Raw genomic sequence first — 57018 nt, 5'->3', positions numbered from 1 at the left:
AGGTGCCCTCGCGGTAGTCCACGAGCCCGTAGCTCATCATGGTGTCCAACAGCTCGGCACTGACGCCCGATTCGCTGCGCAATTGCTCCACCGTCAACCGGCGGGACTTGCTCTTGAGCTCACGGGCCAGTTCCTCAGAGACCATCCGCGGAGCCACAGATACTCCTGGTGGAAGATTCGCCGGGGTCAATCCCTGGTCGATGGCGTCCAAATACTCGCGGATAACCTTCAGTGGCAAGTAGTGGTCGCGCTGGAGCCCCAGAACAAACCTGAGACGTTCGACGTCGGACTCCCTGAACTGGCGGTAACCAGCAGGTGTGCGCTGCGGGGTGATGAGCCCTTTTTCTTCATAAAAGCGAATCTTAGACGCCGTCACGGATGGGAAATCAGCGCACAGCAAAGCCAGCACTTCGCCAATATTCAAGACTGCGGCGGCACCGGTACGCCGGCCGGCAGACTGTACGTCTACCAGCCGGCGCCCCGCACCGGAATTCATGCTTGCCACGGTGTCCCTAGGAATCCGTAACGCTGTCGCCGGAGCCCGAGTTACCACTGAAGTAGTAGGTCAGGCGGAACTTGCCAATCTGCACCTCGTTGCCGGTGCGCAGACGAACAGCATCCACCCTGTCCCCGTTGACGTACGTACCGTTAAGGCTGCCGGAATCAACAACTTCAAAACCGCCGTCGAACTTAATGAAGTTCACGTGACGGCGAGAAACCGTAACGTCATCCAAGAAGATGTCAGCGTCGGGATGGCGACCGGCAGTGGTGACCTGGCTGTCAAGCAAGAACCGGGCACCGGCGTTCGGCCCCACGTGCGCAATCAGCAGCGCCGAACCCGCGGGCAGCGAGTTTACGGCAGCTTGCTCATCGGCCGCCAACACCGGCACCGTTGACGGGCCGCCCTGAACGGGAGGAAGCTGAATCGATGTGGTTTCTGGTGCACCGGGCTGATCATGGAGGTTCGCCTGATCGTTCACCCCGGCGTCGTTACCTCTGTCAACCATTGGTACTCCTCCTTGGAAAAAAATATTACTGAGAGTCCACTTGAACTCCCAAAGTCTTAACAACGTACGAGCCGTTGCTGGGAAAGCCCTGATTTACCGGTTTCAGCCCCGCAATGATGGTGCTGACCTAATACAAAGGTTCCTAGCTACTAGCCTACCTTTTCTTGGTAGTCACCGGCACTGAGCAGGGTTCCATAAGCCGAAACATCGCTCAGGGTGATTTCAAACAGCCAGCCGGCACCGTACGGATCGGAGTTAATGAGGGCCGGATCCGAGTCAAGGTCCTCGTTGCGTGCCGAAACTGACCCGGTCAGAGGCGCGTAGATGTCGCTGACGCTTTTGGTCGATTCAACCTCACCAACAACGGTATCTGCGGTGACGTCTGTGCCAGCTTCGGGCATCTGCACGTACACAACGTCGCCCAAGGCATCCTGCGCGAAATCGGTGATGCCAACGCGCACCACACCATCAGCTGTGGGGGCTGAAACCCATTCGTGCTCTGCCGTGTAGGACAAGTCTGCGGGAATGTTACTCATGAGTGCGCACCTTTCAAGGTTCATCGCTGACGCGCGAGGAAAGTGAAGTTTAAAGTAGAACACGGCCAACGACTGATTTTGCCCATCGACCACAACCAGTCTTTAGTGTGCGGCCGTTGTTTACAAGTCGAAGGTCTATTCTAGCAAAATTGACCGACTCGCTACCGACTAATGGTGCCAGATCTGAGATGATTCGTTTATGACTGATTCACTGACGCCCCCTGCCGACCGAGGCCCCGCCACCGCTGAAACTGCTGGCGCGGCCAAGTCTAAAATGCCGACGTGGCTGGTGCGCACCATCGTGGGCGCGGTAGCGGCCGTTGTGTTGGTCCTCGCTTACCTGATTGGGTCTGTGACGGTGCCCTTAATGTGGGCCACCTCCATCCGCGACCAAATTGGCGGCCAGCTTGGAAACAGCATCCCCCTGGGCATGTTCTACGGATTCGTCTTCACTTTTGTCCCTGTTCTGATCATCTGGCAGGTGTTCCGCAAGAACATGAACAAGTGGGTGCGCACAACCCTGCTGGTCATCGGCTTCCTTCTGCTCATCCCTAACCTCCTCACGTTGGGCGTTGTCTACGGCGGCACCAAATCGGCGGCTGACGCCCGCAACATTTGGGCCAATAGCGCCAACTGGTTTGACACCTGGAGCCAAGTGTTCATGGTGATTGGCGTGGTCTGTGCCGTGGCACTGATGGTTTTGGGCCGGATGTGGTTGCGCCGCAGCAGGAAGCTCCGCGAGCTCAAGGCCGCCGAGAAGCTCGTCAAGAAGGACCAGCAGGCTCGCGAGCGGGTAGCCCAAGAAGATGCCAAGCAGGCGCAAAAAGCTGCTGCACGTGCTGCGCGCGGCAAGTCCGCTACTCCCCCGGCGCCCTCCGATGCGTCCTCCCCCGTATCCCCCACAGTGCCGTCGCAGGATTCCGATCCCGTGGCATCGCCTGATTCACCCACCACCCCGCAGGCCTAAATGCCTCACCCCCGTAGTCTGGCACTCGTGGCTGTTGGCGGCACCTTGGGAGTTGCCAGCCGCGAAGCTCTCGGGCTGGCCATGGCGGGCATGTTCCCTATGGCCGACGGCGCGTCCCTACCGTGGGCAGTCATCCTCGCCAACGTTGCCGGTGCCTTGCTGCTGGGTCTGTTGTATGGGGCGCTGGCTCACCGCCGCCTCGTCCATCACACCACCCGTCTCGGCCAAACCTTGAGGCTGCTGCTGGGCATTGGCTTTTGTGGGGGCTTCACCACCTACAGCACTTTCGCCGTAGGGCTGGTTTTGTTGGCCGGCACCACGGATCCGCTCCACGCCACGCTGTGGGCTCTAGGCATCGTCATTGCCGGTGCCCTGGCTTCTTGGGCGGGCATGGTTCTGGGAGGCGGGCGCCTCACCGGCGGACCCCAAGTTCATCCAGCAGGAGACCGCACATGAACGCGTTCCTCTTCTGGGCGGTAGCCGTCTGTGGCGGGCTGGGGGCAGCCACCCGCTTCTCCATAGACAGTGCCGTTATCAACCGGGTGCGGTTGGCGTTTCCGTGGGTAACGTTTTCCATCAACGTCACCGGATCCTTCGCCTTGGGCCTCCTGACGGCCTGGCTAACAGGGGCCCTGGCCGCTCCTGAGTGGGTGTTGCTGCTTGGTGCAGGTTTCTTGGGCGGCTACACCACCTTCAGCACCACAAGCTATGACACCATCCGGCTCCTGAACGAGCGGCGCTACATTGCATCCCTGCTGAACCTTTTTGGCACGCTACTGGCTGGAGTTGCAGCCGCCGCATTAGGGCTCTGGTGCGGTTCCTTGCTCTAAGGATTCGACTGCCCCCTTTCCATCGAGGATGCAGCAGTTACTAATGTTTCGCGCAAACATTAGCAACTATTGCATCCTCGCGGAGGGTGAGAGCCACGCCCGGCATCTGCGAGTTCGTGGGTTCCATAGTGACTGCCTAGCTTCAACGAACCGTGGGACGCGAATTATCCCGGCCGGGCGACGGAAGAGGTGCAGCATTGGGGAGTCGATCAATTTTCCGAAGCGCTCGAAAAATGCTGAGACCCGCAAGAACTATTCCGGTCAGGATGATCACCCCACCCAACAACATGAGCAACGTGTAAAGATCCTCGTGATTGCGGTGTTCCTACCGGGCCACACGTCCGCCAATGGGCCCATACAGAAACATGCCAATGGGAATCATGACTACGCCAGTCAGGAAGACTCGTTCCTCGTTTCCCTCGAGGATTCAATAGTTGCTAATGTTTCGCGCAAACATTAGCAACTATTGCATCCTCGATGAGGGTGAGAGCCATGCCCGGCAGCTGGCGAGGAGGGCCGCCGTGTCTATTGCTCAGCATCTCCGGCTCGTCTGGCATCACATGCTGCGGCGTTCGGTTGGCCCCGCCATCTGCTTTCAGCAGGTGAAATCCATCAGAATCGTCTGCCGAGAACGGGTTGGGTGTGCGGCCCGGGCTCAGGGAAAGGTGCAACACTAAAGCGTAGCCGTCAGCACTCCTGTGAGTTCTGCTCTGGTGTTGACGCCAGCTCGGGCAAAGATGTGGCTCAAATGAGTGTCCACCGTGCGCACCGAGATGCCCAATTTCTGCGCAATGGATTTGTTCGACAAACCTGCGGCAACCAGCGCAGCAATCTCCTGCTGCCGGCGCGTCAACTCTAGGCTTTTTGCCGAGATGGGAAGCCAGATACCCAGCTGACACAGAGCAGCCACCGCAGCATTGACAGCACCGGGATCGCCGTCGGAGAGTGCCTGGGCATGGACCATCAGGGCTGGCGGCAACTGCCCCTGAACGGCGCTGGCCGCATCAGTCAGAGCGGACATGAGCGGCGCACGCTGGCCCGGTGACGCCAGCACGATTTGCAGGTGGAGCCCCAACAGGACGCCATGACTCAATCCATGACTCCGCGCCCACGCCGTATAGTCCTCGGTCAGCTGGGGCAGCTCACCGGCACCCACCGCAAGTTTTGTCACGAGAATTCGGTATCGGCTGTCAACTTCTACGCTGCGGTCCATGGCTGGGGCAAGCAACCCAAACTGCTGGCAGGCATGGATGGCTTCCTGGCGTTCACCTCGCATGGCATGACCTTGAGCCAGCCCCGCCCACGCCATCGCCTCCAGGCCCGTCGGCGCCGACAGTCCCATGCGTGAGAGCCCGCCACGTAGTTCAGCGACGGCCTGCTCCCAAGCCCCAAAGAATAGACAAATGTAGCCCGCGCCGGTTTGGTACAGCGCAGAATGGTGCCGCTGGATTCCGTCTTCAACATAGTCCGGCAGGGTCACCGCCAAATCAGGCCGACCAGCCCATACGGCAGCCCAAAACCGCGCCGCCATAAGGGAAGCCCGCAGCAAGGGGAATTCGGCGTGTTCCGGGCCCACTAGTTTGACACTGATATCCGCCAGTTCCAGCGCTTCCTCAGCCCGCCCTGATTGAGCCAAAGCATAAATGTACGGTGCCGCGAGGATCAAGTTGGCAGGGATGTCTGCGGCCGCAAGCTGTGGGCCGTAGGCAGCCAACACTTCAGCATGACGGCCGCCGAATCCCAGCCGGCTCAGCTGCTCTACGGCGAGTTCCGCGGCACCAACCCCGCCAGGTTCTAGCTGTTTGGCCACTGTCGCCAAGACCTCAAGGCCTCCATCAAAGTCGGCATAGTGCAGCAGGCGCAAATCAGCCTTAATCCTGGCCATGGCCACCTTCACGGATTCTGCGAGGATATGACCATCCGTCTCCAAGGCGAGCAGAGATTCAAGGTCCGCCTCGGCACTCTCTGACCATCCGGCGTCGCGGTTGGCCCTGGCACTGAGTAAAAGGGCCACGATTCTTTCGGGTATCTGGAGCTGCTGATGCGCCAAGGCCAAGGCGGCCAGCGGTGCCGCAAGCGAGGGCTGAGAAAACGCCTCATAGGCAGCCCCGGCAGCCAGTAGGGTCGGCACGCTGGGCATGAGTGAGCATTCCAGTGCCCATTCGACCCATCGGCACAGTTCCCGCGCAGAATGCCGTCCGGGAACGGGCTCCGGAAGCACTTCGAAAAGTTCCCGCCTGCGGCGCGGGTACAACAGGGAACGCAAGGTTTCCGCGTAGAGGGGGTGGCCGATCCTTGCCTTCTGATCCCCTTGGTATTCGGCAATGACAATCAGACCGCGTTCCACGAGGTCACGCAGAACATCGTCCGTCGCCGAGGGCGCCAACAGGCTCAAGGAGACGCTTTCAGCCATGGCCACCAAATCCACCACATCACGTTCGGGGCTGCTCAAGGCGCCGATGTCAGATGCCAGTAGATCGGTGAGCCTGCGGTCCGTGCGCAGCGGCGCCGTCCAGACCCAAGCATGTTCGGCGTAAGTGACATCGCCCGCTTCAACAATGGAATACAGCAATTCTCGTAGGTGCAGAGGGTTGCCGGCAGTGCATTCCCAGAGCTTGTAGGCCATGTCGTTCGAGGCCGGGCCTGGCAGTGCCTCACGCAGGATCAGGCGGATGGACTCGTATCCCAGAGGCACCAGGTCCGTCCTGTCGATCTGGCCGGAGCGCCACAGGGCATCAAACGCTGACGGCAGACCGGGGTCCTCGCGTGCCGTGCCCACCAGCCGGATCACCCCGTTCGTGACGAGCCGGCTCAGTACCCCCGCACTGAAGTTGTCCACCAAGTGGAGGTCATCCAGGCCAATTATTGGCGACGTGGCAACCACTTCGGGACCGAGATGAACTTTGATTTGCTCCACCACAGTCTCGACAGCGGTGTTAGCCGGCGTGGTGATACCCAGCCATTGATCCACATATGGGAGGGCCCCCGACGCCTCTGCGGGTGCTGGCAGGTCAACCACCGCGTTGCTGGTCCGCAGCTGCGCCAGGGCGGCTGCCACAACTGTTGATTTGCCCATGCCGGCGGAGCCCATGACAACCACTCCGCCGCTGCCGGAGCTCAACCGGTGGACCAGTAATGCCACCTCGTCTTCGCGGCCCACGATGGGCCAGTGAACACGAGGCGGCAAGGCGTGCTTCAAGGATTTTTGCGAGACCATGTGTTTTCCCCCAGAAGTAGGGCCGCGGTCCCATAAGCCCCAGGCTTTGGCAGAACCCGCCCTGATCATACTTTGAGAGATGATTCTAGCGCCGCAATCTCTGGTGGGAGCGGCCTTCGCGAGATCATGACGAACACGCCATCGCGGCGGGCGGAGCGCTCCACACCCGGGCTTTAAACTAAGACGACCCGCAGAGCATCGGCGAGATACTCATACGGGCCTAACCGCCGCTAACTCTGAGAAGAGCGCCTTGGCTATCAAGAACACTACCTGCGACAGCGCCGAAGGCGTGCATCGAGGAGGCCCTTTGAGCCACATGTCACATGGAGCGCAGCCATTCGCGGGCCCTCATTGAAGCGTGATCCACGCAACATTACTGGTTAGTAACAAATTTCCTCCACAAACGGCTCCTCCCACGGTACGCTGACGATTATGAGCCAATACCAGCCGCCAATTGCAGATATCGCCTTCGCCCTTGAGCATGTTGTGGGGTATCCGGACATTGCCAAAATGCCCGGGTACGAACACGCCGACCTCGCCACCGCCGTCGAACTTCTTGAACAATGCGGTGAGTTCGTTGCCGAGGTGATTGCACCCCTCAACCAATCAGGTGACCAACAAGGATCTGTCCTGCAACCGGATGGGACGGTCAAGACGCCTGACGGTTTCAAGGACGCCTATCAGCAATACGTCGACGCCGGATGGGGTTCCGTGCCGCTGCCCGAGGAATATGGTGGCGGCGGGTTCCCGCGCACTATTGGGCTAGCCATCCAGGAAATCATGACCAGCGCCAATATGGCTTTCTCGCTGTGCCCGCTGCTCACCCAGGGCGCCATTGACGCCGTCCTGCACTACGGCAGCGACGAGCTCAAAAACCGCTACCTACCGAAGATGGTCAGCGGCGAATGGACGGGCACCATGAACCTCACCGAGCCACAGGCTGGCTCCGACGTGGGCGCCTTGAGTACCCGTGCGCTCAAGAATGCCGATGGCAGCTACGCCATCACAGGACAAAAGATCTTCATCACCTACGGCAACCACGACATGGCCGAGCAAATTGTCCACCTGGTGCTGGCCCGCACCCCCGATGCTCCCGCAGGCACGCGCGGGATCTCCTGCTTCATTGTCCCCAAGCGTCTAGTGAATGACGACGGAACACTTGGGGACCGCAACCCTGTGGAAACCGTTTCACTCGAACACAAGATGGGCATCCACGCCTCCCCCACGTGCGTGCTCTCCTATGAAAACGCCACCGGGTACTTGATCGGTGAGGAGAACAAGGGCATGCGCATCATGTTCGTCATGATGAACGCTGCCCGTCTTGGCGTGGGATCGCAAGGCGTCTCGCTGGCCGAGCGCGCCTACCAGCAGTCACTGGAGTACGCCCAGCAGCGCCAACAAGGCCTGGCCATCGGCGCCAGCGGCGAGAGTTCAGCCATCATCGACTTCCCTGATGTACGCCGCATGCTGTTGACCCAGCGTGCCAGCATTGCCGCCCTTCGCTACCTCATGCTGCTTGACGCCAGCTATGTGGATAAGAGCCTGCTGGATCCGGATCCCGGCGTCCGGTCACGAGCCGATGAGATTGTGGGACTCCTAACGCCCATCTGCAAATCCTTCGGCACTGACATGGGCAACGAGCTCACCTCCCTTGCGCTGCAGATCCACGGCGGGATGGGCTTCATTGAGGAGACCGGGGCCGCCCAGCATGTGCGTGACGTACGGATCGCGGCCATCTACGAGGGCACCAACGGCATCCAGGCAGCAGACCTCGTGGGCCGCAAGCTCGGCGTCCGGGGCGGGGCCTCCGTTCTGGAATTCCACGCCACTATGCGTGAGATTGAGGCCGACCTGGCGCTGGCGGGGTCAGATTTCACGGGGATCCGTGAGGAACTGGAACGCCAGTTCACGGCGCTGGAAACAGCAACCCACTGGATGCTCCGCACTGGCCAAGGTGACCCGAACGCCGTCCTGGCCGGCTCCACACCCTATCTGCGCATGTGGGGGCTGTGCACGAGTGCCTGGATGTTGGCGCGGGCGGCCGTGGCCGCGGCAAAGACGGGTGATGCGCGGCTGGCGAACGAGCAGCTGGTGCTGGCCCGTTTCTACGCCCAACAGATTCTGCCCCAAAGCGCCGGCCTGCTGGGTGCAGCCACGGCTGGTGCGCAGGATCTATTCGCACTGGACGCACATAGTCTGGCAGGGACCGGCCGCAAGGTCAGGAGCTAGGAACGGACTCGTCGGCTGGTGCGGCAGGGTTCGCACCGCCGGCGGGTGCCACTGGCTGGCGCAGGATGGTCCGCAACTTTTCCGGGGCCGCCCGGCGCGGATCACCGAGGTAAATCTCATGGTGCTTACCGTTGAAGACAAGATTGTTGGCGGGCATGAACTCATGGTGCAGTCTCTCCAAGACCGGACCCTCGTCGTCATAGGAGCCAACATGGAGAATCTGCACAGACAAGCCCTCGGCGAGTTCGGCAACGCGAATACTGCGAAGTCCGGGCAACTGCTTTTTGGCAGCCACCTGCTCCAGGATCTCCGCCACAACGTCGGTGGTGATCCATTCGGGCTGACTGATCATCATAGTCCAGTCCCAGCTGGACTTATCCCGCTCTGCCCCGTCACCGGCAGTGAATGCGGCCATGTCTTCCGCCCACCACAGCCCTTCCAAGGGCGCCACCACATAGTCCCGACCAAGCACCTTTTTGCTGTGAAACTTCAACGCATAGGACACGGAATACAGCGCCTCCACTGCCTGGATGTAGGCAAGCTCAACGTTGGGATCGCCCTGACCATCAATTGCCAGATAGCGGGTCACGGGCACGTCAACCATGGCGAATTCCTTGGCGGAGGGCGCGTACAACGCCTTGCATGCCTTTTTTACATCATATTTATCCATTGCCGCGTTCCTTTCCACCCCGGAGTCCTGCCAAGTCTAGGTCTCCTCCAGCAATGGCGAGGCAGCACGGCCGCCAGCAGGGAGACTCATGTCAGCTGAATTAGTAGTGCAAAAACGCCCACCCCGGCCCTTGTGGTGGGGCTTTGCACCTTTTATTCTCGCCTCAGCTGTCCACTGCGCCGCGCTGTTTATCGGGATGGAGGCCATTGCCGGACCCACCAAACTGGCACTTATGCCGGCCTTGATTCTGGCCGCCATATGGGGCAGGCCTCGGCTCGGCAACACGGCAGTCTTTCGGCTGTTGCTCGCGGGACTGTTCTTTTCCTGGTTGGGCGACGGCGCTGGCACTTTCTTCCCCTTTGCCCCGACACTGCCTATGATGCTGGCGTTCTTTGCTGTGGCACACCTATGCTACATACGAGTTTTCTGGCGTCATTTGGCTCTCCGCCCGTTGCCCCTTTGGGCGCTGATCTTCCTTCTCTGGTGGGCTGTGTTGCTGAGCATCCTCTGGCCCCGGGCTGGAAGCCTGGCTCCTGCTGTGGCAGCCTACGGTTTGGTGCTGGGAACAACGGCAGCCCTGTCAACCCGCTGCAACACAATGATCATGTGGGGTGGCGCCTTCTTTCTGGCCTCAGACACCATACTGGCCTTCAGAATCTTTGCCCTCGAGCTCATGCCTGAATGGACCAGCGGCATGGTCATGGTCACCTACACAGTGGGACAGGGGCTGATCATTGCCGGTGCATTGCTAACCCGACGGTCCAGCAAGTAAGTTACAGCCGGAGCACCTTCAGCGCCGCGAGGTGGGTCCGTGCACTTCATTGTGCAGCCGTTCCATCTTCGAATCGAGCTGGCTGGCAACGACAGCTGCTTCCTGAAGTTCCAGGAGGATGTCCTTCGGTATGGCGTGCTCATATTTGTAATAGATCTTGTGTTCCAGGCTTGCCCAAAAGTCCATCGCCACGGTGCGAATCTGCACCTCAACGTGCACGTTCTGCACAGATTCCGAAAGGAATACCGGCACTTTCACAATCAGATGCAGGCTCTTGTAGCCGTTGGGTTTGGGATGGGCAATATAGTCCTTGGTGGTCACCACAGTAATGTCTCGTTGCGAGCTGAGCATCTCGGCCAGCCAATAAGCATCCGAGACAAAACTGCAGACAATGCGCACCCCGGCAATGTCCAGCACACCGTCTCTGATCGACTCGAGATTCAGCCCAAGATCCCGATTTTTGGCCTTGAGCAGGAGACTCTCAGGCGACTTCAGCCGGGAATTTACATGCTCAATGGGGCTGTAATCGTGCAGGTGCTCAAATTCGGTTCTGAGAATGTTGATCTTTGTCATGATCTCGTCAATCGCGAATTGGTAGTTGAGCATGAAGCGGGCAAACCCGTCCCGAAGTTGCTTTCCATCAGTCAACCGTTGCAGCATCGCTGGATCAACGCTGTCAAACCATTCGTCAAGCTCACTCATACAAGGGTCTCCTCATCCGCTTCCTCACCCACGTTGACAGTACACGGCGCGCGGAAGATCGACTGCCTCCTGCGGGCCAGCCACGGCTAGTGTGGTGCCATGACGATTCATGATGATGCCTCTGCCCGGAATGGTTCACCGCGGCGCTTCAGAGTTGATGCCGTGCTGTTCGACCTGGACGGAACTCTGATTGATTCAACGCCGGCCACCGAGCGTGCTTGGCGCCTTTGGGGCGAGCAGATGGGGCTGGAGAACTTTAGCTACGGTTCTAATGGAGTTCCGGCACAGGCCCTCGTTGAGCAGTTCATCGAAGCGGACCGGCAGTCTGATGCGTTCGAACTGATCAAGGCCTTGGAAATGGCCGATACCAACGGCGTGGTCCGCAAGGACGGAGCCGTGGAACTACTGGGGTCACTGCCGGACGGCGCCTGGACCATTGTCACCTCGTGCACCAGCGGGCTGGCACAGACGCGCATGAGTGCAGCAGGCATCGCCGGGCCAGCTCTCATGGTCACTGCCGATCACGTGACCCACGGCAAACCGCATCCTGAGCCGTTCTTGCTGGGAGCCAGCCGGCTCGGGGTAGACATCAACCGCTGCCTCGTCGTGGAGGATGCCCCCGCAGGTCTGGCCTCGGGCCGTGCCGCCGGTGCCGTGACGCTGGCGGTGGCGGGCACTAGCGCTGCAAGCGATCTCGACGCCGATCATGTGGTGGGCAGTCTGTCCGCAGTGAGCGCCGAGGTACTTCCGGATGGTCAGATTCAGATCACCTTGCTCTAGGGCGCGAGCAAAGCGCCGTTGCATCGTTCAGGACAAAACGCGCTGCTGCATGGCCGCGGGCTTGCGCCCCGGCCATCGCCTCGGGGCGGCATCAATTCCAGGAACGTCCCACTCGAGCAGAGCCAGCTCGGGAGTGTAGCTGCCGCGGCCACAACCGAGATCCAGTGGCCAGTTCACTGATTGCGGAACGGTCCAGGCTCAGCGCTGGACGCGTGCGCCAAAGACGACAGAGGCCTGGGTAATCGCGGCACCCAGAACTGGGCGGTGGCCTTGGAGCCAGGACAACGCCGATTCAAACGTCCATTCCGTGTGCGCCAGGTGCAGACTCCCCCTCACGGAGTTCGAGGACCGGATGAACGTCGAGGACCGGATGAGGTAGTCCGGCGCACGCTGCACAGTAGGCAGCGGCAGGCGCCACCTTCCTGGGAGACGCCTGCGCACGAGTACGCTCGTCTCCGCGAGGATGGCACGGCTCTCGGAGCGGTATAACGCCTGCAGCCTGCGCCCGGTGTGGTGCCGATGTGCCGTCATGAGTTCCTTGGGAATCCCCCATAGTGCCCTCCCTCCAGCGCGCGACGCCGGAGAACTCACCCAAATCTGTGGGATAGTCACCGCAAGGCGAGCGTGGTGTACCACTGGCAACGCCACGAGCAACTCGTCGTAGGCGAGAACGCCCCCGGGTTTGTAGCGCACAGCGGCCACTCCCACGACTGCCCGGCCCGCCAGCACCAGCGGGTGCGACCCCGCTGGCAACTTGGCCAGCACGTCCTCCGGGATCACACGGAGGGGCACCAGAAACACACCTACAGCGAAGTTACCCTGGAGAAGCCATGGCTCAGGCGGGTAGGCAACTCCCGGCTCACCCTGCATACATCGCCTCGATCCGTTCGGCCTGAGCCGCCTCCACAAGACCCCGCTTGACCTTCATGGACGGCGTCAGCTCACCACCCTCAATGGAAAGGTCTGCCTCGAGGATGGCCCAGTGTTTGATGGTCTCCCACTTGTTGAGGCGTTCGTTCAGCTCCGTGATGTAGCCATCCACGAGCGCGTGTACCGCAGGTGTTGCCACTTGCTCGGCATAGCTTGGTGCTGCCACCCCGTTCTCTTTGCACCATGCCGCGATGGAGTCGGGGTCCAAGGTGATGAGCGCGACGCAGTACGGGTGTGTGTCCCCGAAGACCAGAATCTGGCTGACGTATGGGCACAGCGCTTTGAACGTGGCCTCAACCGAGCCCGGCACCACAATTTTGCCGCCGGAGGTTTTGATCAGGTCCTTGATGCGCCCCGTGATGGTCAAGTAGCCCTCGGAATCGAGTGAGCCTTGGTCTCCCGTGCGTAACCACCCGTCGTGCGTGAAGGCAGCTTCCGTCTCGCTGGGGAGGTTGTTGTAGCCGGACATGATGTGCGGCCCGCGCAGTTGGATTTCGTTTTCTTCGCCAATCCGCACTTCTGAGCCGGGCAGGGCACGCCCGACGGTGCCGAACTTGTTGTCCACAGGCCGTCCACAGAAGGCGCCGGCCGTGGTTTCGGTGAGCCCGTACCCCTCGATGATCAGGATCCCGGCGGAGTTGAACCATTCGGCAATCTCGCGGTTCAGTGGCGCGGAACCGGAGATGAAGAACCGCACACGCCCGCCAAAGCGATTACGCACCTTGGAGAAGACGAGCTTGTCAAAGAGGCGGTGGCGCAGCGCCAGACCGACGCCGATGCGCTCCCCCGCTTCCGTGCGGCGTTCATACTCGGCACCCACAGCAAATGCACTGCGGAAGATTTTCTCTTTGAGGCCACCCTCGGCGGCCTGGGTGGAGAGAATCTTGCCATATGCCTTTTCGAAGATTCGAGGAGCGGCCCCCATGAACGTGGGCTTGATGACAGCCAGGTTCTCAATGATCTTATCGACGCGCCCGTCGATCGCCGTTGTAAAACCAACCGCGAGCTGCGCCGAGAGGATGACCTTGCCAAATGAGTGGGACATGGGCAGCCACAGGAAGTTGACGTCGTCGGTCCGCAGGAAACCGAGCCCTTTGAGCGCCTCACCCTCGTAAACCCAACAGTGATGCGTGAGCCGCACGCCCTTCGGCCGGCCGGTGGTGCCGGAAGTGTAGATGAGGGTGGCAAGGTCACCGTGGCCTATGGCGTCCGTTGCGACCACAACGGCGTCGGGGACCTCGGCGAGGTGTTCCCGACCCAGCTCACGTACCTCAGCGAGGGACATGGCACCCGGAACGTCGTCGATCGCGATAATCTTCGCGAGATTTCCCGCGCCCAAGCTAATCTTCTCGAACTGCTCGGCGTCCTCGACGATCGCGAACCGGCACCCTGCGTCAGCCAGGATATAGGCGGCGTCCTGGGCCGACGTCGTCGGATAAATGGTGGTGGTGGCTCCTCCGGCGCACATCACCCCCAAATCGGCCAGGAGCCATTCATAACGGGTGTTCGCAACGATCGCGACCCTGTCCTCCTTCTCGAGTCCGAGGGCGAGCAGGCCCGCCGCCACCTCGTCCACCGCCACGGCGGTTTCAGCCCAGGTCGCTGAGACCCAGTCCGCACCTCGCAAGTAGCGATATGCCTCAAGATCCGGGGTGCTTTCCACACGGCGTCGCAACATCACCCCCAACGACGGCGCCAGTTGCTGCAGGAATTGGGTGTCAATGGTCTGTGTCATGTCACTCCTTGGTGGGTGCCGGGCAGGGACTACGGGGTGGTGTAGCGGGCGGCCTGTTCGCGGCCGATGATTTCCTTCATGATTTCGGTGGTGCCGCCGTAAATGGTCTGGATGCGCGCGTCCCGGTAGGCGCGTGCGATGGGGTATTCGAGCATGTAGCCGAATCCACCAAACAGTTGCAGGCAGCGGGTGGTGGCACGGACCTGCAGTTCGCTGGCCCACCACTTCGCCTTGGATGCCTCAACCGCTGTCAGCTCCCCCTCGTTCAGGGCGAGCACGGCCTTCTCCACGTAGGCGCGGGTCACGTCAGTCTCGGTCTCGAGTTCAGCAAGAACGAACCGGGTGTTTTGGAAGTCGCCAATCTTTTGGCCGAAGGCGGTGCGCTCGTGGACGTACTCCAGCGTCCACCGCACGGCTGCCTCAGAAGCAGCCACCCCTGCCACCGCAATGGAGAGCCTCTCGCGCGGCAAACGTTCCATCAGGTAGCGCATGCCACCACCAAGCTTTCCGAGAAGGCGGTCATCGCTCAGCCGGACATCCGTGAAGAAGAGCTCCGCAGTATCCTGAGCGCTCAGTCCGATCTTGTCCAGCTTGCGCCCGCGGGAGAAGCCCGGGTCGCCGGTCTCCACGACGAACAGGCTGAAACCGCGTGAGCCGGCCTCCGGATCGGTTTTGGCCACAACGATCACCAGATCCGCGTGGATGCCGCTGGTAATGAAGGTCTTGGCGCCATTGAGAACCCATTGATCGCCGTCCCGCACCGCCCTGGTGCGGATGCCTTGCAGATCGCTCCCTGTGCCTGGCTCGGTCATGGCGATGGCACCGATGATGCTCCCATCTGCCATACCAGGGAGCCAACGCTTTTTCTGCTCGTCATTGGCAAGATCAAGCATGTAAGGGATCAGGATGTCCTCTTGCAGGCCGATTCCGACGCCGAATGAGGTCACCGCAGTGCGCGCCACCTCTTCGGCGAAGATGAATCTGTAGCGATAATCGGGTTCGCCACCGCCACCAAATTCCTCGGGCACGGCGAGCCCGAGCATTCCATGGGTTCCCGCACGCAGCCACACATCGCGGGGAATGAGGCGTTCGCTTTCCCACATTTCGTAGTGGGGTTCCACCTCTCGGCGCAGGAACTCGCGCACACTCTCCCGGAACGCCTCGTGGTCTTCTGAGTAGAAGGTGCTCTTCATCTGGTGTCCTTATTTCGTGGTGGGGGGAGGCGTGGCCAGGATCAGGGCAACGCAGCGCTCAGGGGCGTCGGAGAAGGGAAGATGACCGCAGCGCTCCAGAAGCACATGGTGTGCGCTCCCCCAGACGCGGCGAGCTCTGCGTGACTGAGTACGGGCGGGAAGCACCAGATCCCGGCGTCCCCACGCGATGGTGGTGGGTACGTCGTCGGCCGCGGGAATGGTGCGCTGCGTGCGGAATGTGGCACGCGCAGCGGTAAAACCATCGCAGACTGCGAGAGCGGCAAGGTCGGCACTGGCTGATTGAGGGTCAACATGGGTGGGCCGCCCGAACAGCGGGAACAGCAGTAGCGCGCGGCCCGCACGGGTGTGCAACGTCAGCCCGAGCATTCGCGGCAAGGCCCGTGCCGCGATGCGCAGTACGCTCAGCACACCAACGCACCACCGGCGCTCGGCAGCGTTCCAAAAACCAATGGGCGCGAAGGCTGTCACACTTCCGGCGATGCCGCGGCGGGCAAGTTCCAGGGCAATGGCTGCTCCCATCGAGCTGCCCACAATGTGGGGTGAGAGGATGCCGCGCGTTTGGAGTTGGGCGCTCACCCAGTCGGCGAGGCCAGCGATCCCAGGACGCAACGACGGCTGGTACGGTTGGGCGCCGAACCCTGGCAGATCGAAGGCGTGGACGCGGTAGCGCTGTTCCAGTGCGCCGATAATGGGTGTGAAGATCTGCCAACGGGAGCCAAGGCCATGCAGGAGCACGATGTCGGGCCCCGCACCTCCCACGTGCGCAGCGGCCGTCATGAGCTGCCAGCTTCGGAGTGTGGAGGCACGGCGTCTGGACGGACAGCCGGCTGCGGCAGCCGCACCGGTAAGCGGAGAGCGCCGGTGGCCGTCTCGGGCACCACGGGATTGACCGGAGCGACGGCGTCGATGCGCTGATACGGCTCCCCAAGGCGCGGCCGCGGATCAGCATCTCCGCGGTTGGGCCAGAATGACATGGCCCGCTCGGCCTGCGCCGTGATGGTCAGCGATGGGTTCACCCCAAGGTTGGCCGTGACCGCGGAGCCATCGGCGATATGCAGCCCGTCGTAGCCGAAGACCCGCTGATACGGGTCAATCACACCCTCGGTAATGGAGGTGCCAATGACAGCGCCGCCAATGAAGTGAGCTGTCATCGGGATGCCGATGAGATCGGCTGACGAGCCGCCGGCCAGGCCGTCCACGCGGCGTGAAAGGTCGCGGGCCACGCGGTGCGCGGTGGGGATCCATTCGGGATTGGGATCGCCGCGACCCTGCCGTGTGGTCATGCGCTGGCCGAACAGTCCTCGCTTCAAGTAGGTGCTCAGCGAGTTGTCCAGCGATTGCATGACCAGCACAATGACTGATTGTTCCGCCCAACGCGACACCGAGTGCATCCGCAGCGCCGCACGCCATCCGAGCTTCCGGTACGTCTGGAGCGCCGCCCGCCAGCGCGGGATCCCGTCCACAGGGTCCACAAGATGCGCATTCAGGAGAGCGAGCAGGCTCGAGCCCCGCCCATATCTAACGGGTTCAACGTGCGTTTGAGGGTCGGGGTAGAACGACGACGTAATGGCCGTTCCATGGGTCATGTCGGCGTCCGCTGCACTCGACCGGGCAGACAACACCGCCTCAGAATTTGTCCGGCTGAGCTCCCCCAAGCGTGGTGAGAGCCGCGGCAGTGAGCGCTGCTTGAGCTGGTGCAAGAGGCGCTGGGTATTCAGGGCGTTGCCAGCGAAGACCACGTGATCCGCGGTGTAGCTCGCCCGCTTGAGGGGGTTGCCGGTAGCGTGCCCGCTGACGCGATAGCGCCCACCGGCGATGGGTTGCACATCAGTCACTGTGGTCAACGCATGGATGTTGGCTCCTGCGCGCTGGGCGAGCGGGAGATAGTTCTTCACGATGGTATTTTTCGCGCCCACACGGCAGCCAGTCATGCACGCACCGCATTCCGTGCAGCCGTTCCGCGCCGGTCCCATCCCCCCGAAGAAGGGGTCCGCGGCGCCAACGCCCGGCCCGTCTCCGAAGAAGACGCCCACTTCGGCTGGGTGCAGCGTGTCACTCACACCGTAGTCCGCGGCAAGATCTCGCATCAGCGCATCCGCGGCTGTTGTAGCGCGAGCCGTGGTGACACCCAGCATCCGCTTGGCCTGGTCATAGTGGGAGGCAAGCTCGGACTTCCAGTCAGTGATGTGCGCCCACTGCGGATCCCGGTAGAAATCATCCAACGGTTCGTAGAGCGTGTTCGCATAAACCAGAGATCCGCCGCCCACACCCGTGCCGCTGACAACCAAAACGTTCCGCAACAGCGTCATCCGCATGATGCCGAAGCAGCGGGCGGCTGGGAGCCAGAGATAGCGACGCAGCCGCCACGAGGTTTGCGGGAGTTCCTCATCGCGAAACCACCGGCCAGCCTCAATCACAGCGACGCGATAGCCCTTCTCACTCAAGCGCAGCGCTGCGACACTCCCACCGAAACCGGAGCCGATCACCACGACGTCATAGTCGTTCATGCGGCCAAACTATCCTACTATTGACAGTTTGCCAACAGCCGATCAGACTGGCGCTATGGACCACATTCCGAGGACTCGCCTGAGCCCGGATGCGCGGCGGCAACAGATACTGGACGCGGCCGCCGAGCTTTACCGCGAACGCCGCTACGACGATGTCTCGCTGGAAGAGCTCGCTGCCTCGGCAGGCGTGGCGCGTGGTTTGCTGCACCACTACTTCGGATCGAAGCGAGAGCTCTTTCTCGCTGTCATGACTGCCTCCGCTCGGCTGCCTCTTGAGCAACTTCCCGATCTTGCAGGCCGGCCCATCGCCGAGCGTGCCACGTTGACCATGTCATGGATCCTAGATGGCGCGCATGCGTATGGGCAGAGTTGGGTCAACGCATCCGGTGCCGAGCGGTGGACCCTAGACAACGATGTGCAAGCGCTCGTTGACGCCGCCGATGACCGTGCCGCCCGCTTCATGCTCGATGCACTGGGACTTCCCGACGATGCAGGATTACGTCCGCGCCTCCGCCCAGTTGCCGCCTTCACGAAAGCGCTTTGCCGAGAGTGGTTGCAGCGAAAGACCCTGACTCGCGATGACGTCTTGGAACTCAGCACGGCGGCGGTCCTGCGCGCCGTGCGGGTGAACTAATGCCGCGCATTGGGATCATCGGATCCGGGTTCGGCGCCACAGCTGTCGCGGCCGAATTCCTCCGACACGGATATAGCGATGTGCGCCTCTGGGAACGCTCTGCGGCTATAGGTGGCGTCTGGCGTGACAATACCTACCCCGGCGCTGCCTGCGATGTACCCTCCCCGTTCTATTCCTTTTCCTTTGCTCCCTCCAAGCTGTGGCCGCGGCGCTACGCCGAGCAGCAGGACATCCTGGCGTACCTGCGCGCTGTGGCCCAACGCGAAGGAGTAACCTCCCGTACGCGACTCAGTGCCGAGGTGCGTGGCGCACAGTGGAGCGGTACCGCTTGGAACGTGAGATTTGCCGACGGCACGCATGAGGAGGTCGATGTCCTCGTTAGCGCTGTCGGCCAGTTATCCAACCCCGCTATCCCGGCGATCCCGGGAGCCCAGAGCTTTCAGGGACCGGCGTTCCACTCGGCGCAGTGGCCAGCTGGCCTTGACCTCACCGGGCGGCGGGTTTCGGTGATTGGAGCCGCGGCGACGGCTGTGCAGGCGGTGCCTCAGCTGGCCCCCATCGCCGAACGCGTCACGCTGTATCAACGCACCCCTAACTACATCTGGCCCAAACCCGATGGCCGCTACCCCCTCTGGTACCGGCCGTTCGCCGCCCGGATTGAACGCCCGTTCTTCCAGTGGCTCGGCGAACAATTCTCCCGGGCCCTTGAGGACGGCTCATTCGCCGCTCTCGTGAGCCGTTCCGTGACGCGGTTCCATTTGCGGCGGCAGGTCGCGGATCCGGCCCTGCGCGCCGCACTCACCCCTGAGTACCCCATCGGGTGCCGCCGCATCCTGTTTTCCAACAACTTCTATCCGGCGCTATGCCGGGAGAATGTAGATCTTGTCACCGAGGGGATAGCCCGGATCCACCCAGACGCCATTGAAACCATCGACGGCGTGTTTCATCCCGCAGATGCCATTGTGTACGCCACCGGCTTCGATGCTCAGGGGTTCCTGCGAGGCATCACTGTCACCGGCTCCGACGGCGTGGACCTGCACCAGCACTGGGCGAAGGGAGCCAGGGCGCATCTGGGAATCTACGTCCCCGGGTTTCCCAATCTGCTTTTGTCTTACGGCCCCAACACGAATCTTGGCGGCAGCTCCATCATCCGCATGCTGGAGGCGCAGGCTTCCCACATGCGCCAGAGCGTGGACTACATGGTGGCCTCCGGCGCGAAGACTCTCGAGGCGAGCGAATCCGCCGAACAATCCTGGGACAACGCGGTCCAAGGGGCGCTATCCACCTCAGCCTGGGTGCGCTGTGACAGCTGGTACAGAGACCCTGGATCGGGGCGCATCACCTCGAATTGGCCAGGAGGCACCACCAGCTACGTTGAGCGCACCTGCGTGCTCGAACCGTCCGAGTTCACGTTTCGCCGCTAGCCACTAATCACTTGACATTTTTGGGCAACAAAAAACCGCTCAAACTCTGGGTATTCCCAGTGTTTGAGCGGTTTTGTTCGGTCGGGCTGACAAGATTTGAACTTGCGACCCCTTGACCCCCAGTCAAGTGCGCTACCAAGCTGCGCTACAGCCCGAAAGTTCAGCGCCAAGCTTTTTTATCTGCCTTGGCTGAACCACCGGGAAATAGTTTACCCCATATTTTGAGGCTCTATAACCGATTTTGTTGTGATTGGCGTCTCACTCCCCGGCCGGCGTGAATTCCGGCCGGGGAACAAGCAGCTTTTACTGCTTTTTACTTCTTCTTGCTGCGCTTTTCGCGCACGCGCATGCTGACTTCAATGGGAGTTCCCTCGAAGCCGAAAGTCTCACGCAGGCGGCGGGTGATGAAGCGGCGGTAGCCTGCGTCAAGGAAGCCGGTGGTGAATAGCACGAACTTCGGCGGGCGGCTGGAAGCCTGGGTGCCGAAGAGGATGCGGGGCTGCTTGCCGCCACGGACGGGGTGCGGGTGCTCGGCAACCAATTCGCCCAAGAACGCGTTCAGACGGCCTGTGGGGATGCGGCGGTCCCAGTTTTCCAAGGCTAGGTCCAGTGCGGGCACCAGCTTGTCCTTGTGCCAACCGGTCTTAGCTGAGATGTTGACCCGAGGGGCCCAGCTGACGTGAGCCAGATCCTGATCAATTTCACGTTCCAGGTACTTGCGGCGCTCGTCGTCCATCAAGTCCCACTTGTTGAACGCCAGCACCAAGGCGCGGCCTGATTCGATGGCCAGCTGCAAGATGCGCACATCCTGCTCGCTGAGGATTTCATCAACAGCCAAGAGCACCACAGCAACTTCAGCCTTTTCCAAGGCAGTCTGGGTACGCAGTGAGGCGTAGAAGTCTGCACCCTGCTGCATGTGAACACGACGGCGGATACCCGCGGTATCCACGAAGCGCCAGGTACGCCCGCCGAGCTCGATCATTTCATCGACAGGATCACGCGTGGTGCCGGCCACGTTGTCAACAACAACGCGCTCGGAACCGGCCAGCTTGTTCAGCAGCGAGGACTTGCCCACGTTGGGGCGGCCAATCATGGCAACGCGGCGCGGGCCACCGGATCGTTCAAGACCGGACACGGCGGAGAACTCGGGGAGGGTGTCCATGACGTGGTCAAGCATGTCGGCAACACCACGGCCGTGCACGGCCGAAACCGGGAGCGGTTCGCCCAAGCCAAGGCCCCACAACATGGCGTTGTCAGCTTCCTGGACCAGGTCATCAATCTTGTTACCGACCAGGATGACAGGCTTCTTGGACTTGCGCAGCATGCGCACAATGGCCTCATCGGAGGCGGTGATGCCCACGATAGCGTCTACGACGAGCAGCACGGCGTCAGCCATTTCCACAGCAATTTCGGCCTGCTCGGCAACACGCAGGTCCAGACCGCGGGCGTCGCGTTCCCAACCACCGGTGTCTACCAGGGTGAAGTTACGGCCATTCCAGGTGGCGTCGTACTGGACGCGGTCGCGGGTGACACCGGGGGTGTCCTCAACAACGGCCTCGCGGCGCCCCAAGATGCGGTTAACCAGGGTGGACTTGCCCACGTTGGGGCGTCCCACAATGGCCAGTACCGGGTTCTGGCGGTAGGGGTCGTAGCTCTCGCCGTCGTCGAACTCGCCTGAAAGCAGTGCGGCGTCGGCGTCGTCAAGTTCGTAGCTTGCGAGGCCAGCGAGCAGGCCAGCCGCGCGGGCATCAGCGTCCTCGTCAGAGATGGCCGCCAATTTCTCGGCGATTTGGTCGGTACCCGTGGGTACGAATTCCGGGTGACCAAACTCACCGTCACCGTAGGGTGCGGATGACTTGGGGTCGCTCATGATTGCTGTCCTTTATGCTTTGAAGATAGGTGATCATCCGCAGGCAAATCCTGCCCTGTTGCGGCTTGCGATGCGGCAATGTGTGCCGCCAGCCGCAGGCGGATTTGTTCGGTTGCTCTGTCCATTGAAACACGGCCGGAAACTCCCGGCTCACGCGTGATTGTCAATGGTTCCCCAAACACTACGTGCAGTGTGCGCCGTGGTGTTGGAATTTTATCGCGATGTTCCCCGCTGTGTCTTGTTCCCAAGACCGCAACAGGGACGACGACGGCTGCTGAGTTAAGTGCCAGCCAGGCCACGCCGCTGTTCATACTGGCGGCATCCCCGGTCCCCCGGGTGCCTTCAGGAAGAATCCCAATGCAGTCTCCTCGATCGAGGACTGCCTTGGAGTACTGCAATGCCGCCCGGTCGCCCTCCCGGTTGACGGGAATCTGCCCGGAAGCAAACAACACCGCGCCGAGGAGGCCCTGAAACATGTTGTGGCGGACCAAAACATGCATGTATCTGCTGCTGGCCCCCACCATGACAGGCCCGTCAAGGTAGCTCAAGTGGTTTGCGGCAAAAACTATGGCACCCTGAGCCGGGATATTTTCTCGTCCCAGAACCTTGGTTTTGTACACCACGTGGTCTAGGAAACGTCCCACCGGACGGCTCCATAGAGTTTTCCACCGCGGCGGCGGCTCCGTCAATACCCGCAGCGGCCGTTCGCCGCGGCTCATGCAGCGGGGCCGGCGTTTACTGCTTGGCGAACCACGGCAATGACGGCCTCAATGGTCTCTTCGAAACCAAGATCTGAAGAGTCCACGGTGTAAACACCGTCAGCTGCACGCTGGAACTCAACCACTGTTGCATCCTTCGCATCGCGAGCCAAAACCTGCTCCTGAAGTTGCGCAGCAGTCTGGGTGCCGCCAAGCTGCAGGCCTCGACGGCGCAGGCGAGCTTCCTCGCTGGCCGTCAGGATCAGGCGTGCCTCAGCATTGGGGGCCACCACAGTGGTGATGTCCCGGCCTTCCACCACAATGCGGTGGCCATGTTCGGCAATGATGGCCTGCTGGCGGCGCACCAGTGCTGCCCTAGCGCCCAAGTTGGTGGCGACAGAGCTGACCGAAGCAGAGATTTTCGGATCTCGGATGGCGTCGGTGACATTGATGCCGTTGACCTTGAAGAACTCGATTTCCGGGACCATGCTTTGCTCCAGCTTGATGGTGCGCGCTGCCGCCTCAACGGCTCCGGCATCGTCCAAGCTGATCAAGGCGTTCAGGCAATGCCAGGCCACGCTGCGGTACATGGCACCGGTGTCCAGGAAGGCCAAGCCCAGGCGCTGAGCCACTGCCTTGCTGACACTTGACTTGCCGGAACCGGAGGGTCCGTCAACAGCAATCACCAAGGGCTTGCCAAGACGGATCTGCTGCACCGTTACATCTGCGTTGTTCATTGAATAACCTTCCACCCGCGTGCCGTCAATTCCTCCACCAATGCCACCCTGCGTGCGGGCAGCACCGAAAGTTCCACCATGCCCACTTGCACGCCAGCCGAATGGTCAAGGCGCAAGTCTTCAAGGTTGACGCCAATCTCACCGATCTCGGTCAGCAGCTTGGCGATCTGTCCGGGCTTGTCATCCACAAGGACTGTCAGCCAGGAGTACTGCTGTGCCGGGCCACCGTGCTTGCCGGGAATTCGGCTCTGCCCGGCGTTGCCTTCGGCCATGAGCTGAGCCAAATCCAAACGCGCGCCGGGTGCCGTGGGGGCACTGAGCGTGTTGATCAACCTGTCAAGGTCGGTCCGCACACCCTGCATGATCTCCAAGAGCTTGGGGGCGTTAGCACCCAAAATCTGTACCCACAGCGAGGGGTCACTGGCGGCAATCCGGGTCACGTCGCGAAGCCCGTTGCCCGCAAGGGACAGTGCATGCGACGGCGTTTCGGCCAGCCGGCTCGCCACCAGCGAGGACATGAGCTGCGGCAGGTGCGAGACCAAAGCCACGGCGCCGTCGTGCTCGTCAGGAGTGAAACGGAACACCACAGCGTCCAGATCAATGGCCAGCGAATGCGCCACCTTGATGGCGTGCGCGCTGCTCGCCTCTGACGGGCACAGCACCCACGGCATCGAATTGAACAGCTCACCGCGGGCCGCCACTGGACCCGACCGTTCGCGCCCGGCCATGGGGTGAGTACCCACATAGCGGGCAAGGGCGGCCGCATCCATGCCTTGCTGGCTTTGAAGTTCGGCCAGCACGGCACCCTTCACACTGGCAATATCAACCACGACGGCGGAGCCGTAGCGCAGGAGCGCGGCTGCCACAACGGTGGCCGTGACGTCCGGCGGAGCTGCCACAACAACCAGTTGCGGCGCCAGGTTTTCGGCAGGGTCAAAGGCGCGCCCGGCGCCAATGTCCACGGCCACAGCCTGTGCCGACGGCGAGGGGTCACTCAGGACCACATCAATGCCGCGAGCCCGCAGCCCCAAACCAATGCTGGCCCCTAGCAGTCCACTGCCAAGAACCAGCACGGGTCCGCTCAAGTGCGAAGGATTCATCCGTTGCTTACATCCCCACGTCGGAAAGCAAGTAGCCAACCTCGTGACGTCCCAGGACGCGTACGCTGCCCTGACGCTGATCGCCCAAGGCGATGGGGCCGAACTTGACGCGCACCAGGCGCTCCACCGGGTAACCGACAGAATCGAACATACGGCGAACAATACGGTTCTTACCGGAGTGCAAAACAACCTCAGCCAAGACGTGACCCGGAGTGGAGTCAACCAGACGGAAGGAGTCAACCTTCTGCCAGCCATCCTCAAGTTCCACGCCGTCCTTGAGCTGGGCGCCAACGCCGTGAGCCATGGGGCCCTTGACCTGAACAAGGTAGGTCTTGGGGATCTCGTATTTGGGGTGGGTCAAGCGGTTGGCCAGCTCACCGTCGTTGGTCAAGAGCAAAAGGCCCTCGGTGCCGGTATCCAAACGGCCAACGTGGAACAGGCGCTCTGCTGTCTGGCGCTTCTTCAAGAAGTCGCTGATGCAGGGGCGGCCTTCGGGGTCATCCATGGTGGAAACAACGCCCTTGGGCTTGTTGAAGACCATGTAAACCAAGGCATCGTTGGTCTGAATGGTCATGCCATCAACAGAGATTTCTACTGTGGCCGCATCAACGCGAAGACCCAGCTGGTTAACTGTGACGCCGTCAACCTGAACGCGACCTTCCAGGATCATGTCCTCGCACAGGCGGCGAGATGCCACGCCCGCCATGGCCATGACCTTCTGCAGGCGCACGCCCTCTGCGTTGTGAATGTCAATGTCATCGGTGGTCCGTGTTGGGCGACGGTTCTGCTCGGTGGGCCGGTTCTTCGACGGGCCAACGGTGCGGCCGTACTGCTCGTTCTTGAACGGACGGGCGCCGGACTGGCTCGGCTTGCGGGCACCGGGCTTGGACTTGCTGGAAGATGCCTTGGGGCCGCCGAAGTTGTAACCGCCGTCGCTGGCCGCTTTGGCCCTGTCGGCGTTGTAACCTGCCGCGCGCAAAGCGCCCGGCTTGAGGCCGTCAGAGGAACCCGACTTGGATCCACCCCTGTGGCCGTCGGACTTGGAGCCGCCCTTGTAGCCGTCGGACTTGGAGCCGCCCTTGTAGCCGTCGGACTTGGAGCCGCCCTTGTAGCCGTCGGACTTGGGTGCGCCAGAGCGCGGCTTACCGCCACGCGGTTGGTACTGTCCGGAAGAGTTCCCGGAGCGGGGTGACGGTGTCATAAAATAATCCTTAAAGTGCTAAATGTTGTGGTCATGCTAAAAGTGTGAATCATCGAAATCCTGAAGGTTTTCCAGACCGGGCAGGTGCGGTGCAATTTGCGGCAACTCGTCCACGCTCCCCATCCCAAGCCGTTCCAAAAAGTACGCCGTGGTGCGGTACAGGAAAGCCCCGGACACCGGATCGGTGCCCACTTCCTCAATCAACCCGCGCTGCGCAAGCGTCCTGACAACAGAGTCCACGTTCACGCCACGAATGGCGGAGACACGGGCTCGAGAGACCGGCTGGCGGTAAGCAATCACCGCTAGAGTCTCCAAGGCTGCCTGCGTGAGCCGGGCCGTTTGGCCGTCCACAACAAACGCGGACACGATCTCGGCGTACGCGGGACGTGAATAAACACGCCAACCACCGGCAAGTTGCCGGAGTTCAAAGCCGCGAACCGGTACGGTGTCACCCTTTCCAGTATAGCCGTCGTACTCCCTTGCGAGTTCGTGTAATAGCTCACGTATGGTAACGGCGGGCAATCCCACCACGGAAGCCAATTGCTCTTCCGTCACCGGTTCATCCACCACCATTAAGACGGCTTCCAGGGCTGCACGAACGCTGTCCCTAGAGTCAAGGAGCCCAGAGCTGTCAGGATCAGCGGACGGGGAGCTTTCCGGAAGGCCTTCTTCGGGGCTCTCCGAATGTCGCTTCTGATGACCGGCGGTGTTCTCAGACATCTCAGACATGGTGAACCTCACTCTGCGAAGCAACGTCACTAGGGTGCGCTTGTGCTGCCTCCGTTGGTGTGGCCGGCACAACGCCGGCGCTCCAGTGCACGCGCAGCTCCCCCAACGGCTCCGGTTGGTCGAAGGAAATCATCTGGTCCCGAAACAATTCCAGCAGGGCCAGGAATCTGGCAATGACCATCATGGAAGAGTCGGCATCGGCGCTCAGCACGGCAAAGGTCAGCGGCTTTCCCACCCAGTCCGATGCGCCCGGCTCGCCCTTTTCGGGCATACCTGCTGTGAGCAGGGCGGTGATAATGGCGGCTTGTTCCCTGACGCTGACGGCTTGCACGTGAAGATGTGTCAGGGCCACAGTGGTGCTGGGAGCTTCCTTGGGTTCCAGTGCTCTGGCTGCCAGTGCGGCAAATTGTTGGGGCGTGTGCCGCCAGAGAAGTTCGGGCAGTAGCGCGGCAAAGTGCGGCTCAAGGCCTGCCTGGCGGGGAAAACGCCGGGCTTCGCGATCAAGTTCACCACCCATGAGGGTGGCCACTTCCTTGAAGGCCTTGTATTGCAAAAGCCGTGCGAACAAGAGATCACGGGCCTCCAAAAGGGCCAGATCGTCGTCGTTCTCCACCTCACCGGCGGGCAGCAGCCGGGCAGCCTTCAGGTCCAGCAACGTGGCGGCCAGCACCAGAAATTCGCTGGCTTCATCCAGTGCCCAGTCTTGCCCGAGATCCTGCAGAGCCTTCAAGTAGCTGATGAATTCATCCGTAACAGTGGCGATTGCCACATCGGTGATGTCCATCTCATGTTTGGAAATGAGCCCCAAAAGCAGATCAAAAGGGCCTGTGAAGTTCGCAAGGCGCACTTCAAAGCGCCTCGGAGACGTTGACTCGGGGCCGTTCGACGCCGTCGCCGATGTCCCTGAAGCCTGTGCAGCCACTGGGTCTTCTAAGGGTGTTTCTGCCGCGATCCCCGCGACGAATGTTGATGAACTCAAGTTAGGGCGAGCCGCCTCGGGCGATCAGTTCCTTGGCCAACCGGCGGTACGACTCAGCGCCCTGATGGTTGCTCGCATAGGAGGTGATGGGCTCGGCCGCCACGGAGGCGTCGGCGAACTTAATGGTGCGCTTGATGACGGTTTCGAAGACCTTGTCACCAAAGGCTTCCACCAGACGGGCCAGAACTTCGCGCCCGTGGAGGGTGCGGGCGTCATACATGGTGGCCAACACGCCGTCGACCTGCAGGCCCGGGTTCAAGCGATCCTGCACCTTATCGATGGTCTCTACCAAGAGCGCCACTGCGCGCAGGGCAAAGAACTCGCAAATCAAGGGGATGATGACGCCGTGAGCGGCGGTCAAAGCATTGACGGTCAGCAGACCCAAGGACGGCTGGCAGTCAATGAGGACAACGTCGTAGTCGTCTTCAACCTTACGCAAGGCACTGGCTAAAACCTGCTCGCGAGCCACCTCATTGACGAGCTGAACTTCAGCAGCCGAGAGGTCAATGTTGGCCGGGAGAATGTCAATGTTCTCCACATCGGTGTGAATGATGGCGTCGCGGATATCCACCTTGCGGTCCATCAACACGTTGTACACGGTGACGTCGAGCTCGTGGGGGTTGGTGCCGAAACCAGCGGAAAGGGCGCCCTGCGGATCAAAGTCCACTAGCAGCACCTTGCGCCCGGCTTCCGCCAAGGCAGCACCCAAGTTAATGGTGGAGGTGGTCTTTCCGACCCCGCCCTTTTGGTTGACCATCGCGATAATGCGGGCCGGGCCATGAGAAACAAGAACCGGAGGTTCGGGGAATTCCGTCAGGGGACGCCCAGTAGGGCCCAGTACATCCTCGCCGGCAAGTGCCGTTGCACCCTGCTCGTTGCTCACCTGTCAGTCCACACTTTCGCTGCTTAATAATTCTGCGCTACCAGTGACAAGGTTACCGGTTGACGGGTACATGTTTTGAACATTTGCCCCGTATAGCTTTTGAGCCTTGACCCTCAAGCTGAAGTTGAATGTTGCTAGAAGTCTATACTTCGAAGGTGATGAGCAAAAGAACCAGCCCCACCGGCAACACCTCCAAACCCAGTCCAATGGCACAGCGTAAAGACGTGGTCCGGGCCGAGAAGCTCCAGGCGGGCTACGCGGGCGAGGCCGTTTGCGGCGTGGTTAGCTTCAGCCTCCACTCAGCGCAGGCACTGGCCTTGGTGGGACCCAACGGTGCCGGCAAGTCAACCGTAGTCAAGACGTTGGTGGGCCAGCTTGAACCAGTCTCGGGCACCACGCTGATCAACGGCGCCGAGGTCGATGACAGGACCTTGGACTTCCGCCGGGAAGTAGCAGTGGTCTTTGACGATGACGCATTTTTCCCCTCCCTCACGGTTGAGGAGCATCTGGCCATTGTCTCGGCCGGCCACGGTGTGGACGATGTGGAGGCTGTCATTGCTGACGAACTGGAATTCTTCGGTCTCTCGGCACTGGCCAAGTCCCGCCCCTATAACCTCTCCTCGGGCCAGCGGCGCCGCATGCTTCTCGCGGCAGCCTTTGTCCGTCCCCGCTCTTTGCTAGTTTTGGATGAACCCGAGCAGCGCCTGGACACGGCCATGCGGCATAAGCTGGCCACCCGGCTGCGCGCCGAGGTGGATGCCGGGCTGGCGTTGCTGGTAGTCACCCACGATCCGGATTTCCTCTCCACTGTGGCCACCAAAGCCATCTTCATTTCCGACACCATCCACGCCATGACTCCCACGCAGGCCGCGACGGCGATCGCCTCAGAGAACCCGCACGCGGACTAAGCCCATGACCACCACAACCACAGAGCGCTTGAGCGCCAAAGAAATCCGCAATTACACGTTCAAGGCCGGGCTCAGCCGGACCGAGGGCGGGCTCATGGAACTTGTCTCCGAGGTGTATACCTCCATCTTGGGCGGGTTGACGCTGCTCACCATGGCCGGGGCCCTCATCGTGGCCCTGCGCCACAGCTTGGGCGTGGGCAACGAATCTGCGCTGCTGGCCACTGCCGTGGCCCCGGGGTTCCATTCCGTCACCTTGCTGCAGGCAAGCGCCACGGTGCTGCTGACTCTGGCAGCCGGGCTCTTGTCCTTGGAGATGACCATGGGTCCTGTGGCCATGACGCTTCCGCAGACCGCCTGGTGGCTGGGACTCCCGGTCCGCCGCCGCGGGTTCATCCAGCCCGGCTTCCTGAAGTCCATGCTCTGGCCCACCATTGCGGCCGTCATTGTGGTGCTGCCACTGTCCTTGGGCATGGCATCCTCCCCCACGCCCGGGCGGTTAGCCTTGGCCGTACTCTGCGGCGCGGGCTTAGCCTGGCTCCTCTACGGCATCGCGTCGTGGTGTCAGATCACCGGCTCCGGCGCCTGGCTAAAGAAGGTCATGGGTGTCATTACCTTGCTGGCCCCACTAACGCTAGTGGCCACGGCCCTCTACAACAATGTGGCTGGTAGCCATGCCAGCACCGGCGCGCAGACCGCCTGGCTGAAGTATCTCCCCACGAGTTGGCCGCTCTTAGTGGCCGACGGGGCCACCTGGCCCCTGCTGATTGTGGCCCTTGCGCTGGGCTTGCTGACGCTCGTCTACGTCAACCTTGAACGGATTACGACGGCTGCGCTGAAGAAGAGTGCCGCGGCTGGCGCATATGCGGCGAGCTCTTTGCTATCGATGGATGCCACTGAATTGTCACGGTCACTGAGCACTGGACCTGCCACGGGCACCAGCAACGTGAGGCTGCCAATGATTTTCAAGCGTGGCACTGTCCATGCACGCAGCATCAAGACCCTTGCCAGTACGCATGCCACCATGGCTCTACGCTCCCCCAGCACACTGCTGCGGGTTCTGGTCCTGGCCGCCATTCCGGCGTCATTGGCGTCGGTGGAGTTCCTGGGCAATGCGATCTTGATTGCCGTGGCCCTGTACTTGTGTGCCCATTTTGCTGCGACTGCCTTGGGTGCCACCGCACGGTTCGCTAACGGTAATCCGGCGGTGGACACTCTCATGCCGCTGCCGGCAACCACCGTCCGACGGGTGCACTACGTGGTCCCTGCCGTGGCCATGACGATATGGGCACCGGTCTGCTTTGGCCTATTGCTGGCCCTAGGAGTGGGCTCACCCCCCTTACTGATTCTTGCCATCCTTGCCGGCCCGGGGCTGGGCGCAGCCACATTGCGTGCCGGGTTTAAACCGGCCCCGGATTGGAACATGCCAGCCGTTGCCTCCCCTACGGGCCCCATCCCCACAGGTGCCATCAAATCATTCTTGAGTGGTCCTGACCTGAGTCTCATTGTGTTGCTGCCGGTATTGATTTGCCTGATCTCGGGCGGCGTGCCCTCCATTGCCTTCCCCATTCAGCTGACGCTGACCTGGCTGGCTTTTTTGTGGGGCACTCACGTGCGCAAGCCCAAATCCGCCAAGCAAGCTGGCGGCTTGTTCGGCACTCCCCCGGCAACTGCTCGCCAGTAGGAGCCAGTAGCAGGGGGAACTGGCCGTTTATGTGTCCCGACCCACACCGTCTACTATTGCTGAGGCGTGCCTTGCGCCGCCAGAGTGCCACGCAGCGTCGCGCGGCACCGCTACAGACGACCAGAGGACCACCATGAAGCTGCTGAAATCGATCCCACTACTTGGCTGGATTGTCCTAGCCATTGTCTTGGGTATCCTGATCGGCCCCGTTATGCCTGCATGGCTCGGCGGGGTATTCCTGACCTACAACTCAATCTTCTCCGGGTTCCTGAGCTTCATTGTGCCGCTCATTATTTTGGGCCTCGTGATGCCGGCCATCGCTGAACTGGGCAAGGGTGCGGGGAAGTGGCTCGGCGTCACTGCGCTGATCGCCTATGGTTCCACCATCCTGGCCGGGCTCCTTGCTTACTTTGTGAGCCGGTGGCTCTTCACCGCTTCATTGTCCGGCGGCGGACTGGCAGAGATTGGCGCGGGAAACGGTTCAGGATTCACCCCCTACCTGACGGTGGTCAGTAGCGCTGGAGAGTCAGCCACCGAGATCGTCCTTCCGCCGGTGATCGGCGTCATGAGCGCCTTGGTGCTCGCGTTTGTGATCGGCATTGGCCTGACAGCATTCAAGTCCAAGGTGCTGTTCCGTGGAGCCATCGAGTTCCGCACCATTATTGAAGCCGTGATCCGGCGCATTATTGTTCCAGCGCTTCCGCTGTTCATCTTCGGTATCTTCATGGACCTCTCAGCCAGTGGATCGGCCGTTACTGTTGTCACGAAGTTCCTGCTGGTAGCCGTGGTCTCCTTCGCCCTGACATTCGTTGTCCTGATCGCCCAGTATTCCATTGCCGGCTCCATGTCCGGCCTGAATCCGTTCAAGGCTCTGTGGAACATGCGCGATGCGTACTTCACCGCGCTGGGCACCTCTTCCTCGGCGGCCACTATTCCGGTAACGCTTGCTTCAACAAAAAAGAACGGCGTCTCCGATTCTGTCGCCGGATTCGTGATTCCGTTGTGCGCCACCATTCACTTGTCCGGCTCCATGGTCAAGATCACCTGCTTCTCCATCGCCGTGCTGCTGCTCACCGGCGGCGACGTATCCTTCAGCGCATACCTGCCCTTCATTTTGATGCTCGGCGTCATGATGATCGCCGCACCCGGGGTTCCAGGCGGAGCCATCGCTGCAGCCGCAGGCCTGCTCGCTCAGATGCTCGGCTTCGGCGAGGTGGAGGTTGGGCTCATGTTCGCGGCCTACATCGCATTGGACAGCTTCGGCACTGCCACCAACGTGACCGGTGACGGTGCTATTGCACTGATCATGAACAAGCTCACCCGCGGTCACCTTGGCACGCAGGCACAGGACCCCTCCGACGAGGACGTGGAAGCTGCCCAAGGCAGCGAAAACGCTGCCCACACGCTGGCCCAGTAAAACCCGAGGGTTTGTCCACAAAAAAGCTCCGGTAGCGCTGATTTGATTCAGCACTACCGGAGCTTTTTTATTGCCGTTGTTCAGCGAGCGGGTCTCCGCAGGCCTGCCACGCTTTAGCTGGGACGCAAAACCGGCATGAGCGCATCGATCACCGAGGAATCCTCGATGGTGGAGGGGACCACGTAATCGACACCATCGGCAATTTGCCGCATAGTCTTGCGCAGGATCTTTCCGGAGCGGGTCTTGGGCAACGCCTCCACCACTACTGCAGACTTGAAATCGGCCACGGGCCCAATTTCGCGCCGGACCAGTGCCACCAGTTCTTTTTGCAGGTCCTCTGGGGAAAGGCTCACTCCGGATTTGAGTACCACATAGCCAACGGCTTTTTGACCCTTGAGGACATCGGCAATACCAATGACGGCGCATTCGGCCACGGCCGGATGGGTGCCAATCACCTGCTCGATGGCTCCTGTGGAGAGCCGATGGCCGGCAACGTTGATGACATCATCGGTGCGGCCCATGACAAATACGTAACCGTCCTCATCTTGGTAGCCGGAATCGCCTGTGACGTAGAAGCCTTCAAACGCGCTCAAATAGGAATCAATGAAGCGCTGATCGTCATTCCACAGCGTGGGCAGTGTGCCAGGCGGTAGCGGCAGCCCCAGCACAATGTTGCCTTCCTCCCCCACAGCCACGTCCACTCCCATGCCATCCACGATCCGCAAATCGAATCCGGGCATCGGTACCGTGGGCGAGCCGGCCTTGAGCGGCAGCGGTTCCAGCCCTCGAGGATTACCCACTATGGGCCAGCCGGTCTCGGTCTGCCACCAGTGATCCACCACAGGCACCCCGAGCACCTTGCCGGCCCAATGATAGGTATCGCTATCCAGCCGCTCACCGGCAGTGAACAGCGTTTCCAGGCTGCCGACGTGGTACTTCTTCAGCAGTTCTGCTTCCGGATCCATCTTGCGAATGGCCCGCAACGCGGTAGGTGCGGTGAACAGCGCCTTGACCTTGTGCTGCTCAATGACGCGCCAGAACGCACCGGCATCGGGGGTGCCCACGGGCTTGCCCTCATACATGAGCGTGGTAGCCCCGGCCAGCAGCGGCCCGTAGACAATGTAGGAATGCCCCACCACCCAGCCAACGTCGGAGGCCGTCCACCAAACATCTCCGGGAGCAATGTTGTAGTGATTTTTCATGGTCCACAGAAGTGCGACGGCGTGCCCACCGTTATCGCGCACCACCCCCTTGGGCGCCCCGGTAGTGCCTGATGTGTAGAGGATGTAGAGCGGGTCACTCGCCTTGACCGGCACGGGTGCGGCGGGTTCGGCGGCTGCGAGGGCACTCTCCCAATCCACGGCGTTCAGGCCGAGGGCAGCGGGATCGGCGGCAAAGCCATCACGGTGCTTGATGACCACGGGAAGTTCCGGCACACCAGCTTTACCCAGGGCCTCATGAACCGTGGGCAGGTACTCCACCAGACGGTGGGGCTCCAAGCCACCCGAGGTGGTGACAACAACTGTTGGCGCGGCGTCCTGGATGCGCACGGCCAGCTCGCTGGCGGCAAATCCACCGAAGACCACCGAGTGAATGGCGCCCAGCCGTGCGGTGGCCAGCATGGCGATGGCAGCCTCGGGGATCATGGGCATGTAAATCAGCACCCTGTCCCCCTTGCCCACACCCTGAGCGCGGAGTACCCCAGCGAAGCGGGCCACTTGATCTGTCAGCTCCGCGTACGTGTAGACACGCTGAGTGCCGGTCATGGCGGAATCGTGAATCAGTGCTGGCAGATCGCCGCGCCCGGCCGCAATGTGCCGGTCCAGTGCGTTGTAGCAAGTGTTGAGCTCACCATCGGCAAACCAGCGGCCATGCGGAGGCTGCTCGCCGTTGTGAGCCTGCCGGGGCGCTACTGCCCAATCCACAGCTGTTGCTGCTTCTAGCCAGAACCCCTCGGGGTCACTGATGCTGCGCTGGTATTCGTCCCTATAGCTAACGGCGTCTAATGCCATGGTGCTGCTCCATCCACGTTGATGTGATGTGAGCCATGCTACCGTCCACCTTTGGGGCCTGACAACCATCTATGTATACATTCCTTGAACTATTAGGGAGATAATTAGGAAAATGCCCCCTGAATGCTGTTGCTTGTATACACAGAACGGGTATTGTGTTCTGTACGGCACAAGCGCTTAAGTAAGAAAGGGAGGGACCATGCGAGCTAGTGAACGTGCATACGCCACATTGCGCAGCGACATCATCAACTGGCGGCTGACTCCCGGCACGGTTCTGGGCGAGGTGGAGCTCTCCGCACGGTTGGGGGTATCCCGTACTCCTATACGTGAGGCCCTAGCCAAGCTGACAGCTGAAGGCCTCTCCGAGCCGCAAAGCGGGCGCGGGGTGGTGGTCAGTGAAATTTCCCTTGACCATCTGGATGAGTTGTTCGAACTCCGCACAGCCTTGGAGTGCCGGGCCGCCGAACTGGCGGCCCAGCGCTGCGATCCGGAGATTTTCGCCAACCTCCACCATCAGCTTCTCAATGCCGGAGAACTCATCACAGCCGAGGATCCCTCCCGTGCCGACTATTACCAGCTGGCAGGTGACTTGGACGCGGCGGTGGATGCCGCCGTCGGAAATCACTACCTCACCCAGGCCCTGAAGAATCTGAGGGTGCATCTGGTCAGGGTCCGCCGTCTGGCTAAAGACAATCCGGTCCGGCTGCGCGATGCGGCCAGGGAACACGCCGCTATTGCCCTCGCCATCGCCAACCGCAACCCCGTTGTGGCCAGCGCAGCAACCACAGTTCATCTCGACAACAGCCTGCGCCACCTCTTGAGCACCACCTCCTAAATCTTCCCCCATTTTCTAGAAGTAATTTTTGAAACACCCTGCGAAAGGAACACCATGACAGTCGATCACAATGTCCGCGTTTACAAGAGCGAAGAGAAGCTGGCCCGCGAGGACCAGTTGGCCCACAAGATCGCCACCGTGGCTGCTGACCCCGTGGCCGTGACCGCCGAGGTCACCGATATGATCATCAACCGTGTGATCGATAACGCCTCCGTGGCCATCGCCTCGCTGAACCGTAGCCCCATTGTTGCGGCCCGCGCCCAGGCACTGACCCACGCGCCCTCCACCGGCGGCACCGGCGCTTCCGTCTTCGGCATCACCGAGAAGGTTTCCCCCGAATGGGCGGCCTGGGCCAACGGCGTTGCTGTTCGCGAACTGGATTACCACGACACCTTCCTTGCTGCCGAGTACTCCCATCCCGGGGACAACATCCCGCCGATCCTGGCCGTTGCCCAGCACACCGGCGCCTCAGGCGCTGACTTGATCCGCGGCATCGCCACCGGATACGAGATTCAGGTTGACCTGGTCAAGGCCATTTGCCTGCACAAGCACAAGATTGACCATGTTGCTCACCTGGGCCCGTCGGCGGCTGCTGGCATTGGCACCCTGTTGAACCTTGAGGTGGAAACCATCTTCCAGGCCGTGGGTCAGGGCCTGCACACCACCACCGCAACCCGCCAGTCACGCAAGGGCGAGATCTCCACTTGGAAGGCACACGCCCCCGCCTTCGCCGGCAAGATGGCCGTCGAGGCAGCCGACCGTGCCATGCGCGGCCAGACTTCCCCGGTACCGATCTACGAGGGCGAAGACGGCGTCATCGCGTGGATGCTCGACGGCGCCGACGCCAGCTACACGGTACCCCTGCCGGCCGACGGCGAGGCCAAGCGGGCCATCATGGACACCTACACCAAGGAACACTCAGCCGAGTACCAGGCACAGGCCTGGATCGACTTGGCCCGCAAGCTCCACGGCGAGCACCCGGAAGCCACGGATCCGGCGAACGTTGCCAGTGTCCTGATCAAGACGAGCCACCACACCCACTATGTGATTGGTTCCGGCGCCAACGATCCTCAGAAGTACGATCCCACCGCATCACGGGAGACCCTTGACCACTCCATCCCCTACATTTTCACGGTGGCCCTGCAGGACGGCGCGTGGCACCACGTTGACTCCTACTCCCCCGAGCGAGCCGGCCGCCCCGACACGGTTGAACTGTGGCACAAGGTGACCACGGAAGAAGACGCCGAGTGGACGCGCCGCTACCACTCCCTGGACATCGCCGAAAAGGCTTTCGGTGGCACGGTGGTCATCACACTGAACGATGGGACTGTCATTGAAGACTCCATCGCTGTCGCCGACGCCCACCCGCTCGGTGCCCGGCCCTTTGCCCGTGAGCAGTACATCAACAAGTTCCGCACCCTAGCCACTGGCCTGGTCGAGGACGCCGAGATCGACCGCTTCATCGAGGCAGCCGAGAACCTGCCGAACCTGGCTGCAGGGGAACTGGACCAGCTCAACATCACCGCAGCTCCCGGCGTGATCGATTTGGCAGCTGCCCCCAAGGGACTGTTCTAACATGCTGTACGCCAAGAAGACTCCCGAACAGAAGCGCCGCGATCTGCGCGCCATGCTGGTCCCCGGCGCAGCAGTGCAGTTCCCCGGCTCCTTCAACCCGCTCTCGGCCCGCCTCATCGAGGAAAAGAAGTTCGACGGCGTGTACATCTCCGGCGCGGTCCTCGCCAATGATCTGGGATTGCCGGACATTGGCATGACCACGCTGACCGAGGTGGCCACGCGCGGCGGCCAGATTGCCCGCATGACGGATCTGCCGTGCCTGATCGACGCCGACACCGGTTTTGGTGAGCCCATGAACGTGGCCCGCACCATTCAGGAGTTGGAGAATGCCGGACTGGCTGGTTGCCACATTGAGGATCAGTTCAACCCGAAGCGTTGTGGCCACCTCGACGGTAAGAACATGGTGGATCTGGACACAGCCGTCAAGCGCATAGCAGCCGCAGCCGATGCCCGCCGCGACCCCAACTTCCTGATCATGGCTAGGACCGACATCCGCGCCGTCGAGGGCCTGGCTTCCGCCATTGACCGGGCCAAGGCCCTGGTGGATGCGGGCGCAGACGCCATCTTCCCCGAAGCCATGAAGTCCGTGGCCGAATTCGAAGCCGTCTGCAAAGCCGTCAACGTGCCCGTGCTGGCAAATATGACTGAATTTGGCAAAAGCGAACTCTTTACTCGTGACGCTTTGGCGGCGGCCGGGGTTGCCATGATCATCTACCCCGTGACGTTGTTACGTAGTGCTATGGGTGCGGCCGAGCGCGTGTTGGAGGCAATTGCGGCCGATGGCACGCAGGAAGCTGCCGTTCCAGACATGCTCACGCGCGCCAGACTCTACGATCTGGTTGACTATGAGGCGTATAACCAGTTTGATACGGGTATCTTCAATTTTCAGATTCCTAGCCTGGACATTGCCACCAATAACGCGAATCTCTAATCAACAACGTCGTTTGAAGAAGGAGTGCTCACTGTGAGTGAAGAAGAAGTACGCAAGGGTCTGGCCGGCGTCATTGCCGATTACACGGCGGTTTCAAAGGTCAACCCGGAGTCAAACTCGCTGTTGTACCGCGGCTACCCCGTACAGGAACTGGCCGCCCAGAAGTCCTTCGAGGAAGTAGCCCTGCTGCTCTGGAACGGGGACCTGCCTACTCCTACTGAACTGGCGGACTTTGAGGCGTTTGAGCGTGCAAACCGCGCCCTCGATGTGCGCGTCAAGACTGCTATTGATCTCTTGCCGCTGGATTGCCACCCCATGGATGTGGGCCGCACCGCCGTCTCGGTTCTGGGCGCGGCTCATCCGCAGGCCGAGGATTCCTCTCCGGAGGCGGAGCTAGCCAAAGCCAAGTCGCTCTTCGCGCAGTTCCCGGCCGTGGTCGCTTACGATCAGCGCCGCCGTCGTAATTTGGCATTGGTGGAACCACGCGCCGATCTGAACTACTCACAAAACTTCCTGTGGATGAGCTTTGGCGAAGAAGCCGCACCGGAAGTTGTGGATGCGTTCCGCGTCTCCATGGTGCTGTACGCCGAGCACTCCTTCAACGCCTCCACGTTCACGGCCCGAGTCATCACCTCAACCCTCTCGGATCTGCATTCTGCCGTCACTGGCGCCATTGGCGCACTGAAAGGTCCGCTACACGGCGGTGCCAACGAGGCCGTCATGCACACCTTTGACGAGATCGGCATCCGCAAGGAGGAATCCCGCGAGGAAGCCGCCGCCCGCGCCAAGGCCTGGATGGAGGACGCCCTGGCACAGAAGAAGAAGGTCATGGGCTTCGGCCACCGGGTATACAAGCACGGCGATTCCCGCGTACCCACCATGAAGGGTGCGCTAGATAAGATGATCGCGTACTTCGACAGGCCGGAGATGCTGGGCCTGTACGACGGTCTGGAGCAGGCCATGGACGAGGCCAAGGCCATCAAGCCGAACCTCGACTACCCTGCGGGGCCCACGTACCACCTGATGGGTTTTGACACGGATATGTTCACTCCCATCTTCATCGCCGCCCGGATCACCGGCTGGACGGCACACATCATGGAGCAACGCGCCGCCAACTCGCTGATCCGCCCGTTGAGCGCGTACAACGGCGTTGACGAACGCCACCTGGGGTAGGCCAGGCTCGCTGCTGGGCCGCTGTGAGCGTGCTCGCGATGAGAGCGGCGCAGGAACGGCTGGGGAACGACGGCGGGAGCTCACCTTTCATGGGAAAGGTGAGCTCCCGCCGTCGTCCCCTCCCCGCGAAACGCTCCATCACCTTTCGGGCATTTTCTTCCGACGCTTCCTCACCTTTTGGGGTCTACCCCACTAACGCTTCGTCACTTCTTGCCAGGTTGCGGGTACTGTGAGGAAATATACGTGTAGCCGCCATCAAGGAGCATCGTGGAAAAGTCATCACTGAAAGCGTTGGCCAGAGAACTACTGGCTTCGGCCAAGACTAAAAACAGCGGTCGCAGTGCCCGGACTGTCTATGGCGGGCATGAGAAGGTCCTGCGTCAGACGGTGGTAGCACTGACCGCGGGAAGCTCGCTGGATGAGCATGACAATCCCGGCGAGGCAACGGTGCAGGTCCTCAGCGGCAAACTGGTGTTGCAGGCTGGCGACGTGTCATGGGAAGGCTCCCCTGGCGACCACCTCGTGGTCCCGCTGGTCCGGCACTCTGTGAATGCACTGGAAGATTGCACCTTCTTGTTGACGGTAGCCAAGCCGTAGCGCTGGGGAACTCAGCTGCCGGACGCGTCAACCGGGAGCTGTCCACGCGGAGCCGTGTGGGAGCTGGAGGCGACGGTTTCGTTGTCGTGGTTCAGCACAACGCGCCAGTGGCCTCGCTCCCCTGCTAAGAACGCCGGCAGCCAGTGAACAGCGTCAGCCCACATCTGGGCATGGGGCAAGGCTGTGCTCGGATACCACCGCGGGGCGATCTCGGAGCTTTCTTGGGGCTCGCCGTCGAACTTTCGGCACAAGAATACGGTGGTGAACATATCCCAAGCGGGCTTGGCCGGGAACACGAACTCCACGGTCCCAGCGGGAACCAGATCCATGGGATGGATGGTGAGAGAGGTTTCCTCCGCCACTTCGCGGCAGATGGCCGCCACAATACTCTCGCCCGGTTCCACGTGCCCGCCGATCCCCACAACTTTTCCGGCACCCATACCGGTCTTTTTTAGTCCGAGCAGCACTTCTTGACCGTTGCTACCCTCACGGAGCAGGAAACACAGGGTTACATCGGCGGCAGTCATGATTCCAGCCTACCTGTCAGTGCTACGAGCCGGCCCCAGAAGCCAATCCCCTAAGCCGGTCTCAGAAGCGGTTCTAGTAGTCTGTCCGGTTTTCGTTGTTCCGCCACTGATCAAACGGATCCACGGCGTTGCCGGTGCTGGGGCTCGCCTTCGCCACCGGCATTAGCGCACCGTCATTTCCGGCGTCGAAGTACTCGTAGAAGAGCGCATCATCAAAGCCAGCAGCGGCCGCATCGTGGCGGTCTGCCGCGAAGTACACACGGCCGATCCTCGCCCACAACGCGGACGCCAGGCACATGGGACAGGGCTCGCAACTGGTGTAGAGCGTGGCTCCGGTCAATTCAAAGCTGCCCACACCCTGGCAAGCATTGCGAATGGCGCTCACTTCGGCGTGGGCGGTGGGATCCAAGGTGGCGGTGACCCGGTTCAGTCCCGCAAACTCCTGCCCGTCGGCCGTCACCACAATGGCGCCAAAGGGACCACCATTGTTGAGCACATTGTCTGTGGCAAGCTTGACGGCTTTGGCCAAATACTGTTCGGCCACAGGCTGATCGGGTCCTTGCGATGCTTCCATGAGGGCTGCTCCTTGTGTGCCGAATATGCAGAGGAACCGGACCATAACTGTTCCGGCCATGATGCGCCTGCCGAATATTTCTTGTGGTCAGGCGGCAGCCAACGGACTGTTGGGCCCGCTTAGCTTGAGACTAACAACCCCGTGCCCGCTGACCAAGTTGCGCGTGAACGGCGCGTCTGCTGCACCGCAGAATCACGGAATCAGAGCACGGACGTGCTAGCTCAGACCCATAGGACAGCGCGGCATGTACGCTCGGTGTTAGAAGAACTGTTTGCTGCACCATTTTGCCTGCTACGACAATGAAGTTGGAGCATCACCATGAGCAACCCCGGCCCCTTACCCGACCCCCTGGTGGACACGGATCCGACCGTCACCGTCAACGGTACCGTGCGGCATTTTGGCCAGTCCCCCGCGCACACCACCGCATTGGAGTGGCTGCGAGTCAATGGGCTCACCGGCGCCAAGGAGGGTTGCGCCGAAGGGGAATGTGGTGTGTGTGCCATTCTGATGGCCCAGACGGATCGTGCCGGCGGAGCACGCTGGGGTGCTCTCACGTCTTGTCTGGTTCCCATGGCTGCGCTCGATGGACAGGAACTGGTAACGGCAGAAGGTCTGGGCACGCCGTCGAAGTTGCATCCCGTCCAAGCGGCCATGGCGGCAGCGGGTGGTTCCCAATGCGGTTACTGCACTCCAGGATTTGTGTGCAGCATGGCCGCGGAGTTCTACCGAAGTGACCGCCAACCTGTTTCTGGCGCGACGGCCCCGGGCGAGCCTGTGGGCGCCCATCCCGAAACCGGCCCAAACGGCTTCGACCTTCATGCCCTCAGCGGCAATTTGTGCCGATGCACCGGCTACCGCCCCATCCGCGACGCAGCTTTTTCGCTGCCCATGGCCGACGACGACGCCATCTCACGCCGTCGGCTCACCAGCGCACCAGAATTCCGGTCCACGTTTCTCGAGCGGGACGACGGAATCTTCATCCGGGCCACAACCCTGCCTCAGGCTGTAACCCTGCTGGCCGAGAACCCCGGCGCCGTGCTTGTCGCAGGAAGCACCGACTGGGGCGTGGAGGTCACCATCCGGGCCAGGCGGGCACCACTGGTCATAGCCATCGAGAGCATCCCCGAACTGAACGTCATCCACCGTGGAGACACAGAGATTGAGATTGGCGCCGCCGTACCGTTGTCACAGATTGAAGCCGTGCTCGGTGACCGGGTGCCCCTCCTGGCTCAGCTCATCCCCCAGTTCGCCTCCAGACTGATTCGCAACAGGGCAACCCTTGGCGGAAACCTTGGCACCGGCTCCCCCATTGGCGATAGCCCACCTGTCCTGCTTGCCTTGGAGGCCCAGATTGTTCTGGTCTCCGCCATGGGCGAGCGGGTCCTTCCTGTGGCGGAATATTTCACCGGCTACCGTGCCACGCTCAAGCGAGCCGATGAACTCATCAAGTCGGTTCGCATCCCGCTGCCTGGTTCCAACGCCAATGCTTTTCATAAGATCACCAAACGGCGTTTTGATGACATTTCCAGTGTTGCCGTGGCCTTCAGTCTCCAGATCGATGAGGGTGTCATTACGACGGCGAGGATTGGCTTGGGCGGTGTGGCGCCAACCCCGCTTCGAGCACGTGCCACGGAGGCTGTCCTCACCGGGCAGCTGTGGAATCGTGAAACGGTCAGGCACGCCGCCGCAACACTGGAGAGCGAAGGAACCCCCATGGACGATCACCGGGCCAGCTCGCGCTACCGGACGCTCATGCTCTCCGGCGCCTTGCTCAAACTGTATGCACAAAACAGTGCCTCACCGGAGGTATCATCATGAGCTCACTTTCACACCGCCTCAGAGACCCCATCGTAGGCCAGCCGGTACCTCACGAAAGTGCTCGACTGCATGTCACCGGCCAGGCCCTCTATACCGACGATATTGCCGCCCGTACCCCGGATGCACTCACAGCTTGGCCCGTACAGTCACCGCACGCACATGCGAGAATACGCTCCATTGACTCCGCGGCGGCGCTGGCTCTTCCGGGAGTTGTCCGAGTGCTCACGGCAGTGGATGTGCCAGGCGTCAATGACTGCGGAGGCAAGGGCGATGAACCGCTCTTTCCGGCCGAGGCCATGTTCCACGGCCATGCAGTGGCCTGGGTGCTGGCCGAGAATCAGGACACGGCCCGTGCCGGTGCCGCGGCCGTCACTGTTGACTATGAGGTATTGCCCTCACTTATCTCGGTGCGCGACGCCATCGCTGCAGGCTCTTTCCAAGGTACGCCCAAAACCGTCAGTCGCGGTGATGCTCGGGCTGCTCTTGCCACCGCGCACAGGGTGCTCGCCGGTGTCACTGAGTTTTCCGGTCAAGAACACTTCTACTTGGAGACGCAGGCTGCGTTGGCCACCGTGGACGAGGGCGGCCAGCTTTTCGTGCAAAGCAGCACTCAGCACCCCTCGGAAACACAGGAAATTCTGGCTCATGTACTGAACCGCCCGCACCACGAGGTCACCGTGCAGAGTCTGCGCATGGGTGGCGGCTTCGGCGGTAAGGAAATGCAATCCCATGGATTTGCGGCCATTGCTGCTCTAGGCACTCTCCTCACTGGCCGCCCCGTACGGGTGCGCCTAAACCGCACTCTGGATATGACCATGACCGGCAAACGGCACGGATTCCACACCACCTGGGAAGTGGGCTTTTCCGAGGATGGGACGTTGCTGGCCTTGAAGGCCCAACTCACCTCGGATGGAGGCTGGTGTTTGGACTTGTCCGAGGCCGTGCTGGCCCGTGCGCTCTGCCATGTGGACAACGCCTATTTCATCCCGAATGTGGAAGTCCAAGGCCGTGTGGCCCGGTCCAACAAAACCTCTCAAACTGCGTTCCGCGGATTTGGCGGACCACAAGGTATGTTGCTGATCGAGGACATTCTTGGCCGCAGCGCCCCGTTATTGGGTCTGACACCTGAACAGTTGCGCCGGAAAAACTTCTACCGAGAAGGGCAAAACACGCCCTACGGTATGCCTGTCCGCCAGGCCGACCGAATCGCTACCGTGTGGAATCAGGTATTTGAACGTAGCGACTTCGCCGCGCGCCGCAAGGAGATTGACGCGTTCAACACCGTTAACACCGATCAAAAACGCGGTCTGGTTATCACGCCGGTAAAGTTTGGCATCTCCTTCAACTTGGTGGCGTTCAATCAGGCGGGCGCCTTGGTGCATGTCTACAAAGACGGCTCGGTCCTCATCAACCACGGTGGCACGGAGATGGGTCAGGGCCTGCACACAAAGATGCTGCAGGTAGCCGCCACGGCATTGGGTGTCCCGCTGTCCTCGGTCCGCCTTGCCCCCACACGCACAGACAAGGTGCCCAACACCTCGGCCACCGCGGCCAGTTCGGGCTCAGACCTCAATGGCGGGGCAGTGAAAAACGCCTGCGAACAGATCGTGGAGCGGCTTTCCGTGGTGGCCGGCGGCATGCTGGGCGCTTCATCCCACGATGTCCGTATTTCCCAGGGAACGGTGACCGCGCTGGGCGTCAAGAACAAGAGCTTCCCCTTTTCTGAGGTGGTCATGGCGGCGTACATGCAGCGGGTCCAGTTGTGGGCTGCCGGCTTTTATCGGACTGAAGGGCTGCATTGGAACGCTGAAACCATGCAAGGAGAGCCCTTCAAATACTTTGCCTGCGGTGCCGCCGTGGCCGAGGTGGAAGTGGATGGCTTCACCGGCGCCTATTCCCAACGCCGGGTGGATATTGTCCACGACGCTGGGGAATCCCTCTCCCCGATCGTTGATATTGGCCAGATTGAAGGTGGCTACGTTCAAGGTGCGGGTTGGTTGACGTTGGAAGATCTCCGGTGGGACGAAGGCACCGGCCCAACTCGCGGCCGGCTCCTGACACAGTCAGCCAGTACGTACAAGCTGCCGAGCTTCTCGGAGATGCCGGAAATATTTAACGTACATTTGCTGGAGCACGCCGAAGAAGAGGGCGCTGTGTACGGGTCCAAGGCCGTTGGGGAGCCACCCTTCATGCTGGCCTTCAGCGTGCGTGAAGCCCTTCGTGCCGCCGTTGCTGCCTTTGGCCCGGCGGGGCGTAGCGTCACGCTGGCGTCCCCGGCAACACCGGAAGCTGTTTTCTGGGCCGTCCAAGAATCGCGCGAAGCAGCCACCGAAGCTGCGGCGCAAACGCCGGATCCTTTTTCTACCGAAGCTGCCACAGCCATTCCCAGGCCCGCAATAGTGGAGCCGTAGCCGTGGACTGGCTGGAAGCGGTTACGCTGCTGCGAGAACACCATGAAACTGCTGTCCTGGCCACCCTGGCCCAGATACGCGGTCATTCACCCCGCGAGACCGGGGCCAAGATGGTTATTTCCGTTCAGGACTCGTGGGGAACGGTGGGTGGCGGGAACTTTGAGGCGGAGGTGATTGACCGCGCCCGGGAACTCATCGCCACCGGACAGAGAACGTCGGAGCTGATGACCTTTGCGCTTAACGACAAACTGGCCACCCGCCATGGGGTGCAGTGCTGCGGCGGGGAAGTCAGTGTCCTCCTGGAGGTACTTGGCGCCCGGCGGACAGTGGCCATCTTCGGCATGGGCCACGTGGGATACGAGATCGCGCACATTATGGCCAGACTTCCCGTAGACCTGGTGCTCACCGATTCCCGCCCGGACGCGGTCACCCCGGAACGGATGCGGCCTTTGCTTGAAGGCCAGGCCGCGGTGAGCGTTCATCACGCGCCAGCCCCAGAGGTAGTCCTGCGTGAGCTTCCGCAGGGGGCCTTCATTCTTGTGCTCACGCATGATCATGCCGAGGACCTGATTCTTTGCGAGGCTGCACTGCGGTCCCAGCCGTCCTATATTGGGCTGATCGGCTCCCACAGCAAATGGCAGCGATTTTGCAAAAGGCTCCGCGAAGAGGGCCACGATGGAGAGCAGATCAGCCGCATTACAAGCCCCATCGGCTTACCCTCCATCACGGGCAAGGATCCGGCGAGCATTGCCATTGCCGTTGCCGCGGATCTGACCATCCGCTGGGAGTCACTCCAGGGCTGAAATTGCCGCCCAGGTGCCCCAATCTCAACTCCGGAGACTGAGTCAGTACGCTGTGGATCCAGTTACGCGTCCAGGCTGGCCGGCTTGGCATTCACGGGGATTACCCGAGGGCGCGGGGGTGCGCGGCGGCATACACTTCACGCAAGGTCTCAGCCGTGACCAGCGTGTAAACCTGCGTTGTGGTCACCGAGGCGTGACCCAAGAGTTCCTGAACAACACGCACATCGGCCCCACCTTCTAGTAAGTGGGTGGCAAATGAATGGCGCAGCGTGTGGGGTGAGACTTCAACATCCACCTGAGCCTTTTCGGCGACGGTTTTTAGAATGGTCCACACGCTTTGGCGGCTGATCCGCCCGCCTCGAGCATTGAGGAACAAGGCAGGTGTTCCCTTGCCTTTGGCCACCAGCGCAGGCCTCCCCCGGACCAGATAGGCTTCCAAGGCTCGCAGGGCGTAGGAGCCGATAGGTACTATCCGTTCCTTGGAACCCTTGCCGAACAAGCGCACCAGCGAGGGTCCGTCCTCGGATTCGGCGGGAAGCACCAGATCATCCACGTCGAGCCCCACGGCTTCGCTGATGCGGGCGCCTGTGGAGTACAAGAACTCCAACATGGCCGCGTCCCGTAGACCGGTAGGGGTCTCGGATCCGGCTGCTTCAAGGATGCGGGTGACATCGTGCACACTGATGGCTTTAGGGAGCCTGCGGCCAGCCTGCGGCGGGTGAATGTCGGTGGCTGGATCGGCGGTACTGATGCCCTCCAGCGCCCAAAATTTGTGGAGTCCGCGCACCGACACAACAGTGCGTGCCACGGAGCGCAGCCCCAGCGCCGATCCCCCATCGGCGCCGTCGGACAGGCCCTGAGAAAACTCACTGATATGGCGGCGCGTTATCTGCTCCACCTGGGTAATTCCGGCCGCTTGCAGGAATAGTCCATAGCGGCGCAGATCGCGCTCATACGCTTGCAAGGTGTTTGGAGCCAGACCGCGCTCCACGCTTACATGCAACAAATAGTCGTGGATGAGCCGCTCCACCTCTGAAGAGACTGGCAGAGGCGGCGCACCAGTTGGTGCGAGCGAGGTCACTGGCCGCGCTGGGCTGGATGTTCCGGCCACGGCGCGTTAGCATCGCGCAGCTGGCTGAACCCGTTGCGGGAGGCCTGAGCTGCCGCCAAAATACCGACGACGGCGGACGGGTTGTGTATGCGGCCGCTCAGAACCGCGTCTGCAGCCTCGTCCACGTCGACCCAAGCGAAGGTTATTTCAGCTTCCTCGTCGGTGCGCACATGGCGTTCGTTCTCTGGAACCTCGGAAAGCCCGCGGGCCAGGTAGATCCTGATCGCCTCGCTGGATGATCCAGGGGTAGTGAAATAGTCGGTGAGCACGTGCCATTGGGCTGCTACGAGGTCTGCCTCTTCGGCCAGCTCGCGGGCAGCGCCAACAACAAAGTTCTCACCCTCAATATCCAGCAGCCCGGCGGGGATCTCCCACAGGACCATTTGCACTGGATGCCGGTACTGGCTCAACAGCAGTACCTGGTTCTGCTCGTTGAGCACCACAACTGCCACGGCCCCGGGATGGGCCATGTAGTCGCGAGTGATAGGTTCTGCCTCAGGGGTGAGGCTGAACGTATCCGAGACGATGTCCCAAATGCGCCCTTGGTACACCGTCGAGGAGGACTGCAAGGTGCGTTGGCTAAACGTGTCCGCCAAAGTTCCGGAGTCCTGCCCCGTTGACGGTGTACCAAGGTTTGTCACTTAGACCTCCAGCAGCCGGGTGGCGTTCTGCCGGTTCAAAGCGGCGGCAATCAGGCCAGCAAACAGGGCGTGCGGCCGGGTGGGGCGCGAGCTCAGTTCCGGGTGTGCCTGAGTGGAGACGTAGTACGGGTGAACGTCTGCAGGCAGCTCCACAAATTCAACAAGCTTGCCATCGGGTGAGGTTCCGGAGAACACCAACCCGGCAGCAGCGATCTGCTCCCGGTACTTGTTGTTGACTTCGTAGCGGTGACGGTGACGTTCGGAGACGTCAGTGGTTCCGTACGTTGTTGCAACAACGGAGCCTTCCGTGAGCACGGCCGGGTAGAGACCCAGGCGCATGGTGCCGCCAAGATCGCCCTTGCCGGCCACAATGTCCTGCTGCTCTTCCATGGTGGCAATGACGGGGTAGGTGGGGTTGTCGTCAAACTCCGAGGAGGATGCGCCTTCCAGACCAACCACGTTGCGGGCATACTCGATAACCATGCTTTGCAGACCAAGGCACAGTCCCAGTGTGGGAATCTGGTTTTCGCGGGCAAACTTCAAAGCACCCAGTTTGCCTTCCAAACCACGGATACCGAAGCCACCGGGAACGCAGATGGCGTCAACGTCAGCCAATGCGTTCTTGGCGCCAGCTTCCGTAGCGCATTCATCTGACGGGACCCAGCGGATCTTCACGCGTGCAGCATTGGCGAAACCGCCGGCGCGCAGCGCTTCGGTCACGGAGAGGTAGGCATCCGGCAGATCGATGTACTTGCCAACCAGGGCAACTTCAACGTGGTGAGCCGGGTTGTGAACAACCTCAAGGAGCTTGTCCCACTTGGTCCAGTCAACATCCTTGAAGGACAGGCCCAGGGCCCGCACAATGTAGGAATCCAGGCCCTGCGAGTGAAGGGTCTTGGGAATGTCGTAAATGCTGGGAGCATCGGGGCAACCGATGACTGCTTCAACGTCAACGTCGCAGGCACGGCCAATTTTGACGTGCATGGCCTCGGGCAAGACCCGGTCCGAGCGAAGGATGAGAGCGTCGGGCTGAATACCCAAGGAGCGCAGCGCGGCAACTGAGTGCTGCGTGGGCTTGGTCTTGAGTTCGTGAGACGGGCCAATATAGGGAACCAGGGAAACATGTGCAAAGAACACATTGTTGCGGCCCACGTCTTGGCGTACCTGGCGGGCGGACTCCATGAACGGCTGGGACTCGATGTCGCCTACCGTGCCACCAATCTCGGTGATGATGACATCAGGCGGGTTGGCGCCTTCAGCGGGCAAGCGCATGCGGCGCTTGATTTCATCGGTGATGTGCGGGATGACCTGGACGGTATCGCCCAAGTACTCTCCGCGGCGTTCCTTTGCGATGACTGTGGAGTAGACCTGACCAGTTGTAACGTTGGCAGATCCTTCCAAGTTTTCATCGAGGAAGCGCTCGTAATGGCCAATGTCCAGGTCGGTTTCGGCGCCATCGTCTGTGACGAAGACTTCACCGTGCTGGAAGGGATTCATTGTGCCAGGATCCACGTTGAGATAGGGATCGAGTTTCTGCATTGTGACCGACAGGCCGCGTGCACGCAGCAGATGGCCGAGGCTTGAAGCCGTCAGCCCTTTGCCGAGCGAGGACGCGACTCCGCCAGTGACGAAGATGTGTTTGGTCGTCTTGGACTGACCACTGAACCGGGAATTTGATCGTTGCACCACGGAATTCGAGCCTATCATCTAATGAGCCAATATGCGTTCGCGAACGGCAGGCAATCTCTGCGCTGCCACCCCCTGGTTCTACCCTGCTGAGCGTGCGCCCTGAGCCAAAAGTTCCTTGGCGTGGGCTTGTGCAGTGGCTGAATCCTCCTGCCCTGCAAGCATTCGCGCCAATTCCACCACCCGTTCCTCGTAGTTCAAAAGCCGGACATTACTGGTGGTTATTCCTGTTGAGTTTTTGCTCACAGAACTCTTGGTGACCAGAATATGTTGGTCGGCAAACGCTGCGACCTGGGGCAAGTGCGTCACCACAAGCACCTGCACGTGTTCGGCCAACATGGCGAGCCTACGGCCAATTTCCACGGCGGCCTTGCCTCCTACCCCGGAGTCAACTTCGTCAAAGACAAAGGTGGGCACAGGATCCACGGCGGCCAGCACTACTTCCAGCGCCAGCATCACACGGGAAAGCTCACCGCCGGAGGCTCCCTTGCCCAAAGGGCGCGGGAGGGCGCCGGCGTGGGGCGCCAATAGGAAGGCAATGTCATCCTCGCCGTGGATGCTGCGTTCAGTAGCGGTGATCTCAATAACCAGCCTGGCATCAGGCATGGCAAGAGCTTTCAGCTCTGCACTGACGGCCTTGGCAAGCTTCTCGGCGGCCTTGCGCCGTAGTGCGCTAACTTCGCCAGCAAGGGTGCCCAGCTGCGCCAAGGCAGCCACCTCTTCAGCGTCGAGGGCATCGATCCGGCCACTGTCGTCACTAAGTTCAGTCAATCGCACCCGGGCAGCGTCGGCCCAGATAATCACTTCATCAATGCTGGGAGCATATTTGCGCACCAAAACAGCCAGTTCCCCGCGGCGGTCTTCTACCTCAGCCAAACGGCCCGGCCCCTCGGAGTCCAGCGAGGTGGCATAGCTGGCCAGATCCCTGGCGATATCGGCCAGCAAATAACCCACCTCGGAGAGGCGCTTGGTGGTTTGAGCCAATTCCTCATCGGCCTCCGCCACCGCTTCCACCAACCGTTTGGCGTTATCCACCAGGGTTGCCGCGTCTAAACCGTCACCGTAATCGGCAGCACTGAGCGCCTCATGCGCACTCAGCGTCGCCTTACGCAGTTCCTCCACATTCCCCAGCTTGACGGCCTGGGCCTTGAGAAGTTCATCCTCAGCATCAAGAGGCGCCACAGCGTCAATCTCTGCCAGTGCGGTAGTCAACGATTCGGCTTCACGCAGGCGTTCCCGGCTGGCTGAGCGCAACTCCTGCAATTCGCTCTGGATGGCCCGCCAGCGTTCAAAAACACCCCTGTAGCTGCGCATTTTAGCGGCGAAACCTTTGTTGGCCTCGGCCGCAAACTTATCCAACGCAATGCGTTGAGCGGACGGGTTTTTCAAGCGAATCTGGTCCGACTGCCCATGCACAGCAACGAGGGCATCGCCGATCTCGTTGAGCACGCCAATGGGTGCGCTGCGACCCCCAACATGCGCACGGCTACGCCCATCGGCATTGACGGTGCGCGCCAGAATCAGCTGCGCACCGCCATCGAACTCGTCAATTTCGGCACCGGCCTCCAGTGCCCGCAACAGTACCGGATGCCCTGCTGGCAGAGTCACTGTGGCCTCCGCGGAAGCTGTTTTGGCGCCATTGCGCACAGCCCCGGCATCTGCCCTGTTTCCCAGCAGAAGTCCGACGGCGGTCACCACCATGGTCTTTCCGGCACCGGTTTCACCGCTGACAACGCTCAAGCCAGGCCCCAGCGGAAGGGTGGATTCGGAGATGACGCCGAGGTCGCGAATGCGAATTTCTTCAATCATGGGCGGTCCTGATCATAGAATCCGGTGGTCCCCGAATAGCTGGTTTCATGGGGCGGGAGCATCAGATCCGGAACCTGTGGGACGTGGCCCGCGGGTGGCCCTTCCAACGGAAACTTCGGCTTGGGCGTTTTGATGATAGGCAGCTGGGACGTGGGTGCTGGCGACTCGTCCAGCGTGGGCCCACGCCAGCCTTGCACGGGCAGTTCAAACTTACGCACCAGGCGTTCGGAGAACGTGGACTGCTGGGTCCGGGCCAGCTTGACCGGCTTGGGTGAACGGGTGACCTCGATGCGGGCCCCGGGCAGTAGATCCACGGTGCGCCGACCATCACACCAGATGACACCATAGGCGCCATTGCGGCTCAACACTTCAACAGCCAGCATGGACGTGGGCGCAACCACCAAGGGCTTGGCAAACAATGCGTGGGCACTGATGGGCACCATCAACAAGGCTTCCACGCCGGGCCACACCACGGGGCCACCGGCCGAAAAGGCATAGGCAGTAGAGCCTGTGGGGGTGGCCATGACCACTCCGTCGCAGCCGTAGGAGGTTAGGGGCCGGCCGTCCACTTCGGTGACGACTTCAATCATGCGTTCTCGGTTGCCTTTTTCCAGGGCAACCTCGTTGAGCGCCCAGGTGTGCGCAACCACCTTGCCGGCAACCTTGACAATAACGTCTAGGCACATGCGTTCTTCCACGGAATACCGGCGCTGAACCACGGCCGAGACGGTTTGGATGAGCTCTTCGCGTTCGCTCTCAGCCAGGAATCCCACATGGCCCAAGTTGACCCCGAGCAGGGGAACATCGTAATCACGGACCAGCTCGGCTGCCCGCAAGATGGTGCCATCGCCGCCCAGAACCATGACCAGTTCAATGTCCGCCAACGTGACATCCCGGTCAAGGATCTCCATGTTGACGCTGGAAACACCCAAGTACCCTGTCATATCGGCCAGTTCGTCGGCGTACATGACGGGAACAATACTGTTTGCATGAAGTTCCACGCACGCCTCGAGGGCTGCCAGCATCGACTCTTCACGGCCAGTATGGGCCAGAATCAAGACGCGCCGTGTCATGTGCTGTTTCCTCATCACGTTGTAGCAGGAGAACTTATTACTGAACTACTTGCTGCCAGCCCCTTGAGCATCGGGCCACAGTTGGGCCAGCAGCGTCTGAACTGCCAGCTCTTGTTCTTCGATCTTAGGCGCAGGCCCTGACACTTCACGGCTAGCCAGGAGAAAATACTCAACATTACCCTCTTGGCCGGGCAGGGAACTGGTGCCAATGCCGTGCAGACGCAGTCCGTTCGCGACGGCGGACTCGGCAACCAGGGCGACTGCCCGGCGTCGTTCATTCTCGCTGCTGACAACACCTGTGCGGGCCAAGCGGTCCTTGCCCACCTCAAACTGGGGCTTGACCATGAGCAGCAGCTCACCGCCCTCCTTGGTTGCCAAGGCCAAGGGGCCCATGACCTTCGTCAGGGAGATGAAGGACAGGTCACAAACTGTGAGGTCTGCGGCACCACCCATGTCCTCGGGGTGCATGTAGCGAATGTTGAGGCCCTCGTAGACTTCCACACGAGGATCGTTGCGCAGGGACTCAACTAGCTGTCCGTGCCCCACATCCACGGCAGCGACCTTGGCCGCACCGTTGCGCAGCAAAACGTCAGTGAAGCCACCTGTTGAGGCTCCTGCGTCAAAGCAGCGCTTGCCGGCAATGCTGACCTGCGGGAAGTGCGCCAGGGCACCAGCTAGTTTGTGGCCGGCGCGGGAGACGTAGTCCTCTTCCGTCCCGGGGGCCAGCTCCAGCAGCATCAGCTCCGTGACAGAGTGCGCGGCCTTGGCTGAGGTGATGCCATTAACGCTGACCCGGCCAGCCTTGATGAACGTGGCGGCCATGGTCCGTGACTGGGCAAGGCCGCGGTTGACCAGTTCTTGGTCCAATCGGGTCATGGGGATACTCCTTTGAGTGCGGCGGAGGGGTCGGCGTTGAGTTCGCTTTCCAGCCCCACTAAGACGGTGGCGTATAGCTCTTTGTGGTCCCCCACCGGGAGCTGGCCAGCCTGAGCGGCCAGCTCCACCATCGAGTCAACGCCGGGATCGCCGGTGGGCTGGGACGCTGCGATTATTTCTTCGTTCATAGGAAGGTGCTGTGCCAGGTGATGACTGGCGTGGTTGCCGCATCCGCTTGGGGCACTGCAGCCCACCACGCGGCACACGCGGCCCGCCACGCATCTGGATCGTCGGTCGTGCCTGCAATGTGAACGGTGTCCACGGACTCGCCGTCACTGCCACGCGTGACGGTCGCGGCAGCGGCACCACAGGTGACTGTTGCGCCGTCGAACTCAATGTCCGGGTAGGCGCTGTACAGCTCCTTCAGCGTAGGGATGATGAACGTGGGCCGCTCAGCTGTGCAAGCGCGCAGCGCAGTTTCGCCCGAATCCACACCCGTCAGGACTAGGGCCGTGGCCATTCCTGCGTTGTTGCCGCCCAGAATGTCGGTGTCCAGTCGGTCACCCACCACCAGGGGCGCCTTGGCACCCAAACGATTGGCGGCTGTATGGAACAGGGGCGCTTCAGGCTTGCCAGCAACCATCGGATCAAATCCGACGGCGGCGCGCACCGCTGCGACCAAGGTCCCGTTACCGGGAGCGATCCCCCTGTCGCGGGGAATGGTCATGTCAGTGTTGGTGGCAATCCATGCCGCACCGCCCTTGATCGCGAAAGTTGCCTCAGCGAGATCCACCCAGCCAAGAGCAGGGTCAAAACCTTGGATCACCACGTCCGGGGCGTCCTGGGCACTGGCAACAACCTTCATGCCAAGGTCCAGTACTTCCTGCGCGAGTGCTGCACTGCCGGTGACAAGCACCTTGGAGCCTGCAGGAAACTTCGTGGCCAAGAGGGCAGCGCCCGCCTGGGCGGAACTGACCACTTGGTCATCGTCGGCAGGAGCGCCCAAGTCGCGTAAATGTGCAGCGACCTGCGCTGGCGTACGTGAGGCGTTATTCGTCACGTACGCCAGCTTGACGTTCTTCTCGGCAAGGCCGTTCAGAGCGTCAATAGCACCGGGGATAGCGGCCGGACCGGCGTAAACCACGCCGTCCAGATCCGCCAGCACCGCATCAAATGCAGTCAGCAAGATATCAGCGCTCACTGCTGCGCTCGTCGGAATCCTCGCCTTCAGCGGCGTTCAATTCATCTGACTCCACGCTGTCAGCGTCTGATTCAGCATCATCCGACTCGAAGTAGGAAGACTGAGCGTCATCCACGTTCGGCTCGTCCTGCTGCTCAACGTCGGCATCATCGGTGGTGAGCTCAGCGCTCTCCAATTTGGCGGCGTCGTCCATGACCGGCGCGGTGGCCGGCTCCATGACGTCAGCAACGCGTACACGGGCACGAGGGGAATCCAAGGGGATCTCCTCATCGTCACCGAGATCCATGATGATCTGGTCGAAACCTTCATCGAGGCCCAGGGCCTCCTCGGCAACGAGTGCCTGGTGCTCCCACTTCTTGGCCTCGGCCTTACGACCGGCGGCACGCAGCACCATGCCGTAAGCGCGGAACAGGCGGGGGCTGTAGGAGAAGGCGCGGTTCATGTCGAGCTGCGGGATTTCCAGGGCAGACAGAGCCGCGTCCATCTCACCAAGGTCTCCACGAGCACCGGATTCAACAATGGCCAACTCCACCTTGCCGGCGGTGTCCAAAGTTTCAGCATCCTCTGACTTGATCAAGTCAATGGCGCGGTCGGGGCGGCCCAAACCGCGTTCGCAGTCCGCCATGAGGGGCAGGTGAGCGTTGGAACCACTGATGCGACGGTAGGTGCGCAGTTCGCGCAGCGCCTCGCCGTACTTGCCGGCTGCATACGCAGTCATGGCAACGGCTTCACGGACGCAGGCCAAACGGCCACCGCGACGGCTTGCTGCAAGAGCGTGCTCGAAGGCCAGCTCCGGCTCGATGTCGATCAAACGGCCAGCCATGACCAAGTGCTTGGAAACCCATTCGTTGTTGCGCGAATCCAAGATGCGAAGCTGGGCGCGAGTTACCTTGTCCAGCTCTTCACCGGTGACATCGGGATCGATGTGAGGTGAACGGTCGCGGTCCGGGCGGTTGGAGCTGCGCAGGTCACCTGCGTTGCGCTCGGGCGCAACACGGGGTCCACGGTTTTCGCGATCACCGAATGACGGCCGGTCATTGACGCGAGCCGGACGGTCGCCACTGGGGCGTCCACCCTGGCCGCCGCGGTTATCGCGGTCACCGAATGACGGGCGGTCGTTGCTACGTGCCGGGCGATCACCGTAAGGACGGTCGCCACCTGAACGAGCGGGGCGGTCGTCGCGGTTGCCATATGAGGGACGCGAATCGCGGTCACCATAGGAGGGACGGTCGCCACTGGGGCGTCCACCCTGAGCACCGCGGTTGTCACGGTCACCGAATGACGGGCGGTCGTTGCTACGTGCCGGACGGTCGCCGTAAGGACGGTCGCCACCTGAACGAGCGGGGCGGTCACCATATGACGGGCGGTCACCGCTAGGGCGTCCACCCTGAGCACCGCGGTTGTCACGGTCACCGAATGAAGGGCGGTCGTTGCTACGTGCCGGACGGTCACCGTAGGGACGGTCGCCACCTGAACGAGCGGGGCGGTCACCGTAGGGACGGTCGCCACCTGAACGAGCGGGGCGGTCACCGTATGACGGGCGGTCACCGCTAGGGCGTCCACCCTGAGCACCGCGGTTATCGCGGTCACCGAATGCGGGGCGGTCGTTGCTACGTGCCGGACGGTCACCATATGACGGGCGGTCGCCACTAGGGCGTCCACCCTGGCCACCGCGGTTATCACGGTCACCGAAAGGCTTGCGGTCTTCACGACGTCCGTTGACCATGGGACGGTCGGCGCCACGGTTGTCACGGTCGCCATATGACGGGCGGTCGTTGCTGCGTGCGGGACGGTCGCCACCTGAACGAGCGGGACGGTCACCGTATGAAGGGCGATCGTTGCTGCGAGCCGGGCGGTCACCCTGGCCACCGCGGTTATCGCGATCGCCGACGGGACGGCCGTTGTTGCCGCCACGCTCGTTGTACGGGCGCGCCGGTTGGCGGTCGCTAGTCGGGGGGCGATCAGAGTAGGGCCGGTTGCCTGCACCCTTGTTGTCGCTTCCGCGTGAATTGTCCTCGCGCTTACCTTCGTACTGCTCAGCCATGCCGACTCCTAAACCTTCGAGCGCACTAACTGGCACAGTAACAGCCGCTCTTCACTATTGAAATTCTACGAAAAATCCTTGGACCACTTGGTCCATCCTCTAGTCTAGTCGAGATGAACGGCTCCACCCATGAATCTGGCGTATCTGGACAAGATGAGTGACCAATCACAAGTAAACGCGTTCACTGAATCGCTTTGCTGATCGACCACTTGCTCCCAGCTGATCGTTACGCGCGTCATGCTTTCATTTGCGGCTTCAAACTTTACGTCCACGTCGTTGGAACCCACGTTCTCGTCACCAAGAGTCCAATGGAATCTAATAAGTCCCGGCGAATCCCACTCTTGAATCTCCGCCCAAATCACTTCCTCGCCATCCTCCGACTCTTCCACCAAATGGTCACGCAAGATGGCGACGTGGCTACCTTCCCCAAACACACTCTGTTCCACAACAGGCCACCAAAGATGGACGGAATCAGAGAAACCGTCGAACGCCTGATCAACTGGAACGTCAATAGTGACTGACTGCTCAAACGGATCGGCCTCACGTGGCGCAACATAGTCCGGCTCAGGGGTGTGGGAAAAAAGATTGTGCATCAGGCAACCTTACTCTTCAAGTAAGGCAAGGACCCGCCCCACCGCCTTATGGAGATCCTTAAACCCCTGCAGGTCCAAGCGAATGACGGCCGAGGGCTCATCCACGCCTTTGACGACGCCGGATACATAGATGGGTTGCTGATCCTGAGTTGCATTGGCTTGCTTGGATACAGACGATGTGGTTCTGGCTGTTAAAGAGTTGTGGCTACCCTGGTTGGGGTGGCCGTGTGTGGTGTGGGTTGTTAAATGCGGGGAGGCCCCACACCGTGTTTGGTGTGGGGCCTCGACCCTTTTTTTTACGTGTTGTCCGGCGGTGTCCTACTCTCCCACATCCTCACGAATGCAGTACCATCGGCGCTGTGGGTCTTAGC

The 57018-nt window shown here is 61.3% G+C and carries 51 protein-coding genes and 1 tRNA gene (1 of these 52 only partly in view); 19 read left to right on the top strand and 33 right to left on the bottom strand.

Translation table 11 applies throughout. The features are described 5' to 3' along the window. The 3 genes from CXQ93_RS16390 to gcvH all read right to left on the bottom strand — a co-directional run. A protein-coding gene (locus CXQ93_RS16390; RefSeq protein ID WP_104111501.1) for a MerR family transcriptional regulator crosses the window boundary here: on the bottom strand, positions 1 to 496 show its 5' portion. It extends 263 nt beyond the left edge of the window; 496 of the gene's 759 nt are visible here — the first part of the coding sequence; it begins with the start codon at positions 494 to 496; its stop codon lies off the left edge, out of view. A 16-nt stretch (positions 497 to 512) separates the two neighbouring features. Beyond that, complete coding sequence (locus CXQ93_RS16385; RefSeq protein ID WP_104111500.1) at positions 513 to 1007, bottom strand: FHA domain-containing protein; 495 nt, start codon at positions 1005 to 1007, stop codon at positions 513 to 515. A gap of 149 nt (positions 1008 to 1156) precedes the next feature. Then, complete coding sequence (gene gcvH, locus CXQ93_RS16380) at positions 1157 to 1543, bottom strand: glycine cleavage system protein GcvH (protein ID WP_104111499.1); 387 nt, start codon at positions 1541 to 1543, stop codon at positions 1157 to 1159. 199 nt (positions 1544 to 1742) lie between these two features. Between gcvH and CXQ93_RS16375 the strand changes: the two genes are divergently transcribed. The 3 genes from CXQ93_RS16375 to crcB are packed head-to-tail and all read left to right on the top strand — an operon-like array spanning position 1743 to position 3340. Further along, positions 1743 to 2510, top strand: a complete 768-nt coding sequence (locus CXQ93_RS16375) for a hypothetical protein (protein WP_104111498.1) — start codon at positions 1743 to 1745, stop codon at positions 2508 to 2510. Between the two features lie 27 nt (positions 2511 to 2537). Then, complete coding sequence (locus CXQ93_RS16370) at positions 2538 to 2966, top strand: CrcB family protein (protein ID WP_258069074.1); 429 nt, start codon at positions 2538 to 2540, stop codon at positions 2964 to 2966. Further along, a complete protein-coding gene (gene crcB, locus CXQ93_RS16365; protein ID WP_104111496.1) occupies positions 2963 to 3340 on the top strand; it encodes a fluoride efflux transporter CrcB in 378 nt (125 codons plus the stop codon). Before CXQ93_RS16370 ends, crcB begins: the two co-directional genes overlap by 4 nt. 673 nt (positions 3341 to 4013) lie before the next feature. Here crcB and CXQ93_RS16355 read toward each other — a convergent pair. Next, positions 4014 to 6557: a LuxR family transcriptional regulator gene (locus CXQ93_RS16355; RefSeq protein ID WP_181036192.1), complete on the bottom strand. Its 2544-nt coding sequence runs from the start codon at positions 6555 to 6557 to the stop codon at positions 4014 to 4016. Positions 6558 to 6989: 432 nt separating this feature from the next. Between CXQ93_RS16355 and CXQ93_RS16350 the strand changes: the two genes are divergently transcribed. Further along, a complete protein-coding gene (locus tag CXQ93_RS16350; RefSeq protein ID WP_104111493.1) occupies positions 6990 to 8786 on the top strand; it encodes an acyl-CoA dehydrogenase in 1797 nt (598 codons plus the stop codon). Here CXQ93_RS16350 and CXQ93_RS16345 read toward each other — a convergent pair. Then, positions 8776 to 9456 (bottom strand): GyrI-like domain-containing protein, encoded by a 681-nt coding sequence (locus tag CXQ93_RS16345; RefSeq protein WP_104111492.1) that lies wholly within the window; start codon positions 9454 to 9456, stop codon positions 8776 to 8778. The genes CXQ93_RS16350 and CXQ93_RS16345 overlap by 11 nt on opposite strands. A gap of 88 nt (positions 9457 to 9544) precedes the next feature. Here CXQ93_RS16345 and CXQ93_RS16340 point away from each other — a divergent pair, with 88 nt between their 5' ends. Next, positions 9545 to 10228, top strand: a complete 684-nt coding sequence (locus CXQ93_RS16340; protein WP_104111491.1) for a lysoplasmalogenase — start codon at positions 9545 to 9547, stop codon at positions 10226 to 10228. 18 nt (positions 10229 to 10246) lie between these two features. Here the strand turns inward: CXQ93_RS16340 and CXQ93_RS16335 are convergent, their stop codons facing one another. Continuing rightward, complete coding sequence (locus CXQ93_RS16335; protein WP_219817379.1) at positions 10247 to 10930, bottom strand: GTP pyrophosphokinase family protein; 684 nt, start codon at positions 10928 to 10930, stop codon at positions 10247 to 10249. Between the two features lie 99 nt (positions 10931 to 11029). Between CXQ93_RS16335 and CXQ93_RS16330 the strand changes: the two genes are divergently transcribed. Next, on the top strand, positions 11030 to 11710 hold the full coding sequence (locus tag CXQ93_RS16330; protein ID WP_104111490.1) for an HAD-IA family hydrolase: 681 nt from the start codon (positions 11030 to 11032) through the stop codon (positions 11708 to 11710). 198 nt (positions 11711 to 11908) lie between these two features. Here the strand turns inward: CXQ93_RS16330 and CXQ93_RS16325 are convergent, their stop codons facing one another. From CXQ93_RS16325 to CXQ93_RS16305, 5 genes are read right to left on the bottom strand one after another with little or no spacing between them, the layout of a single operon-like run. Beyond that, the gene (locus CXQ93_RS16325; protein ID WP_104111489.1) at positions 11909 to 12580 is read right to left on the bottom strand and encodes an acetoacetate decarboxylase family protein; all 672 of its coding nucleotides are present in this window, start codon (positions 12578 to 12580) and stop codon (positions 11909 to 11911) included. Continuing rightward, positions 12570 to 14375: a long-chain fatty acid--CoA ligase gene (locus CXQ93_RS16320; protein ID WP_104111488.1), complete on the bottom strand. Its 1806-nt coding sequence runs from the start codon at positions 14373 to 14375 to the stop codon at positions 12570 to 12572. The genes CXQ93_RS16325 and CXQ93_RS16320 overlap by 11 nt, the downstream gene beginning before the upstream one ends. Positions 14376 to 14404: 29 nt before the next feature. After that, a complete protein-coding gene (locus tag CXQ93_RS16315) occupies positions 14405 to 15568 on the bottom strand; it encodes an acyl-CoA dehydrogenase family protein (protein ID WP_104111487.1) in 1164 nt (387 codons plus the stop codon). Between the two features lie 9 nt (positions 15569 to 15577). Continuing rightward, the gene (locus CXQ93_RS16310; RefSeq protein WP_104111486.1) at positions 15578 to 16366 is read right to left on the bottom strand and encodes an alpha/beta fold hydrolase; all 789 of its coding nucleotides are present in this window, start codon (positions 16364 to 16366) and stop codon (positions 15578 to 15580) included. Further along, positions 16363 to 18096 (bottom strand): FAD-dependent oxidoreductase, encoded by a 1734-nt coding sequence (locus CXQ93_RS16305; protein ID WP_104111485.1) that lies wholly within the window; start codon positions 18094 to 18096, stop codon positions 16363 to 16365. Before CXQ93_RS16305 ends, CXQ93_RS16310 begins: the two co-directional genes overlap by 4 nt. Before the next feature lie 55 nt (positions 18097 to 18151). Here CXQ93_RS16305 and CXQ93_RS16300 point away from each other — a divergent pair, with 55 nt between their 5' ends. Next, the gene (locus CXQ93_RS16300) at positions 18152 to 18730 is read left to right on the top strand and encodes a TetR/AcrR family transcriptional regulator (protein ID WP_181036191.1); all 579 of its coding nucleotides are present in this window, start codon (positions 18152 to 18154) and stop codon (positions 18728 to 18730) included. Continuing rightward, on the top strand, positions 18730 to 20154 hold the full coding sequence (locus CXQ93_RS16295) for an NAD(P)/FAD-dependent oxidoreductase (protein WP_104111483.1): 1425 nt from the start codon (positions 18730 to 18732) through the stop codon (positions 20152 to 20154). Before CXQ93_RS16300 ends, CXQ93_RS16295 begins: the two co-directional genes overlap by 1 nt. A gap of 81 nt (positions 20155 to 20235) precedes the next feature. Here CXQ93_RS16295 and CXQ93_RS16290 read toward each other — a convergent pair. The 9 genes from CXQ93_RS16290 to CXQ93_RS16250 form a co-directional block, all read right to left on the bottom strand. Further along, positions 20236 to 20309 (bottom strand) — tRNA-Pro (locus CXQ93_RS16290). A gap of 158 nt (positions 20310 to 20467) precedes the next feature. Beyond that, the gene (gene der / locus CXQ93_RS16285; protein ID WP_104111482.1) at positions 20468 to 22024 is read right to left on the bottom strand and encodes a ribosome biogenesis GTPase Der; all 1557 of its coding nucleotides are present in this window, start codon (positions 22022 to 22024) and stop codon (positions 20468 to 20470) included. After that, positions 22021 to 22743, bottom strand: a complete 723-nt coding sequence (locus CXQ93_RS16280; RefSeq protein ID WP_104111481.1) for a 1-acyl-sn-glycerol-3-phosphate acyltransferase — start codon at positions 22741 to 22743, stop codon at positions 22021 to 22023. Before CXQ93_RS16280 ends, der begins: the two co-directional genes overlap by 4 nt. After that, positions 22740 to 23459, bottom strand: a complete 720-nt coding sequence (gene cmk / locus CXQ93_RS16275; protein ID WP_104111480.1) for a (d)CMP kinase — start codon at positions 23457 to 23459, stop codon at positions 22740 to 22742. Before cmk ends, CXQ93_RS16280 begins: the two co-directional genes overlap by 4 nt. Then, the gene (locus tag CXQ93_RS16270; protein ID WP_104111479.1) at positions 23456 to 24559 is read right to left on the bottom strand and encodes a prephenate dehydrogenase; all 1104 of its coding nucleotides are present in this window, start codon (positions 24557 to 24559) and stop codon (positions 23456 to 23458) included. The genes cmk and CXQ93_RS16270 overlap by 4 nt, the downstream gene beginning before the upstream one ends. Positions 24560 to 24566: 7 nt before the next feature. Further along, a complete protein-coding gene (locus CXQ93_RS16265; RefSeq protein WP_104111478.1) occupies positions 24567 to 25760 on the bottom strand; it encodes a pseudouridine synthase in 1194 nt (397 codons plus the stop codon). A gap of 36 nt (positions 25761 to 25796) precedes the next feature. Further along, positions 25797 to 26480, bottom strand: coding sequence for an SMC-Scp complex subunit ScpB (scpB, locus tag CXQ93_RS16260; RefSeq protein ID WP_104111573.1), 684 nt, complete (start codon positions 26478 to 26480; stop codon positions 25797 to 25799). 1 nt (position 26481) lies between these two features. Next, positions 26482 to 27336, bottom strand: coding sequence for a ScpA family protein (locus CXQ93_RS16255; RefSeq protein WP_258069084.1), 855 nt, complete (start codon positions 27334 to 27336; stop codon positions 26482 to 26484). Positions 27337 to 27469: 133 nt separating this feature from the next. After that, positions 27470 to 28351, bottom strand: a complete 882-nt coding sequence (locus CXQ93_RS16250) for a ParA family protein (protein WP_062290442.1) — start codon at positions 28349 to 28351, stop codon at positions 27470 to 27472. Between the two features lie 158 nt (positions 28352 to 28509). On the opposite strand from CXQ93_RS16250, the gene CXQ93_RS16245 reads away from it, so the two are divergent. The 3 genes from CXQ93_RS16245 (at position 28510) to CXQ93_RS16235 (ending at position 32357) form a co-directional block, all read left to right on the top strand. Then, complete coding sequence (locus CXQ93_RS16245; RefSeq protein ID WP_258069070.1) at positions 28510 to 29259, top strand: ABC transporter ATP-binding protein; 750 nt, start codon at positions 28510 to 28512, stop codon at positions 29257 to 29259. 4 nt (positions 29260 to 29263) lie between these two features. Further along, positions 29264 to 30940 carry a DUF6297 family protein gene (locus CXQ93_RS16240; RefSeq protein ID WP_104111476.1) on the top strand — a complete coding sequence of 559 codons (1677 nt, stop codon included), beginning with the start codon at positions 29264 to 29266 and terminating at the stop codon, positions 30938 to 30940. Positions 30941 to 31073: 133 nt separating this feature from the next. Next, entirely contained in the window at positions 31074 to 32357 is a 1284-nt protein-coding gene (locus CXQ93_RS16235; protein WP_104111475.1) for a dicarboxylate/amino acid:cation symporter, read from the top strand. 113 nt (positions 32358 to 32470) lie between these two features. On the opposite strand, the gene CXQ93_RS16230 is transcribed toward CXQ93_RS16235, so the two are convergent. Then, positions 32471 to 34369, bottom strand: a complete 1899-nt coding sequence (locus CXQ93_RS16230; protein WP_104111474.1) for an AMP-binding protein — start codon at positions 34367 to 34369, stop codon at positions 32471 to 32473. A 199-nt stretch (positions 34370 to 34568) separates the two neighbouring features. On the opposite strand from CXQ93_RS16230, the gene CXQ93_RS16225 reads away from it, so the two are divergent. The 5 genes from CXQ93_RS16225 (at position 34569) to CXQ93_RS16205 (ending at position 39480) form a co-directional block, all read left to right on the top strand. Then, a complete protein-coding gene (locus CXQ93_RS16225; RefSeq protein ID WP_104111473.1) occupies positions 34569 to 35204 on the top strand; it encodes a GntR family transcriptional regulator in 636 nt (211 codons plus the stop codon). A 54-nt stretch (positions 35205 to 35258) separates the two neighbouring features. Further along, positions 35259 to 36779 (top strand): MmgE/PrpD family protein, encoded by a 1521-nt coding sequence (locus tag CXQ93_RS16220; protein WP_104111472.1) that lies wholly within the window; start codon positions 35259 to 35261, stop codon positions 36777 to 36779. A gap of 1 nt (position 36780) precedes the next feature. Beyond that, positions 36781 to 37710 carry a methylisocitrate lyase gene (prpB, locus tag CXQ93_RS16215; RefSeq protein WP_104111471.1) on the top strand — a complete coding sequence of 310 codons (930 nt, stop codon included), beginning with the start codon at positions 36781 to 36783 and terminating at the stop codon, positions 37708 to 37710. A 33-nt stretch (positions 37711 to 37743) separates the two neighbouring features. Next, positions 37744 to 38883, top strand: coding sequence for a bifunctional 2-methylcitrate synthase/citrate synthase (locus tag CXQ93_RS16210; RefSeq protein ID WP_104111470.1), 1140 nt, complete (start codon positions 37744 to 37746; stop codon positions 38881 to 38883). Between the two features lie 267 nt (positions 38884 to 39150). Next, on the top strand, positions 39151 to 39480 hold the full coding sequence (locus CXQ93_RS16205; RefSeq protein ID WP_181036190.1) for a cupin domain-containing protein: 330 nt from the start codon (positions 39151 to 39153) through the stop codon (positions 39478 to 39480). Between the two features lie 11 nt (positions 39481 to 39491). Here the strand turns inward: CXQ93_RS16205 and CXQ93_RS16200 are convergent, their stop codons facing one another. Together CXQ93_RS16200 and CXQ93_RS16195 are read right to left on the bottom strand one after the other, a co-directional pair. Next, the gene (locus tag CXQ93_RS16200) at positions 39492 to 40007 is read right to left on the bottom strand and encodes an 8-oxo-dGTP diphosphatase (RefSeq protein WP_104111468.1); all 516 of its coding nucleotides are present in this window, start codon (positions 40005 to 40007) and stop codon (positions 39492 to 39494) included. Between the two features lie 73 nt (positions 40008 to 40080). Further along, positions 40081 to 40581 carry a nucleoside deaminase gene (locus CXQ93_RS16195; RefSeq protein ID WP_104111467.1) on the bottom strand — a complete coding sequence of 167 codons (501 nt, stop codon included), beginning with the start codon at positions 40579 to 40581 and terminating at the stop codon, positions 40081 to 40083. A gap of 318 nt (positions 40582 to 40899) precedes the next feature. On the opposite strand from CXQ93_RS16195, the gene CXQ93_RS16190 reads away from it, so the two are divergent. The 3 genes from CXQ93_RS16190 to xdhC are packed head-to-tail and all read left to right on the top strand — an operon-like array spanning position 40900 to position 45613. Next, positions 40900 to 42399, top strand: coding sequence for a xanthine dehydrogenase small subunit (locus tag CXQ93_RS16190; RefSeq protein WP_104111466.1), 1500 nt, complete (start codon positions 40900 to 40902; stop codon positions 42397 to 42399). Continuing rightward, the gene (gene xdhB / locus CXQ93_RS16185; RefSeq protein WP_104111465.1) at positions 42396 to 44810 is read left to right on the top strand and encodes a xanthine dehydrogenase molybdopterin binding subunit; all 2415 of its coding nucleotides are present in this window, start codon (positions 42396 to 42398) and stop codon (positions 44808 to 44810) included. The genes CXQ93_RS16190 and xdhB overlap by 4 nt, the downstream gene beginning before the upstream one ends. Positions 44811 to 44812: 2 nt before the next feature. Beyond that, positions 44813 to 45613, top strand: a complete 801-nt coding sequence (xdhC, locus tag CXQ93_RS16180; protein WP_104111464.1) for a xanthine dehydrogenase accessory protein XdhC — start codon at positions 44813 to 44815, stop codon at positions 45611 to 45613. Positions 45614 to 45713: 100 nt separating this feature from the next. On the opposite strand, the gene xerD is transcribed toward xdhC, so the two are convergent. From xerD to CXQ93_RS16130, 10 genes are all read right to left on the bottom strand, one after another. Then, entirely contained in the window at positions 45714 to 46724 is a 1011-nt protein-coding gene (xerD, locus tag CXQ93_RS16175) for a site-specific tyrosine recombinase XerD (protein ID WP_374953421.1), read from the bottom strand. After that, positions 46691 to 47365 (bottom strand): NUDIX domain-containing protein, encoded by a 675-nt coding sequence (locus CXQ93_RS16170; RefSeq protein WP_374953420.1) that lies wholly within the window; start codon positions 47363 to 47365, stop codon positions 46691 to 46693. Before CXQ93_RS16170 ends, xerD begins: the two co-directional genes overlap by 34 nt. Further along, positions 47366 to 49072, bottom strand: a complete 1707-nt coding sequence (locus CXQ93_RS16165) for a CTP synthase (protein ID WP_104111462.1) — start codon at positions 49070 to 49072, stop codon at positions 47366 to 47368. It lies immediately after the preceding gene. Between the two features lie 60 nt (positions 49073 to 49132). Further along, positions 49133 to 50860 (bottom strand): DNA repair protein RecN, encoded by a 1728-nt coding sequence (recN, locus tag CXQ93_RS16160; RefSeq protein ID WP_104111461.1) that lies wholly within the window; start codon positions 50858 to 50860, stop codon positions 49133 to 49135. Continuing rightward, the gene (locus CXQ93_RS16155) at positions 50857 to 51933 is read right to left on the bottom strand and encodes an NAD kinase (RefSeq protein WP_104111460.1); all 1077 of its coding nucleotides are present in this window, start codon (positions 51931 to 51933) and stop codon (positions 50857 to 50859) included. The genes recN and CXQ93_RS16155 overlap by 4 nt, the downstream gene beginning before the upstream one ends. Before the next feature lie 45 nt (positions 51934 to 51978). After that, positions 51979 to 52809: a TlyA family RNA methyltransferase gene (locus CXQ93_RS16150; protein WP_104111459.1), complete on the bottom strand. Its 831-nt coding sequence runs from the start codon at positions 52807 to 52809 to the stop codon at positions 51979 to 51981. Then, positions 52806 to 52997, bottom strand: coding sequence for a hypothetical protein (locus CXQ93_RS16145; RefSeq protein ID WP_104111458.1), 192 nt, complete (start codon positions 52995 to 52997; stop codon positions 52806 to 52808). Before CXQ93_RS16145 ends, CXQ93_RS16150 begins: the two co-directional genes overlap by 4 nt. After that, positions 52994 to 54010, bottom strand: a complete 1017-nt coding sequence (locus tag CXQ93_RS16140; RefSeq protein ID WP_104111457.1) for an HAD-IIA family hydrolase — start codon at positions 54008 to 54010, stop codon at positions 52994 to 52996. Before CXQ93_RS16140 ends, CXQ93_RS16145 begins: the two co-directional genes overlap by 4 nt. Next, positions 54000 to 56054: a hypothetical protein gene (locus CXQ93_RS21155; RefSeq protein WP_258069069.1), complete on the bottom strand. Its 2055-nt coding sequence runs from the start codon at positions 56052 to 56054 to the stop codon at positions 54000 to 54002. The genes CXQ93_RS16140 and CXQ93_RS21155 overlap by 11 nt, the downstream gene beginning before the upstream one ends. Positions 56055 to 56158: 104 nt before the next feature. Further along, complete coding sequence (locus CXQ93_RS16130) at positions 56159 to 56647, bottom strand: SRPBCC domain-containing protein (protein WP_104111456.1); 489 nt, start codon at positions 56645 to 56647, stop codon at positions 56159 to 56161. Positions 56648 to 57018 lie beyond the last annotated feature (371 nt).

Origin of the sequence: Arthrobacter sp. N199823 (assembly GCF_002929705.1) — a bacterium.
Lineage (GTDB): Bacteria > Actinomycetota > Actinomycetes > Actinomycetales > Micrococcaceae > Specibacter.
Note: the sequence above shows the minus strand (reverse complement) of the source record. Positions and strands in the feature narration are given on the sequence as shown.

Excerpts from the sequence above, each read along its gene's own strand:
- CXQ93_RS16385 (WP_104111500.1), bottom strand. The coding sequence starts at position 1,007 with ATGGTTGACAGAGGTAACGACGCCGGGGTGAACGATCAGGCGAACCTC.
- gcvH (WP_104111499.1), bottom strand. The coding sequence starts at position 1,543 with ATGAGTAACATTCCCGCAGACTTGTCCTACACGGCAGAGCACGAATGG.
- CXQ93_RS16375 (WP_104111498.1), top strand. The coding sequence starts at position 1,743 with ATGACTGATTCACTGACGCCCCCTGCCGACCGAGGCCCCGCCACCGCT.
- crcB (WP_104111496.1), top strand. The coding sequence starts at position 2,963 with ATGAACGCGTTCCTCTTCTGGGCGGTAGCCGTCTGTGGCGGGCTGGGG.
- CXQ93_RS16355 (WP_181036192.1), bottom strand. The coding sequence starts at position 6,557 with ATGGTCTCGCAAAAATCCTTGAAGCACGCCTTGCCGCCTCGTGTTCAC.
- CXQ93_RS16350 (WP_104111493.1), top strand. The coding sequence starts at position 6,990 with ATGAGCCAATACCAGCCGCCAATTGCAGATATCGCCTTCGCCCTTGAG.
- CXQ93_RS16345 (WP_104111492.1), bottom strand. The coding sequence starts at position 9,456 with ATGGATAAATATGATGTAAAAAAGGCATGCAAGGCGTTGTACGCGCCC.
- CXQ93_RS16340 (WP_104111491.1), top strand. The coding sequence starts at position 9,545 with ATGTCAGCTGAATTAGTAGTGCAAAAACGCCCACCCCGGCCCTTGTGG.
- CXQ93_RS16335 (WP_219817379.1), bottom strand. The coding sequence starts at position 10,930 with ATGAGTGAGCTTGACGAATGGTTTGACAGCGTTGATCCAGCGATGCTG.
- CXQ93_RS16330 (WP_104111490.1), top strand. The coding sequence starts at position 11,030 with ATGACGATTCATGATGATGCCTCTGCCCGGAATGGTTCACCGCGGCGC.
- CXQ93_RS16325 (WP_104111489.1), bottom strand. The coding sequence starts at position 12,580 with ATGCAGGGTGAGCCGGGAGTTGCCTACCCGCCTGAGCCATGGCTTCTC.
- CXQ93_RS16320 (WP_104111488.1), bottom strand. The coding sequence starts at position 14,375 with ATGACACAGACCATTGACACCCAATTCCTGCAGCAACTGGCGCCGTCG.
- CXQ93_RS16315 (WP_104111487.1), bottom strand. The coding sequence starts at position 15,568 with ATGAAGAGCACCTTCTACTCAGAAGACCACGAGGCGTTCCGGGAGAGT.
- CXQ93_RS16310 (WP_104111486.1), bottom strand. The coding sequence starts at position 16,366 with ATGACGGCCGCTGCGCACGTGGGAGGTGCGGGGCCCGACATCGTGCTC.
- CXQ93_RS16305 (WP_104111485.1), bottom strand. The coding sequence starts at position 18,096 with ATGAACGACTATGACGTCGTGGTGATCGGCTCCGGTTTCGGTGGGAGT.
- CXQ93_RS16300 (WP_181036191.1), top strand. The coding sequence starts at position 18,152 with ATGGACCACATTCCGAGGACTCGCCTGAGCCCGGATGCGCGGCGGCAA.
- CXQ93_RS16295 (WP_104111483.1), top strand. The coding sequence starts at position 18,730 with ATGCCGCGCATTGGGATCATCGGATCCGGGTTCGGCGCCACAGCTGTC.
- der (WP_104111482.1), bottom strand. The coding sequence starts at position 22,024 with ATGAGCGACCCCAAGTCATCCGCACCCTACGGTGACGGTGAGTTTGGT.
- CXQ93_RS16280 (WP_104111481.1), bottom strand. The coding sequence starts at position 22,743 with ATGAGCCGCGGCGAACGGCCGCTGCGGGTATTGACGGAGCCGCCGCCG.
- cmk (WP_104111480.1), bottom strand. The coding sequence starts at position 23,459 with ATGAACAACGCAGATGTAACGGTGCAGCAGATCCGTCTTGGCAAGCCC.
- CXQ93_RS16270 (WP_104111479.1), bottom strand. The coding sequence starts at position 24,559 with ATGAATCCTTCGCACTTGAGCGGACCCGTGCTGGTTCTTGGCAGTGGA.
- CXQ93_RS16265 (WP_104111478.1), bottom strand. The coding sequence starts at position 25,760 with ATGACACCGTCACCCCGCTCCGGGAACTCTTCCGGACAGTACCAACCG.
- scpB (WP_104111573.1), bottom strand. The coding sequence starts at position 26,480 with ATGTCTGAGAACACCGCCGGTCATCAGAAGCGACATTCGGAGAGCCCC.
- CXQ93_RS16245 (WP_258069070.1), top strand. The coding sequence starts at position 28,510 with ATGAGCAAAAGAACCAGCCCCACCGGCAACACCTCCAAACCCAGTCCA.
- CXQ93_RS16240 (WP_104111476.1), top strand. The coding sequence starts at position 29,264 with ATGACCACCACAACCACAGAGCGCTTGAGCGCCAAAGAAATCCGCAAT.
- CXQ93_RS16235 (WP_104111475.1), top strand. The coding sequence starts at position 31,074 with ATGAAGCTGCTGAAATCGATCCCACTACTTGGCTGGATTGTCCTAGCC.
- CXQ93_RS16230 (WP_104111474.1), bottom strand. The coding sequence starts at position 34,369 with ATGGCATTAGACGCCGTTAGCTATAGGGACGAATACCAGCGCAGCATC.
- CXQ93_RS16225 (WP_104111473.1), top strand. The coding sequence starts at position 34,569 with ATGCGAGCTAGTGAACGTGCATACGCCACATTGCGCAGCGACATCATC.
- CXQ93_RS16220 (WP_104111472.1), top strand. The coding sequence starts at position 35,259 with ATGACAGTCGATCACAATGTCCGCGTTTACAAGAGCGAAGAGAAGCTG.
- prpB (WP_104111471.1), top strand. The coding sequence starts at position 36,781 with ATGCTGTACGCCAAGAAGACTCCCGAACAGAAGCGCCGCGATCTGCGC.
- CXQ93_RS16200 (WP_104111468.1), bottom strand. The coding sequence starts at position 40,007 with ATGACTGCCGCCGATGTAACCCTGTGTTTCCTGCTCCGTGAGGGTAGC.
- CXQ93_RS16195 (WP_104111467.1), bottom strand. The coding sequence starts at position 40,581 with ATGGAAGCATCGCAAGGACCCGATCAGCCTGTGGCCGAACAGTATTTG.
- CXQ93_RS16190 (WP_104111466.1), top strand. The coding sequence starts at position 40,900 with ATGAGCAACCCCGGCCCCTTACCCGACCCCCTGGTGGACACGGATCCG.
- xdhB (WP_104111465.1), top strand. The coding sequence starts at position 42,396 with ATGAGCTCACTTTCACACCGCCTCAGAGACCCCATCGTAGGCCAGCCG.
- CXQ93_RS16165 (WP_104111462.1), bottom strand. The coding sequence starts at position 49,072 with ATGATAGGCTCGAATTCCGTGGTGCAACGATCAAATTCCCGGTTCAGT.
- recN (WP_104111461.1), bottom strand. The coding sequence starts at position 50,860 with ATGATTGAAGAAATTCGCATTCGCGACCTCGGCGTCATCTCCGAATCC.
- CXQ93_RS16155 (WP_104111460.1), bottom strand. The coding sequence starts at position 51,933 with ATGACACGGCGCGTCTTGATTCTGGCCCATACTGGCCGTGAAGAGTCG.
- CXQ93_RS16150 (WP_104111459.1), bottom strand. The coding sequence starts at position 52,809 with ATGACCCGATTGGACCAAGAACTGGTCAACCGCGGCCTTGCCCAGTCA.
- CXQ93_RS16145 (WP_104111458.1), bottom strand. The coding sequence starts at position 52,997 with ATGAACGAAGAAATAATCGCAGCGTCCCAGCCCACCGGCGATCCCGGC.
- CXQ93_RS21155 (WP_258069069.1), bottom strand. The coding sequence starts at position 56,054 with ATGGCTGAGCAGTACGAAGGTAAGCGCGAGGACAATTCACGCGGAAGC.
- CXQ93_RS16130 (WP_104111456.1), bottom strand. The coding sequence starts at position 56,647 with ATGCACAATCTTTTTTCCCACACCCCTGAGCCGGACTATGTTGCGCCA.